This window comes from Actinoplanes flavus (assembly GCF_017592555.1).
Lineage (GTDB): Bacteria > Actinomycetota > Actinomycetes > Mycobacteriales > Micromonosporaceae > Actinoplanes > Actinoplanes flavus.
On record NZ_JAGFNS010000004.1, the window covers coordinates 56,519 to 113,226 of the forward strand.

At 72.1% G+C, this 56,708-nt stretch carries 48 protein-coding genes (1 of these 48 cut by a window edge); 29 read left to right on the top strand and 19 right to left on the bottom strand.

The window, feature by feature from the left end:
* Positions 1-164: 164 nt before the first annotated feature.
* A complete protein-coding gene (locus J5X75_RS07475; RefSeq protein WP_208466572.1) occupies positions 165-2,306 on the bottom strand; it encodes an alpha-galactosidase in 2,142 nt (713 codons plus the stop codon).
* A 107-nt stretch (positions 2,307-2,413) separates the two neighbouring features.
* Here J5X75_RS07475 and J5X75_RS07480 point away from each other — a divergent pair, with 107 nt between their 5' ends.
* Positions 2,414-4,858, top strand: coding sequence for a glycoside hydrolase family 2 protein (locus tag J5X75_RS07480; protein ID WP_208466573.1), 2,445 nt, complete (start codon positions 2,414-2,416; stop codon positions 4,856-4,858).
* 2 nt (positions 4,859-4,860) lie between these two features.
* Entirely contained in the window at positions 4,861-5,712 is an 852-nt protein-coding gene (locus J5X75_RS07485) for a LacI family DNA-binding transcriptional regulator (RefSeq protein ID WP_208466574.1), read from the top strand.
* Between the two features lie 324 nt (positions 5,713-6,036).
* Here the strand turns inward: J5X75_RS07485 and J5X75_RS07490 are convergent, their stop codons facing one another.
* Positions 6,037-6,792 carry a formylglycine-generating enzyme family protein gene (locus J5X75_RS07490; RefSeq protein WP_208466575.1) on the bottom strand — a complete coding sequence of 252 codons (756 nt, stop codon included), beginning with the start codon at positions 6,790-6,792 and terminating at the stop codon, positions 6,037-6,039.
* A 183-nt stretch (positions 6,793-6,975) separates the two neighbouring features.
* On the opposite strand from J5X75_RS07490, the gene J5X75_RS07495 reads away from it, so the two are divergent.
* From J5X75_RS07495 to J5X75_RS07505, 3 genes are read left to right on the top strand one after another with little or no spacing between them, the layout of a single operon-like run.
* On the top strand, positions 6,976-8,406 hold the full coding sequence (locus J5X75_RS07495; protein WP_208466576.1) for an AbfB domain-containing protein: 1,431 nt from the start codon (positions 6,976-6,978) through the stop codon (positions 8,404-8,406).
* Positions 8,407-8,423: 17 nt separating this feature from the next.
* Positions 8,424-9,800: a family 43 glycosylhydrolase gene (locus J5X75_RS07500; protein ID WP_208466577.1), complete on the top strand. Its 1,377-nt coding sequence runs from the start codon at positions 8,424-8,426 to the stop codon at positions 9,798-9,800.
* Positions 9,801-9,811: 11 nt separating this feature from the next.
* Positions 9,812-11,284, top strand: coding sequence for a sigma-70 family RNA polymerase sigma factor (locus J5X75_RS07505; RefSeq protein WP_208466578.1), 1,473 nt, complete (start codon positions 9,812-9,814; stop codon positions 11,282-11,284).
* A gap of 130 nt (positions 11,285-11,414) precedes the next feature.
* Here J5X75_RS07505 and J5X75_RS07510 read toward each other — a convergent pair whose 3' ends face one another.
* A complete protein-coding gene (locus tag J5X75_RS07510) occupies positions 11,415-12,548 on the bottom strand; it encodes an EAL domain-containing protein (protein WP_208466579.1) in 1,134 nt (377 codons plus the stop codon).
* Positions 12,549-12,656: 108 nt separating this feature from the next.
* On the opposite strand from J5X75_RS07510, the gene J5X75_RS07515 reads away from it, so the two are divergent.
* On the top strand, positions 12,657-13,328 hold the full coding sequence (locus J5X75_RS07515; RefSeq protein ID WP_208466580.1) for a hypothetical protein: 672 nt from the start codon (positions 12,657-12,659) through the stop codon (positions 13,326-13,328).
* A complete protein-coding gene (locus J5X75_RS07520) occupies positions 13,325-13,654 on the top strand; it encodes a transcriptional regulator (protein WP_208466581.1) in 330 nt (109 codons plus the stop codon). The genes J5X75_RS07515 and J5X75_RS07520 overlap by 4 nt, the downstream gene beginning before the upstream one ends.
* Here the strand turns inward: J5X75_RS07520 and J5X75_RS07525 are convergent.
* A complete protein-coding gene (locus J5X75_RS07525) occupies positions 13,623-14,249 on the bottom strand; it encodes a TetR/AcrR family transcriptional regulator (protein ID WP_208466582.1) in 627 nt (208 codons plus the stop codon). The two genes, J5X75_RS07520 and J5X75_RS07525, sit on opposite strands and share 32 nt — an antisense overlap.
* Before the next feature lie 56 nt (positions 14,250-14,305).
* Between J5X75_RS07525 and J5X75_RS07530 the strand changes: the two genes are divergently transcribed.
* Complete coding sequence (locus tag J5X75_RS07530; RefSeq protein WP_208466583.1) at positions 14,306-15,832, top strand: carboxylesterase/lipase family protein; 1,527 nt, start codon at positions 14,306-14,308, stop codon at positions 15,830-15,832.
* 61 nt (positions 15,833-15,893) lie between these two features.
* Positions 15,894-17,219 carry an MFS transporter gene (locus J5X75_RS07535; RefSeq protein WP_208466584.1) on the top strand — a complete coding sequence of 442 codons (1,326 nt, stop codon included), beginning with the start codon at positions 15,894-15,896 and terminating at the stop codon, positions 17,217-17,219.
* A 395-nt stretch (positions 17,220-17,614) separates the two neighbouring features.
* Here the strand turns inward: J5X75_RS07535 and J5X75_RS07540 are convergent, their stop codons facing one another.
* From J5X75_RS07540 to J5X75_RS07560, 5 genes are all read right to left on the bottom strand, one after another.
* Positions 17,615-18,406 (bottom strand): RNA polymerase sigma factor SigF, encoded by a 792-nt coding sequence (locus tag J5X75_RS07540; protein ID WP_208466821.1) that lies wholly within the window; start codon positions 18,404-18,406, stop codon positions 17,615-17,617.
* Positions 18,407-18,484: 78 nt separating this feature from the next.
* Positions 18,485-19,303 carry an ABC transporter permease gene (locus J5X75_RS07545; RefSeq protein ID WP_208466585.1) on the bottom strand — a complete coding sequence of 273 codons (819 nt, stop codon included), beginning with the start codon at positions 19,301-19,303 and terminating at the stop codon, positions 18,485-18,487.
* Positions 19,300-20,232: an ATP-binding cassette domain-containing protein gene (locus J5X75_RS07550; protein ID WP_208466586.1), complete on the bottom strand. Its 933-nt coding sequence runs from the start codon at positions 20,230-20,232 to the stop codon at positions 19,300-19,302. The genes J5X75_RS07545 and J5X75_RS07550 overlap by 4 nt, the downstream gene beginning before the upstream one ends.
* A 20-nt stretch (positions 20,233-20,252) precedes the next feature.
* Positions 20,253-21,098, bottom strand: a complete 846-nt coding sequence (locus J5X75_RS07555) for a DUF4097 family beta strand repeat-containing protein (protein ID WP_208466587.1) — start codon at positions 21,096-21,098, stop codon at positions 20,253-20,255.
* Between the two features lie 72 nt (positions 21,099-21,170).
* Entirely contained in the window at positions 21,171-21,695 is a 525-nt protein-coding gene (locus tag J5X75_RS07560; protein WP_208466588.1) for a ribbon-helix-helix protein, CopG family, read from the bottom strand.
* Between the two features lie 178 nt (positions 21,696-21,873).
* On the opposite strand from J5X75_RS07560, the gene J5X75_RS07565 reads away from it, so the two are divergent.
* Both J5X75_RS07565 and J5X75_RS07570 read left to right on the top strand, forming a co-directional pair.
* The gene (locus J5X75_RS07565) at positions 21,874-22,917 is read left to right on the top strand and encodes an NAD(P)-dependent alcohol dehydrogenase (RefSeq protein ID WP_307797992.1); all 1,044 of its coding nucleotides are present in this window, start codon (positions 21,874-21,876) and stop codon (positions 22,915-22,917) included.
* A 69-nt stretch (positions 22,918-22,986) separates the two neighbouring features.
* Positions 22,987-23,967 carry a hypothetical protein gene (locus J5X75_RS07570; RefSeq protein WP_208466590.1) on the top strand — a complete coding sequence of 327 codons (981 nt, stop codon included), beginning with the start codon at positions 22,987-22,989 and terminating at the stop codon, positions 23,965-23,967.
* Here J5X75_RS07570 and J5X75_RS07575 read toward each other — a convergent pair.
* Entirely contained in the window at positions 23,957-24,478 is a 522-nt protein-coding gene (locus J5X75_RS07575; protein WP_208466591.1) for a pyridoxamine 5'-phosphate oxidase family protein, read from the bottom strand. The genes J5X75_RS07570 and J5X75_RS07575 overlap by 11 nt on opposite strands.
* Before the next feature lie 115 nt (positions 24,479-24,593).
* The gene (locus J5X75_RS07580; RefSeq protein ID WP_208466592.1) at positions 24,594-24,971 is read right to left on the bottom strand and encodes an HPF/RaiA family ribosome-associated protein; all 378 of its coding nucleotides are present in this window, start codon (positions 24,969-24,971) and stop codon (positions 24,594-24,596) included.
* An 84-nt stretch (positions 24,972-25,055) separates the two neighbouring features.
* Between J5X75_RS07580 and J5X75_RS07585 the strand changes: the two genes are divergently transcribed.
* Positions 25,056-25,514 (top strand): GNAT family N-acetyltransferase, encoded by a 459-nt coding sequence (locus tag J5X75_RS07585; protein WP_208466593.1) that lies wholly within the window; start codon positions 25,056-25,058, stop codon positions 25,512-25,514.
* On the opposite strand, the gene J5X75_RS45360 is transcribed toward J5X75_RS07585, so the two are convergent.
* On the bottom strand, positions 25,477-26,520 hold the full coding sequence (locus J5X75_RS45360; RefSeq protein ID WP_208466594.1) for a GTP-binding protein: 1,044 nt from the start codon (positions 26,518-26,520) through the stop codon (positions 25,477-25,479). The genes J5X75_RS07585 and J5X75_RS45360 overlap by 38 nt on opposite strands.
* A 179-nt stretch (positions 26,521-26,699) precedes the next feature.
* Here J5X75_RS45360 and J5X75_RS07595 point away from each other — a divergent pair, with 179 nt between their 5' ends.
* The 3 genes from J5X75_RS07595 to J5X75_RS07605 are packed head-to-tail and all read left to right on the top strand — an operon-like array spanning position 26,700 to position 30,639.
* Positions 26,700-28,136, top strand: coding sequence for a type III PLP-dependent enzyme domain-containing protein (locus J5X75_RS07595; protein ID WP_208466595.1), 1,437 nt, complete (start codon positions 26,700-26,702; stop codon positions 28,134-28,136).
* Positions 28,133-29,452: a pyridoxal-phosphate dependent enzyme gene (locus J5X75_RS07600; RefSeq protein WP_208466596.1), complete on the top strand. Its 1,320-nt coding sequence runs from the start codon at positions 28,133-28,135 to the stop codon at positions 29,450-29,452. The genes J5X75_RS07595 and J5X75_RS07600 overlap by 4 nt, the downstream gene beginning before the upstream one ends.
* A gap of 2 nt (positions 29,453-29,454) precedes the next feature.
* Positions 29,455-30,639, top strand: a complete 1,185-nt coding sequence (locus J5X75_RS07605; RefSeq protein WP_208466597.1) for an aminotransferase class V-fold PLP-dependent enzyme — start codon at positions 29,455-29,457, stop codon at positions 30,637-30,639.
* 14 nt (positions 30,640-30,653) lie between these two features.
* Here the strand turns inward: J5X75_RS07605 and J5X75_RS07610 are convergent, their stop codons facing one another.
* Entirely contained in the window at positions 30,654-31,634 is a 981-nt protein-coding gene (locus J5X75_RS07610) for an endonuclease/exonuclease/phosphatase family protein (protein ID WP_208466598.1), read from the bottom strand.
* 43 nt (positions 31,635-31,677) lie between these two features.
* Entirely contained in the window at positions 31,678-32,508 is an 831-nt protein-coding gene (locus tag J5X75_RS07615) for a hypothetical protein (RefSeq protein WP_208466599.1), read from the bottom strand.
* A 52-nt stretch (positions 32,509-32,560) separates the two neighbouring features.
* On the opposite strand from J5X75_RS07615, the gene J5X75_RS07620 reads away from it, so the two are divergent.
* Positions 32,561-33,385, top strand: coding sequence for an SAM-dependent methyltransferase (locus J5X75_RS07620; RefSeq protein ID WP_208466600.1), 825 nt, complete (start codon positions 32,561-32,563; stop codon positions 33,383-33,385).
* Positions 33,382-34,026 (top strand): GNAT family N-acetyltransferase, encoded by a 645-nt coding sequence (locus tag J5X75_RS07625; RefSeq protein WP_307797970.1) that lies wholly within the window; start codon positions 33,382-33,384, stop codon positions 34,024-34,026. Before J5X75_RS07620 ends, J5X75_RS07625 begins: the two co-directional genes overlap by 4 nt.
* Before the next feature lie 4 nt (positions 34,027-34,030).
* Here the strand turns inward: J5X75_RS07625 and J5X75_RS07630 are convergent, their stop codons facing one another.
* Both J5X75_RS07630 and J5X75_RS07635 read right to left on the bottom strand, forming a co-directional pair.
* On the bottom strand, positions 34,031-35,503 hold the full coding sequence (locus J5X75_RS07630) for an FAD-binding oxidoreductase (protein ID WP_208466602.1): 1,473 nt from the start codon (positions 35,501-35,503) through the stop codon (positions 34,031-34,033).
* A gap of 12 nt (positions 35,504-35,515) precedes the next feature.
* The gene (locus J5X75_RS07635) at positions 35,516-36,427 is read right to left on the bottom strand and encodes a GNAT family N-acetyltransferase (RefSeq protein WP_208466603.1); all 912 of its coding nucleotides are present in this window, start codon (positions 36,425-36,427) and stop codon (positions 35,516-35,518) included.
* A gap of 85 nt (positions 36,428-36,512) precedes the next feature.
* On the opposite strand from J5X75_RS07635, the gene J5X75_RS07640 reads away from it, so the two are divergent.
* Positions 36,513-37,205, top strand: a complete 693-nt coding sequence (locus J5X75_RS07640; RefSeq protein WP_208466604.1) for a hypothetical protein — start codon at positions 36,513-36,515, stop codon at positions 37,203-37,205.
* Positions 37,206-37,919: 714 nt separating this feature from the next.
* On the opposite strand, the gene J5X75_RS07645 is transcribed toward J5X75_RS07640, so the two are convergent.
* Positions 37,920-39,332, bottom strand: coding sequence for a GGDEF domain-containing protein (locus J5X75_RS07645; RefSeq protein WP_208466605.1), 1,413 nt, complete (start codon positions 39,330-39,332; stop codon positions 37,920-37,922).
* A 74-nt stretch (positions 39,333-39,406) separates the two neighbouring features.
* On the opposite strand from J5X75_RS07645, the gene J5X75_RS07650 reads away from it, so the two are divergent.
* From J5X75_RS07650 to J5X75_RS07665, 4 genes are all read left to right on the top strand, one after another.
* Positions 39,407-41,770, top strand: a complete 2,364-nt coding sequence (locus tag J5X75_RS07650) for a helix-turn-helix transcriptional regulator (protein WP_208466606.1) — start codon at positions 39,407-39,409, stop codon at positions 41,768-41,770.
* 182 nt (positions 41,771-41,952) lie between these two features.
* Entirely contained in the window at positions 41,953-43,116 is a 1,164-nt protein-coding gene (locus J5X75_RS07655; RefSeq protein ID WP_208466607.1) for a hypothetical protein, read from the top strand.
* Between the two features lie 13 nt (positions 43,117-43,129).
* Positions 43,130-44,911, top strand: a complete 1,782-nt coding sequence (locus tag J5X75_RS07660) for a dynamin family protein (RefSeq protein ID WP_208466608.1) — start codon at positions 43,130-43,132, stop codon at positions 44,909-44,911.
* Entirely contained in the window at positions 44,908-46,386 is a 1,479-nt protein-coding gene (locus J5X75_RS07665) for a dynamin family protein (RefSeq protein ID WP_208466609.1), read from the top strand. The genes J5X75_RS07660 and J5X75_RS07665 overlap by 4 nt, the downstream gene beginning before the upstream one ends.
* Positions 46,387-46,391: 5 nt before the next feature.
* Here the strand turns inward: J5X75_RS07665 and J5X75_RS07670 are convergent, their stop codons facing one another.
* Positions 46,392-46,856 carry a hypothetical protein gene (locus J5X75_RS07670; protein ID WP_208466610.1) on the bottom strand — a complete coding sequence of 155 codons (465 nt, stop codon included), beginning with the start codon at positions 46,854-46,856 and terminating at the stop codon, positions 46,392-46,394.
* A 94-nt stretch (positions 46,857-46,950) separates the two neighbouring features.
* On the opposite strand from J5X75_RS07670, the gene J5X75_RS07675 reads away from it, so the two are divergent.
* The 4 genes from J5X75_RS07675 (at position 46,951) to J5X75_RS07690 (ending at position 52,098) form a co-directional block, all read left to right on the top strand.
* A complete protein-coding gene (locus tag J5X75_RS07675) occupies positions 46,951-48,888 on the top strand; it encodes an Hsp70 family protein (protein ID WP_208466611.1) in 1,938 nt (645 codons plus the stop codon).
* Between the two features lie 41 nt (positions 48,889-48,929).
* Entirely contained in the window at positions 48,930-49,361 is a 432-nt protein-coding gene (locus J5X75_RS07680) for a hypothetical protein (protein ID WP_208466612.1), read from the top strand.
* Between the two features lie 86 nt (positions 49,362-49,447).
* Positions 49,448-51,058: a methyl-accepting chemotaxis protein gene (locus J5X75_RS07685; protein WP_208466613.1), complete on the top strand. Its 1,611-nt coding sequence runs from the start codon at positions 49,448-49,450 to the stop codon at positions 51,056-51,058.
* Between the two features lie 2 nt (positions 51,059-51,060).
* Positions 51,061-52,098 carry a BMP family lipoprotein gene (locus tag J5X75_RS07690; RefSeq protein WP_208466614.1) on the top strand — a complete coding sequence of 346 codons (1,038 nt, stop codon included), beginning with the start codon at positions 51,061-51,063 and terminating at the stop codon, positions 52,096-52,098.
* A gap of 6 nt (positions 52,099-52,104) precedes the next feature.
* Here the strand turns inward: J5X75_RS07690 and J5X75_RS45885 are convergent, their stop codons facing one another.
* Entirely contained in the window at positions 52,105-53,145 is a 1,041-nt protein-coding gene (locus J5X75_RS45885; protein WP_208466615.1) for an alcohol dehydrogenase catalytic domain-containing protein, read from the bottom strand.
* Between the two features lie 68 nt (positions 53,146-53,213).
* Here J5X75_RS45885 and J5X75_RS07700 point away from each other — a divergent pair, with 68 nt between their 5' ends.
* The 3 genes from J5X75_RS07700 to J5X75_RS07710 all read left to right on the top strand — a co-directional run.
* Positions 53,214-53,591, top strand: a complete 378-nt coding sequence (locus J5X75_RS07700) for a VOC family protein (protein ID WP_208466616.1) — start codon at positions 53,214-53,216, stop codon at positions 53,589-53,591.
* A gap of 298 nt (positions 53,592-53,889) precedes the next feature.
* Positions 53,890-56,616: a helix-turn-helix transcriptional regulator gene (locus J5X75_RS07705; protein WP_307797971.1), complete on the top strand. Its 2,727-nt coding sequence runs from the start codon at positions 53,890-53,892 to the stop codon at positions 56,614-56,616.
* A 62-nt stretch (positions 56,617-56,678) separates the two neighbouring features.
* A protein-coding gene (locus tag J5X75_RS07710) for an ATP-binding protein (protein WP_208466617.1) crosses the window boundary here: on the top strand, positions 56,679-56,708 show its start. Its footprint extends 2,301 nt past the window's final position; the window shows 30 of its 2,331 coding nt (coding positions 1-30); the start codon lies at positions 56,679-56,681; its stop codon lies off the right edge, out of view.

Here is a 56,708-nt window from a genome sequence, read left to right on the forward strand (position 1 = left end):
CACAGGCGTGGGTGGGGGCGCCGCCACGTCCGAGACGCGGATTCCGTCACTCGATCATCGATCCCGTTCGCCGTCAAACGGCTCGCCCACCCGGACCCGCGGCGGGTTCACCCCCGAGGGGCCGAGGCAGCGGCACGGCGAGGAACCCGGCGACACGGCCACCGTCATGTGGTGCCTCCGGCCGGGGTGGCGCGGATCAGCAGCACCCGGTCGGGGTAGAGGACCGGGAGCCGGAGGCCGGCTGTGCCCAGCGCACGGCCGCTCAGCCGGACGCCGGCCGATGTGCACCACGGCAGGGCGGCGCCCCACGCCGCGGCGTTGCCGTCGGGCACGTCACCGGGTGGCTGTGGTCGCACGTGGTAGAGCCGGTCCGGGTCGAGGCCGGGCAGCGCGACGGCGCCCGGTGGGTAGGCCTCGCTGGTGGCGGTCGCGGTCACCGCGAACAGGGCGTCGGATGCGGACACCACGCCGGTCAGCGAATACGCCGGATCGGCCACGTCCCCGTGCACCAGCGTGCCGGTGTGCAGCAGCGACCGGACCTCCTTGTAGAGGGCCACCCACTCGCCCAGCCGGGACAGTTCCCCGGGTGTCGCCACGGTGAGGTCCCACTCGATGCCGAGATGGCCCCAGATGGCGGTGCCGGCGCGGGTGTCCAGCGGCAACTCTCGCTGGGTGGTGTGCGAGCGTGGCGCGCCCACGTGCGAGCCGATCAGCTCCAGCGGCACGAGCAGGCTGGTCCACCGCTGGATCGCCACCCGTTCGTGGGCGTCGATGCAGTCGGACGCCCAGATGCGGTCGGTGCGGGCCAGGATCTCCAGGTCGACGCGGCCGCCGCCGGACGAGCAGGACTCGATCTCCACACCGGGATGCCGGGCGCGCAGCTCGTCGAGGAGCCGGTAGACGGCGTGCGTCTGGTCGTGCACACCGGCACGCCCGGACGCGGGATGGCCGGCGTCGACCAGGTCGCGGTTGTGGTCCCACTTCAGATACCCGATGGCGTGCTCGCTGAGCAGCGTGTCCAATCGGTCGCGCACGTAGGCGTACGCCGAGGGGTTGTGCAGGTCGAGCACCTGCTGGGAGCGCGCCGTCGGTGGGAGCCGGTCGCCGGCGGCCATGATCCAGTCGGGGTGGGCACGGGCCAGGTCCGAGTCGGGATTGATCATTTCGGGTTCGACCCAGAGGCCGAACTCCATGCCCAGGTCACGGACCACGCTGATCAGGGGATCGAGCCCGTCCGGCCACACGTCGGGCGAGACCGTCCAGTCGCCGAGGCCGGAGGTGTCGTCGCGGCGGGACCCGAACCAGCCGTCGTCCAGCACGAACCGCTCGGCGCCGACGGTCGCGGCCGCCTTGGCCAGCTCGGTGAGCCGGCCCAGATCATGATCGAAGTAGACCGCCTCCCATGTGTTGACCACGACCGGGCGTGGCCGCGTGGGATGGCCCGGCCGGGACCGCAGATAGCTGTGGAAACGCTCCGACAGCGAGTCCAGGCCGTGGGCGCCGAAAGCCGCGAACACCCATGGGGACGTGTAGGACTCGCCCTCGCGCAGCCCGATCTCGCCGGGTAGCAGCAGCTCACCGCCACCCAGCGCGGAATGCCCGTGATAGTTGCGCTCCGCGACCGTGCGCGCGTTGCCGGAGAACGCGGTGTGCACACCCCAGACCCGGCCGTGCCGGTTGCCGAACCCGGCCGTGCCGGCGCACAGCAGATAGGCGGAGTCGTAGCCCGTGCGGCCGGTCCGGTTCTCCCGGACCCGCAGGCCGTGCGTGAAAGCGGTCCGTTGTGGGGAGCGTTCCCGCAGGTGGTGGCCGGTGAAGTCGAGCAACTCGGTGGTCTCCGGCGGCACCGGCAGGAACAGCGTCAGATGATCCAGCCAGTAGGTGCCCGGCGCCGTGCTGGTCAGCCGCGCGCGAGCGCGCAACACCCCGGCCGGGTGCAACTCGATCTCGATCACCAGCTCCAGGCCCGCGGTCTCGTCGAAACCCCTCACCTGTACGCCGTGAGCACTCCGATCCACGCCGCTCACGGAGAACGCGCTGGACCACGCCGTGCCGTCGCGATGCCCGGCCAGACCCGGATGACCGAGCCAGCCGGCCGACTGCTCGGGCAGGATGGAGACCCGGACCGGGGAGTCGGCGGAGAACCCGATCGGCTGTGGCGCTGTGGCCAGCGCCACCTCGGCCAGCTCCTCGGGGCCGAGGTCGCCCAGGGCCTCGCCCCAGTGCACGACGGCTGGCAGCGAGGGGCCGCGAAAGTCCAGCACAAAGCTCACGCCGGCAGCGCTCAGGTGCACGAAATCGACCATCGGACCTCCGGTCACATCGGCGTTGACGGACTTCGTTCAGTTGCTTAAGAATGTGGGAACCGCGGCGCGGCGGCAACCCGATTTTCATCACGCAGGGAGCACCACCCATGCTCAAGACCGACCTTCACCAGGGCTGGACCGTCCGTTCCGTGGGTGGCCACGTCCCATCGGAGATCGCCGCGTCGCGGCTGCCCGCCGGCGTCCCGGGGACCGTCCACACCGACCTGCTCGCGGCCGGCCTGATCCCCGACCCGTACCTCGGCGTCAACGAGGCCGGGCTCGCCTGGTTCCACCGCAGCGCCTGGCTCTACGAGACCACGTTCACGGCCGCCCCGGCCGCGCCCGGCGAGCGGGTCGACCTGGTCTTCGACGGGCTGGACACGGTGGCGACCGTCGCGGTCGACGGGACCGAGCTGGGGCGGACCGCCAACATGCACCGTGGCTACCGCTTCGACGTGCGGCACCTGCTGCGCGACGGGGAGATCCCGTTGAGCGTCCGGTTCGACTCGGCGCTGGAGCACGCGGAGCGGTTCGAGGAGCAGGCCGGCTCCCGTCCCCGGCCGTACCCTCATCCGTTCAACGCGGTCCGCAAGATGGCCTGCTCCTTCGGCTGGGACTGGGGCCCCGACCTGCAGACCGCCGGCATCTGGAAGCCGGTCCGCCTGGAGCGCTGGCACACCGCCCGGTTCGCGTCGGTGCGGCCGCTGGCCACCCGTGACCGGCTCACCGTGCACGTCGACGTCGAGCTGGCGTCCGACGTGCCGCTGACCGTCACGGTGCGGGCCGCGGGACGCACCGCCCGGGCCGGCGTCGTCGCCGGCCGGGCCACCGTCGAGCTGCACGTGCCGGACGCGCCGGTGTGGTGGCCGGTGGGTCACGGCAAGCAGCCACTCGTGCCGGTCGAGGTCACCCTCCTCACGGGCGAGCACGTGCTCGACGAGTACCGCACCCGGGTCGGCTTCCGCGACGTGCGGCTCGACGAGAGCCCCGACGAGCACGGCAGCCGGTTCACTCTCATCGTCAACGATCAGGAGATCTTCGTCCTCGGGCTGAACTGGATCCCGGAGGACCACCTGCTCACCCGCATCACCCGCGAGCGCCTCGAAGCGGCCGTGGAGCGCGCGGTCGCCGGCAACGCCAACCTGCTGCGCGTCTGGGGCGGCGGGATCTGGGAGTCCGACGAGTTCTACGACGTCTGCGACGAGCTCGGCGTGCTGGTCTGGCAGGACTTCCCGCTCGCGTGCGCCGCCTACAGCGAGGAGGAGCCGATGCGGTCGGAGATCCTCGCCGAGGCCCGGGAGAACGTGACCCGGCTCGCCCCGCACCCGTCACTGATCCTGTGGAACGGCGGCAACGAGAACATCTGGGGCCACGAGGACTGGCAGTGGAAGGAAGCGCTGAACGGCGCGACCTGGGGCGCCCGCTACTACTACGAGGACTTCCCGTCGCTGCTGGCCGAGCTCGACCCGACCCGGCCGTACCATCCGGGCAGCCCGTCCAGCCCCGGCCACGACCCCGAGGTCGTCCACCCCAACGACGACCGGTTCGGCACCCGCCACGAGTGGGAGGCGTGGAACCGGGAGGACTACCGCTTCCACGACAACTCCGTACCCCGATTCTGCTCCGAGTTCGGCTGGCAGGCGCCGCCCGCCTGGTCGACGCTGACCGCCACGCTCGCACCGGAGGATCTGCGTAAGGACTCGGCCGCCTTCCTGCTGCACCAGAAGGCGGAGGACGGCAACGGCAAGCTCGACCGGGGGCTGGCCCACCACATGGCGGTGCCGTCCGACTTCGCGGCCTGGCACTGGGCCACCCAGCTCAACCAGGCGCGGGCCACCGCGTATGCGGTCGCCCACCTGCGCGGGCACGCCCCACGGACGATGGGCAGCATCCTGTGGCAGCTCAACGACTGCTGGCCGGTCACCTCGTGGGCCGTCGTCGACGGTTCCGGGCGGCTCAAACCGGCCTGGTATGCGCTGCGCCGCACGTACGCCCCGGTCCTGCTGTCCTTCCAGGAGCGTGCCGGCCGCACCGTGCTCGCCGTGATCAATGATCGCGATGAGCCGTGGCGTGACAACGCCCGGCTGCGGCGGGTCCGCTTCGACGGCGCCGAGCTGGCCGTGGTCACCGTCGAGGTGGACGTGCCGGCCCGGTCGGTCGGGCTGATCGACGTCGACCCGGCCCTGCTCGCGGCCGTCGAACCCGACCGGGAGGTGCTGGTCGCCGACAGCGGTGGGCTGCGCGCCACCCATCTGTTCGCCGAGGACTTCGATCTGCGGTACGACCCAGCGGCGGTGCGGGCAGACGTGGTGGCCGTCGAGGGCGGATACTCGATCACCGTGACCGCCGCATCGTTCGCCCGGGACGTGGCCGTGCTCGCCGACCGGGTCGCGCCCGACGCCGTCGTCGACGACATGCTCGTCGACCTGCTGCCAGGGGAGACGCACACGTTCACCGTCACCACGGCGGCGACCGTCGACGGCGAGGCGTTCGCGGCGCCCGAAGTGCTGCGGTCGGCGAACGCGCTCACCACGCCGGCACAGGTCGGCTGACGATGCCCACCCCGGGTGGCCTGATCGGGTTGGTGCTCACCGGCAGCGCCGCCCGGGTCGGCGTCGAGCCGTTCTTCATGGAGCTGATCGCCGGCATGGAGGAGGCGCTCGCGCCCTACGGGGCGAACGTGCTGCTGCTCGTGGTGCCGGACCTGGAAGCCGAACTGGCCACCTATCAGCGCTGGGCCGGCGACCGGACGGTGCAGGCCGTCGTCGTGGTGAACCTGGTCCACGACGACATCCGGCCGGAGTTCCTGGCCGGGCTGGGGTTGCCCGCGGTGCTCGCCGGGCGGGCCGACACGGCAGCCTTTCCGCGGGTGGTCACCGACGACGCCGGAGCCATGACGGTCGCCGTGGAGATGCTCGCCGGGCTCGGTCACCGGGTGATCGGACGGGTCAGCGGGCCCGCCGACCTGGTGCACACGGCCGACCGCACGGTGGCCATGCACGCGGCGGCCACCCGGCACGGCGTCGAGGCGCGCATCGTCGAGGGCGACTACGGGGCCGAGGCCGGGGTGCGCGGCGTCCAGAGTCTGCTGGCCGGCTCACCGCCGCCCACCGCGGTGATCTTCGACAACGACGTGATGGCGGTCGCCGCCGAACAGGAGCTGATCCGGAGCGGGGTGCCGGTCCCCGAACGGGTGAGCCTGCTGGTCCACGACGACTCGCCACTGTGTGAGCTGGCCGTGCCGCCGCTGTCCGCGCTCAGCATCGACGTCCACGACCATGGCCTCAGCCTGGCGCGCGTGGTCATCGCCACCCTCGACGGCGTCCAGCCGGCCGACTACCCGGGCCCACCGATCCGCGTCCTGCGGCGCGAGAGCACCGCCCCCGCCCCCACCACCGTCACCTAACCAGCCGGCCCACCGGCCGCCGACACGCCAGCCCCGGCACCCGCCGCACCGCCGGACCTCGAACCAACGGGCACTCCCGGTGCCAATGGCATCCGGGCGGGTAAGCGCGGTCGTGGACCGCTTCGTGGTCGAGGCCGCGGCTGCGGCCGCTCTCGCGCCGCTTGAATGTCGATCTTGGACGGGTTGCTGCCGCTTTCGGTGGCGAAACCAGCAAGATCGCGCGGTCTGGCTGACGGGCCGCGCCCTTCTCCTTGACCGCGGAGATCTCTGCAGGGCTTCCGGAGACGGGAATTTGCCGCGGTAGTGAGTGCCGTGGGGTTGGGGTTACTGCGGCGGTAGTGGGGCGGCTGGGCGGATCGCGGTGAAGAGGTCGTGTTCGTAGCGGGTGGTGGAGAGCAGCAGGAGCCACTCGTCGCAGCCCTGCCACGGGTGCAGATCGGCCGCGCCGCCGCGGACCGTCAGCGGGCCGTCGCCGGTGCGGGGAGCGGCGTCCGTGGGGGCGCCGTCGAAGCCGCGGATCCACACGTCGGCGCAGAGCTCGGCGGCTGAGCCCATGCCGGCCAGGCCGAACGGGTTCTCGGCGGCGGCGGTGCGGGGCTCGTCGCCGAAGTCGTCGAGCAGTTGGTCCTCGTCGGGCTTCGCGTCACCGCGGAAGGTGAGGGTGGTGGTTCCGGCGCGGGCCGCGTACTCCCATTCGGCCTCGCTGGGCAGCCGGAACGGCAGGGCCGCCAGCAGGTCGTCGAGGTCGTCCTCCAGACGCGCGGCGGTCGTGTCGGTGTCGGCGTAGTCGTCGTCGTAGTCGGGCAGCCAGTGCCGCACCTGCTCGACGGTCAGCGGGTGCCGGGCCAGCAGGAACGGCTCCACCTTCACCTCGCGGACCGGCCGGCAGTCGCCGACGGCGGCGAGGAACGGCTCGATGGTGTCCTCGACGCCGCCGCCGTGTTCGATCCGGCGGACCGCGTCGAGTTCCGACTCGGACAGGCCCATCCGGAACACTCCGCCCGGCACCTTCCGGAACACCACCCCGGACGGGGTGTGCCGCCACGCCGGGCGCCCGGCCACGATCTCCTTGCTCCACATGCAGCGGAACGATAACAGACCGCCGAAAAACGATGAGAAATCGTGTACGGATTTCTGTAATGTGCGCGCTCCCGGAATACACGTGCCTTTAGGAATTGACCGCCTTGACAGTCAATGTGTTAGCGATAACATGTGCTCGTAACGCCGGTTTAACAATCCCCATGCCATTCCCGGAGGCATTTCATGAGCTATCAGCCACGACGGCGGGAGCTGCTCGCGGCGATCGGCGGCGCCGTCGTCACGGCCGCCGTCGGTCTCCCGGCGCGGCCCGCGGCGGCCGCCGACGTGTACACCGCCTACCTCATGGCGCACTTCACCGGTGAGAGCGCCACCGGCGAGCAGATGTACTTCGCCACCAGCACCGACGGCCTGCACTGGACCGACCTGAACGGGTCGCAGCCGGTGCTGCTGTCCAGCGTGGGGGAGAAGGGCGTCCGTGATCCGGCCCTGGTCCGCTCCCCGGCCGGTGACCGGTTCTACCTGATCGCCACCGACCTGCGGATCGCCAGCGGCAAAGGCTGGGACGTCGCCCAGCACAGCGGCAGCACCGCCCTGGTCGTGTGGGAGTCCACCGATCTGACCACCTGGTCGGCGCCACGCCTGGTGAACGTCGCGGGCGCCATTCCTGGCGCCGGTTGCGCCTGGGCGCCGGAGGCCATCTACGACCCGGCGGCCGGAAACTACGTGGTCTACTGGGCGACCATTACCGACAAGGCGCGGATCCACTATTCCCGTACGACCGACTTCCGCACTTTCACCAGCCCGCAGATCTACATCGACCGGCCGGGCACGCAGGGCATCATCGACACCCAGATCCTGGAGATCGCGGGCAATGCGGGTGGTTACCGGTACGTGCGGGCCTCCGGCGACGGGCAGATCACCATCGAGGGCAGCAACCAGATCATCGGCGGCTGGACCCGGCTCGGCGACCTGTCCGGGCTGGGCCTGACCGGGGCTCAGGTGGAGGGCCCGATCCTGCACAAGTTCAACGATCGCAACGAATGGGGTCTGTGGGTCGACCAGTACGCGTCCGGCCGCGGCTATCTCCCGTTGGCCACCACGAATCCGGCCTCGCTGAGCGCCTACCGGATCCGCGGTGCCACCGAGTACGCGCTGGGCGCCAGCCGGAAGCGGCACGGCACGATCCTGCCGATCACCCAGGCGCAGTACACCGCGCTGCACGGTAAGTGGGCCACCTTCACGACCGGGGTCAACCGGCTCCAGTCGTACAACTTCACCGACCGGTACGTGCGGCACAGCAATTTCGACGCCCGCATCGACGCCGGTGTCTCCCCTCTGGCCGACTCGCAGTGGCGGCTGGTGCCCGGCCTGGCCAGCACGAGCGGTATGTCGATCGAGTCCACCAACTTCCCCGGCTACTACCTGCGGCACAGCAACTTCGACTTCGCGCTCGCCCCGAACGACGGCAGCGCCGCCTTCGCCGCCGACGCCACCTTCACCCGGGTCGCCGGGCTCGCCGACTCCTCGGCGGTGTCGTTCCGGTCCTTCAACCACCCGACCCGCTACCTGCGGCACTACAACTACCTGCTGCGGCTCGACGAGATCACCACCGCCACCGGGCGGGCCGACGCCACCTTCCGCCTGACCAGCTGACCGGAAAGCGAGCAACCATGCGCAATCTCGCCCGCGCGGCGACCGTACTCCTGGGCTCGTCGATGATCGTGGCCGTCGCCGCCGGCCCGGCGGCGGCCGCCGAGATCCCGACCGGCGCCCGGTCGCTGGAGTCGGTCAACCTGACCGGCCGCTACCTGCGGCACAGCGACTACCTCGGCAGCGTCGCCGCGGTCACCTCGGCCAGCTCGGCCCAGGCCAAGAGCGACGCCACCTTCACCGTGACACCGGGCCTGGCCGGCGGCGCCGGCTGTGTCTCGTTCCAGGCGGCCAACGGCATGTGGCTGCGCCACCGCGACTTCCGGATCCGGCTGGAGACCAACGCGGGCACGGCCACGTTCCTCGCCGACGCGACCTTCTGCGTACGGGACGGGTCGGTCAGCGGTTCGGTGCGCCTGGAGTCGTCGAACTACCCGGGGCGGTATCTACGGCACCGTGACAATCAGCTGTGGGTCGACCCCTCGACCACGAACCCTGGCACATTCGCGGCGGACAGCTCGTTTCGCGTCACCGCCCCATGGGTGGCCGGCCGCCCCAGCCCGGTGATCAAGGGCCTGTACGGCGACCCGAACATCGCCTACCTGAACGGCCGCTACTACATCTATCCGACGACCGACGGTTACGCCGGCTGGAGCGGCACCCGGTTCAAGGCGTTCTCCTCCACCGACCTCGTGAACTGGACAGATCACGGCACCGTCCTCGATCTGGCCACCCAGGTCGACTGGTCGAGCGGGCGGGCGTGGGCGCCGACCGTGGCCTACCGCAACGGCCGCTACTACCTCTACTTCTGCGGCGACACCAACATCGGCGTGGCCACCTCGACCAGCCCGGCCGGGCCGTTCACCGACGCGCTGGGCCGTCCACTGATCGCGGCCGGGTTCCGCAGCGGACAGATGATCGACCCGGCGGTGTTCACCGACGACAACGGTCAGTCCTATCTGTACTGGGGAAACGGGTACGCGTACGCCGTACCCCTGAATGCCGACATGATCTCCTTCGACCCGGCCAGGGTGACCACTTTCGGGTTGCCGAACTTCCGTGAGGCGCCGTTCGTCGTCAAGCGCAACGGCGTCTATCACATGACCTACTCGGTGGACGACACGCGCTCGGAGAACTATCACGTCGAGTACGCCACCAGCACGTCACCGCTCGGGCCGTGGACGCATCGCGGCACGATCCTGTCGAAGAACCTGAATCTGGGCATCAAGGGGCCCGGGCACCACTCGATCGTGCAGGCGCCCGGCACCGACACGTGGTACATCGCCTACCACCGGTTCGCGATCCCGGCCGGAGACGGCACCAACCGCGAGGTCACGATCGACCCGTTGCGTTTCGGCACGGACGGCATGATCATGCCGGTGGTGCCCACCCTGTGACGGGATAGAAGATGATCGCTGATGAGACCTGCCGACGCCTCGTCAGCGCGGCCCGCGCGGGTGATCAGCGGGCACTGGAGGAGCTGATCAGGGCGTTTCTGCCGCTCGTCTACAACGTCGTGGGCAGTGCGCTGTCCCGGCATGCGGACACCGACGACGTCGTCCAGCAGGTGCTGCTGGACGTCGTCCGGGATCTGGGTTCACTACGGGATCCGGACAGGTTCCGGTCCTGGCTGTTGGTCATCACGATGCGCGAGATCAGCGCGCACCGGGCCCGCCGGGACCGGGAGGCGGGCCGGGCCGTCGCGCTCGACGACGCGGTGAACCTTCCCGAATCCAGCGGTGGCTTCGAGGAGCTGGCCGTCCTCCGGCTCGGCCTGCACGATCAGCGGCGGGCGGTGGCGCGGGCCGGGCGGTGGCTGGATCCCGATGATCGCGGCCTTTTCGCCCTGTGGTGGCAGGAGCTGGCCGGGCGGGTCACCCGGCAGGACACGGCCGACGCCCTCGGGGTCAGCCTCACCCATGCCGGGGTCCGCGTCCACCGGATGCGGGAGCAGCTGGAGAACGCGCGGGCTGTCGTGGCCGCTCTCGCCGCCGAGCGGGTCTGTGCCGGGCTGACCCGGGCGGCGGACGGCTGGGACGGGGAGCCGGCGTCGCTGTGGCGCAAACGGCTCGCGCGACACGTACGCGGATGTGGGGTTTGCCTCCGAGCCGGCGGTGACCGGATTCCGGTGGACCGCCTGTTGGGAGACCTGGCTCTCGTCGCCGTGCCGGCCGTTCTGGCCGGTGCGGCGTTGAGCCGCCTCGCCGAGACGACGGCGGTGGCGAAATCAACGACGATGGCGGCGAAAACGACGACGGCGGCGGCCAAGGCAACGACGACGGCGGTCAAGGCGGCAGCGGTGCCGGTGACGGTCAAGACGGCGACGGTCTCGGTAGCGGCGGTGGCCACCCTGACCGCCGGTGTGGTGATGCTGCCCGGCCCGGCGGGCACGCCCGCCGCGGTGGGCACGCCGAGCGCGGTGTCCAGGCCGGTCACGCCGGCCCCGCCGACCACCGCGGCCCCGTTGACGCTGACCGGCACCCGCTCCCTGGAACTGGTCGCCACCCCGGGCCGTTTCCTGGCGTCCGGCCCCGAACTGGCCACATTGGTGCGGACCAGAACCCGGCGGACCGCCTTCACCGTGGTCGAGGGCCTCTCCGACCCCGACTGCCTCTCACTGCGCGCCGTCAACGGTCGCTACCTGCGGCATTACGCGTTCCGGATGAAGTTGGCGGCGCCGGACGGCAGCGCGATCTTCCGGGCCGACGCCACCTGGTGCCCGCTCGCCGGTGATGATGGCCGGGTGACGCTGCGCTCGGATAATTATCCGGAGCGGGTGATCCACTACCGGGCCGACGGCGAACTGGGCATCGACGAGACCGACGGTACCCCCGCCTTCCTAGCGGCGAGCACGTGGATCGTCCGGAAACCGGCAGCCTAGGCTGCGGCATCCGGCTGGCTGTGGCGGTGAGCAGGTGGATGGTCTGGAAACCGGCAGTCTGGGCGGTGTGCGACAGCGGCGCCTGGCTGACCGCGGCGCCGAGCACGTCGGTTGTCCGGAAACCGGTGTCCTAGGCGGTGTGCGACAGCAGGACCCGGCTGACCGCGGCCGCCGTGGGCAGGTCGTCGACGGTCACCATGGCGCCGTCGCGGGCGCACATCGCGTACCCGAAGCCCGGCCCGACCACCGCCGCCACGAACTCGCCCCCGACCGGCTGGTCGAGCAGCACCACCGCCCGTCCCGGCGCGGCGAGCCCCTGCAGGAGCCCGGCGAGCCCCGGGTGGGACACCACGACGACGGCGCAATCGTGATCGATGGCGGTCTCCCGCAGCCGGATGAGTCCCGCCTCGACGTCCCCCGGGACGCGTTGCCGGACCGGCCGGCTGCGGGACGCGACCTCGAACGGCGTACCCACCGGCTGGTGGAATCCCGGCCGTGACCGGCGCAGCACGCCGGCCGCCGCCGGGTCGAAATTCCGGACGTTCCCGATCGGCCCGGGCCGGCCGAACAGCCAGCCCTGGCCCCAGCGCGCCCCGAGCCGCCGGGCCGTGAGCAGGTGCGCCTCGGTTTCGATGCCCTCGGCGATCAGTACGGCGCCGGTGCGTGCGGCCTCGGCCCGCACCACGGCGGCGACGGTCCGGGAGTGCTCGGAGTCCGGGTCGCGGATCACGCTCATGTCGAGCTTGATCACTTCGGGTTCGAGGATGGGCAGGAACGCCAGCGACATCGGGTCCGCGCCGACGTCGTCCAGGGCGATGCCGTTGCCGCCAAGGTGGATGGATCCGGCCAGGCGGAGCATGCTGCCGGGCACCGCCGGCAGGGCGCGCTCGGTGTATTCGAGGATCGCCCGGAACGGGGGCCGGGCCGCGAACAGCTCCATGAGCCGCGGCGACAGCGGCTGGTCCATGACGCCGGGCTCACCGTTGGCGAACAGCAGCGGCGGGGCGGCCGGCGCCGCCATCGCGCCTTCCATGGCGCGTTCGAAGCAGAGCATGTCCAGCTCACCAAGCCGTCCCGCTTCCCGGGCCTCGGCGAAGAGCCGGTCCGGGAATTCCAGGGTGGTTCCGGCGGGGCCGCGGGCGAGGGCTTCCAACCCCACGACGGTACGGGTGGACAGGTCGACGATCGGTTGGAACACCGACCGCACGCGCCGGTCTTCGAGCAGAGCACCGATGGTGAGGTCGATCGTCGGGACCGGGCGCATCAGCCTGTGACTCCTTCGCGTGGCGAACACTGATGTCTTTCGGTCCCCGTACCCCTGAAGTTGAGGGTTGCACTTGTGCAAATTGGTTTGTGATGGAAACCTGTTGGCATGACAACTGATGCGGTGCCCGGCGACCCCCGCCGGCTGCTGTCCGAGGTGCGTGACCTCGCCCACCGGGTCCGGCGCGATCAGCGGGTGACCTGGGTCGCGCTGCTGGTGCTGGCCGTCGTGACGTTCGCGGCGATCCCGTTCGACTGGTTCGGCATGGAGGTGCGGTGCGCGCCCACCGGTGAATGCGAGTTCTCCCGTGACGGTGTGCTGTATTACTGGCCGCCCGCGCTGCTGATGGCGTATGCGGCGATCGCCTACGCCTACCGGCGGGTCGCCCGGTCGCGTGGGGTGGAGGCCCGGGTCCTGCCGTATGCGATCACCGGCGCCGCCCTGATCCTCGTCTTCCTCGCCGCCTGGGTGGCCGTCCGGGTCTACCTCGCCGACAATCCGCCACCCGCCGAGCCGCTGGCGTACGGGTGGATGGTCCTGGACCGGCTGGTCGCGCCGTGGGGCATCATCGGCGTCGCGCTGCTGGTGCTGGCCCGGCTCGAGCGCAACACCGGGCTGCTGCTGTTCACCCTCGGCTACCTGGCCGTCGTCCTGGTGCCGATCGACTTCGGCTGGCAGGCGCATCAGAGCGTGCCCGCCGAGTTCGTGCCGCAGCAGGTGATCAACGGTCTGGTGCTGCTGCTCGGCGCGGCCGGATTCGCGCTGGCCCGGCGGCGATGACCGCCGAGACCGAGCCGGCGCACCCGGTCACCGGGCTGGACGACGTGGTGCACCAGCGGGTCCGCCTCGGCATTCTGACCATCGCGCACGAGGCGCGGCGGGTCGAGTTCGGCTACCTGCGTGGCCAGTTGCAGTTGACCGCCGGAAACCTGTCCCAGCACCTCGGCGTCCTGGAGACGGCCGGCCTCATCGAGGTCGAGAAGGGCTACGAGGGCAGGCGCGGGCGGACCTGGATCACCCTCACCGCGGCCGGGCGGTCGGCGCTCGCCGAGGAGATCGGGCGGCTGAAGCTGCTCATCGCCCGCGTCGAGACCGCGGAGGGGTAGGAAACAGGCGGCGGACGTGGTAGTCGATCAATGCCACCGCGTCGTCCGGGGACCGCGCGCCGACCAGAATCGACGACGACAGGCCGGCGGCCAGAGCGGCCAGGCCGCCGGCCTCGAACGCCGGGTCGACGCCGCCGGGCACGTCACCGGCGGCCTGCCCGGCTCGTAGCTGGGTGGCGAGCACCGACTCCAGTTGGTGCTGCGGGTTCCGGGCGTCGGCGCCGGCCAGTGCCGGGTCGGTGAGCGCGGCCGCGTAGTAGGCGGCGTGGACGCGGGCCAGCAGCAGGCTGTCGTCGTCGGTGGGCAGCAGTTCGAGCAGGCAGATCCGGACCACGTCGACCGGGCCGGGGGCGCGGCCGAGCGCCGTGAACCGGGCGCGCATCCGCTCTCCGGCCGCCTCCGCCCCGTACTCGAACGCATAGATCAGCATGCGCTCCTTGGTGGTGAAGTAGTACTGCACCAGGCGCATCGACACCGCGGCCTCGGCCGCCACCTCACGCAGGGTGGCGGCCGGAAGCCCACGGGAGGCGGCGATCCGCCAGACCGCCTCGGCGATCTGGCGCCGTCGAAGCTCGTGGTCGACGCGTTTAGGCATGCGAGACAGTCTTCCATCGTTTTATGATGCAAGCGCATCATAAAACAGGAGGTGCCATGAGAGCCCTGCTCGCCGCCGTCCTGCTCCTTCCGGGTTCGCCCCCGGTGAGCGATCCGCCCGTCGTCCACACCCATCTCGGCCCGGTCCGCGGCACCGTGACCGGCGACCACCGGGTCTTCCGTGGTCTGCCGTATGCCGCCGCGCCGACCGGCGACCTGCGGTGGCGCGCGCCGCGACCCGCCGCGGCGTGGACCGGAGTCCGGGAGGCGACCGCATCCGGCCCGGCCTGCGCCCAGCCGCCGAGCGGCGATCCGACCATCACCGTGACCAGCGAGGACTGCCTCTATCTCGACGTCACCACACCGGTTCGGCCCGGCACCCGGCGGCCGGTGATCGTGTGGCTGCACGGCGGGAGCTTCAAGACCGGGGCGGGCAGCTCCTACGATCCGCACCGCCTGGCCGTCCAGGGCGACACGGTCGTCGTCACGGTCGACTACCGGCTCGGCGTCTTCGGCTACCTGGGCCTGCCCGGCCTGGCCGGCTCCGGCACGTTCGGCCTGCTGGACCAGCAGGCCGCGCTGCGCTGGGTGCGCCGCAACGCCGCCGCGTTCGGCGGGGATCCGCACAACGTGACCCTGGCCGGGCAGTCCGCCGGCGGGCTCAGCGTCTGCGCCCAGCTCACCTCACCGGGCGCGGCCGGGCTCTTCGACCGGGCGATCATCCAGTCCGGATCGTGCCTGACCAGCTGGCCCGCCGGGATCAACTTCGGTCAGCCGGCCGGACAGCCCTGGATCGGGCGGCCGCAGCTGGAGAGCGCGGGCACGGAGCTCGCCGAGCGACTCGGCTGCGCCGGCTCGCTCGCCTGCCTGCGCGCCCTGCCGGCGGACCGGCTCGTCGAGGCGACCCCCGGCGCGGGGATCGGCGCGTTCACCCGGCCCGCCCACGGCACCCCGCTGCTACCGGAACACCCCGCCGACGCCTTGCGGGCCGGGCGTTTCACCCGCGTACCGGTGTTGATCGGTGGCAATCGTGACGAGTCGCGCGGGATGGTCGGCGCGCTGGACACCTGGGAGCCGTACACGGAGGAGCAGTTCGAGGCGGCGCTGCGGGCCGGCTTCGGGGACCGGTGGACCCGGGTCGCGGCGGAGTACCCGGTCAGCGATCACGACGGACGACCCGGCCTGGCCTGGGCGGCGGTCGCCACCGACCGGATGTGGGCCTGCCCGGCGTTCGAGACCGCGGCGCTGCTGGCCCGGCACACCCGGGTGCACGGCTACGAGTTCGCCGAACGGGACACGCCGGTGCTCTGGGACGGTTATCCCTGGGGCGCCGCGCACGGGCTCGAACTGCCGTACCTCTTCGACGGCCTGGACTGGCTGACCGGGACTCCGCAGCCGGCGCTCGCCGCCGCGATGGTCGGCGAGTGGTCCCGCTTCGCCGGCACGGGCACGGCCGGATGGCCTCCGTTCAAAACCGGTCATGGTACGCCGTACGTGCGCTCCTTCACCGCGGAGTCGTCCGGCCGTACCGACATGGCGGCCGGTCACCGGTGCGCGTTCTGGCGGACCGTCCCGGACGCCTAGGCCGCCCCCGGATGACCGAAACCGGTCATGCGGGCGGAGAGCGCGGGTAGCGTGAACCGGCGTGCACATTCAGGACGCGATCGACCGGGTCGGGTTCGGCCGGTTCCAGCGGCGGCTCTTCCTGCTGTGCGGGATCACCTGGGCCGCCGACGCCGCCGAGATCCTGCTGCTGTCGTTCGCGCTGCCCGGGGTGACCGCGGAGTTCGGCCTGACCTCGGGGCAGGCCGGGCTCGTGGTGGCGTCCACCTTCGCCGGGATGCTGGCTGGCGCCTGGTTCTGGGGCATCATGGCGGACCGGGTCGGCCGGCGCCTCGGCTTCCAGCTCACCATCGCGATCTTCGCGGTGTTCGGGGTGGCGTCCGCGTTCGCGCCCGGCCCGGTCTGGCTCGCGGTGCTGCGGGCGCTGACCGGATTCGGGCTCGGCGGGGCGATGCCGCTGGACTTCGCGCTGTTCACCGAATACCTGCCGACCCGCGATCGGGGCCGCTGGCTGGTGCTGCTGGAGAGCTGGTGGGCGGTCGGCACGGTGGCGGCGGCCGCGCTCGCCCTGATCATCATGCCGACGGTGGGCTGGCGCTGGCTGCTGGCCACCTCGGCGGCCGCCGCGCTGCTGGTGCTGTGGGCCCGGCTGCGGGTACCCGAGTCGGCCCGGTACCTGCTCGCCCGTGGTGACACGGTGGGAGCGTCAGCACTGGTGACCGAAGTGGCACGGATCAACGGAGTCACGCCACCGGCCAGGCCGCTGCGGCTGCCCGCCGGCCAGGGCGCGGCCACCCCGGGCGACCTGCTGCGCGGCCCGCTCGGCCGGACCACCCTGCTGCTGTGGACGGTGTGGCTGCTGATCGGCTTCGGCTACTACGGCATCTTCGCGTGGCTGCCGCAGATCTTCGCCGACGAGTACGGGTTCCTGCGCAGCTACCAGTACGTGTTCTTCCTGGCGCTGGCCCAGCTGCCCGGTTACCTGTCGGCGGCCTGGCTGGTCGAACGAGCCGGCCGCAAACCGGTGCTCGCCGGCTATCTGGCCGCGGCCGCGGTCGCCACGTTCGGGTGGGCGGTGGCCGACTCGGCGGCGATGGTGCTGGTCTCCGCCGGGCTGATGAACTTCTTCACGCTGGGCGCCTGGGCCGCGCTGTACGCGTACACCCCGGAGCGTTACCCGACGCAGCTGCGCGCCTCCGGGCTGGGCGCGGCGAGTGGGTTCGCCCGCATCGGCGCGGTCACCGCGCCACTGGCCGGCGGCGCCCTGCTGGCCCTCTCCCTGCCCGTGGCACTCACCGTCTTCGCGGCGTCGTTCCTGCTGGCCGCGCTCGCGGTGGCCGGCTACGCGGCGGAGACCCGCGGCACCCGGCTCGACGACACCGTGGCGGAACGCGTCCCGCTCGGCTAGAGATCTGCCATGGCCGAGGTCCGCTTTTCGCTCCTTTTGCCGTACGCGTGTCCTCGTCCCGTCTGATCAGGGCCGTCCCGCCCGGTCGGCGCGATCGTGCTGCCCGCTCCGGCCTGTGCCGCGCCCGCCGGGCGTAGATCGGTGCCCGGGCCGGCCGGCCACGTCCTCGTCTGCCGCCGCTCGGTGCCGTTCTCATCACGCCACCGAGCGGGTGGCCCGGAAATGGTCACCCGCCCGGCCCGGTGAACATCAGCGGGGTGTGGCGGCGTGGCCGGCCTGCGGGACCACCGATCTGCGCCCGGCGGGCGCGGCACAGGCCGGAGCGGGCAGCCAGGTCGCGTGGGCCGGCGGAACGGCCCTGACCGGGCGGGGCGGGGTCGGGCGTACCGGAAGAATCAAGCGATGGACTCGAGCTGACCGCGCAGCTTGACCAGCGCCTTGGCCAGCAAGCGGGAGACGTGCATCTGGGAGATGCCGATCTGGTCGGCGATCTGCTGCTGGGTGAGGTTGCCGTAGAAGCGCAGCGTGACGATCTTCCGCTCGCGGTCGTCCAGGCTGGACAGCGCCGGGCCGAGAGCGATGCGCAGCTCGGCCGCCTCGAAGCCGGCGTCCTCGCCGCCCAGGGTGTCGCCGAGTTCGGTGCCGGTTTCGGCGACCGGGGTGGACAGGCTTGTCGAGTTGTAGGCGCGGGCGCCCTCCAGGCCCTCGATCACCTCGTCTTCGCTGATGCCCAGGTGAGTGGCGATGTCGGCGACCGTGGGGGAGCGGCCCAGCGTGTTGCTGAGCGTGCTGTTGGCGGCGGTGATGGCCAGGCGCAGCTCCTGGAGGCGGCGGGGCACACGCACCGACCAGGTGCGGTCCCGGAAGTGGCGCTTCAGCTCGCCCACGATGGTGGGGATCGCGAAGCCGCTGAAGTCGACGCCCCGGTCGGCCTCGAAGCGGTCCACCGCCTTGATCAGACCGACCATGGCGACCTGGTGGAGGTCGTCGCGGGGCTCGCCGCGGTTGGCGTACCGGTTGGCGAGGTGCCGGGCCAGCGGCAGCCAGGCTTCGATGGCGCGGTCGCGCAGGCCGGGCCGCGACGGGTGGCCGGCGGGCAGCGCCGCCATCGCGCTGATCAGCTCACTGGCACGGTCGGTGCTGGTGGCGGCCTCGTCGTGGACGGCGGTGTCGGCGAGGACGGTCATCCGGATTGCTCCCTCGGTCATCAGGAATCTACGGCGGGCGACCGGGTACTTCCCGGCCGCCCGCGCCGATAAACCGGTTCAGAGCTTGGATTCGCGGTTGAACAGGCGCTTGGACCAGAGGTAGCCGCCCAGGGCGATGACCGCGCACCAGCCGAGCGCGATCCACAGGTCGTTGCCGGGCGGGTTGCCGGCGAGCAGGGCGCGCATGGTCTCGATGATGGGGGTGAAGGGCTGGTATTCGGCGAACCAGCGGATTCCGGCCGGCAGTGACTCGGTGGGCACGAAGCCGCTGCTCAGGAACGGCAGCAGGATCAGCGGCATGGGCGCGTTGCTGGCCGTCTCCACCGTGCCGCTGGCCTGGCCGAGGGCGACGGCCAGCCAGATGAAGGCGAACGCCACGGTCCCGACGAAGCCGGCCGTGGCCAGCCATCCGAGCAGGTCGGCCGCGGGGTCGAAACCGACCAGCAGGGCCACGCCGGTCACCACGGCGACCGCCAGCATCGCCTGGATGAGGCTGCCGATGACGTGCCCGGTGAGCACCGAGACGCGGGCGATGTGCATGGTCCGGAACCGGGTGATGATGCCCTCGGTCATGTCCATGGCGATCGAGATGGCGGTGCCCTGCACCGTGGACATCACGGTCATCAGCAGGATGCCGGGGGTCAGGTAGTTGGCGTACGCGGCGCGCCCGTCGGCCGGGGAGCCACCGAGCCCGGCGCCCATCGTGCCGCCGAACACGTAGACGAACAGCAGCAGGAAGATGACCGGCATGCCGATGAGCAGGACGGTCATCGACGGGTACCGCAGCATGCGCTTGAGGTTGCGGCGCAGCATCGTGGTCGAGTCGCGCAGCGGGTGGAAACGCAGCGCCGGGGCGGTGAGGGTCGGGGTGCTCATGCGGTGGCCACCTTGTCGTCGGTGAGGGCGAGGAAGACGTCGTCGAGGTCGGGGGTGTGCACGGACAGCTCGCCGACCTCGAGGGACTGCGCCTCGAGCTGGTCGATCAGGGCTTTCAGCGAGCGGACGCTGCCGTCGCTGGGCACCCGCAGGGCGAGCGCGTCGCCGTCGGGGGCGGTGTGGCCCAGCACCCGTACGGCCTTGTCGTGGTCCCGCTGGTCGGTGAACCGGAGGCGGACGTGCCCGCCGGGGATGCGGCGTTTCAGTTCGTCGGCGGTGCCCTCGGCGACCAGCCGGCCGCCGGCCAGGACGGCGATCCGGTCGGCGAGTTCGTCGGCCTCCTCCAGGTACTGGGTGGTGAGGAAGATGGTGACGCCGCCGGCGACCAGGTCCCGGACGATCTGCCACATGTCCCGGCGGCTGCGCGGGTCGAGGCCGGTGGTCGGCTCGTCCAGGAAGATCACCTGAGGGCTGCCGACCAGGGTCATCGCCAGGTCGAGCCGCCGCCGCATGCCGCCGGAGTAGGTGGAGACCGCTTTGCCGCCGGCGTCGGTGAGCCCGAACTGTTCCAGCAGCTCGGCCGCCTTGCGTCGGGCCTCGCGCCGGCCGAGGTGGTGCAGGTCGGCCATCAGCCGCAGGTTCTCCTCGCCGGTGAGCAGGTTGTCGACCGCGGAGAACTGGCCGGTGACGCCGATCGCCGCGCGGACCGCGTCGGCGTCGCGGGTGACGTCGTGGCCGGCGACCCGGGCGTCGCCGGCGTCCGGGCGCAGCAGCGTGGACAGGATCTTGACGGTGGTGGTCTTGCCGGCGCCGTTCGCCCCGAGCAGGGCGAACACCGTCCCGCGGGCCACGGTCAGGTCGAGGTTGTCGAGCACCACCTGGTCGCCGAACGCCTTGCGGAGCCCGGTCACGGTGATCGCGGAGGTCATGGTGGTCCTTTCGGGGGGTGTCACGCGCGGTGGATGGTGATGTCGCCGTACGAGGTGCGGCCGCGGATCTCGACGGTCTCGTCGCCGCTGTCCGGGCCGGTGGTGTTCGCCAGCTGGTTGGACACCCGCCCGAACGCGGTGTCGACGGACACCCAGGCGGCGGTGCCCTCGGCGATGCCGATGTCCAGGTCGCCCAGGGAGGTGCCGATGGTGACCGAGCCGCGGACCACTTCGCCGAGCCGGATCTCGCCGTTGGACGTCTTGGCGTCCACGCCGGCGCCGGCCCGCCCGACGGTGATGGCGCCGTTGGCCGCCCGGACCCGTACCTCACCGCCGGCCGTGTCGATCGTGGTGTCGCCGTTGCTGTTCTTGACCGTGGCGGCGCCGCCGACCTCGCCGACCCGGACCCGCCCGCTGCCGGTGGAGATGTCGGCGTCGCCGGTGACGCGACCCACCGTGACGTGCCCGGCGGCCGTGGCGACGCGCAGCCCGTCGGCGTGCTCGACGGACACGTGCCCGGCGGAGGTCTTGAAGCGGCTTCCCGCGAGCCGGCCGGCCGACCGGTAGTTGCCCACCTGCACCTCGGCGGCGACGGCCGAACCGCTGGGCAGTTCGACGGTCACGTCCACCGCCTTGGAGCGGCGGGAGAACTCCAGCGGGCGGTACTTCGGGCCGGTGATCCGCAGGGTGCCGTCGGTGTGGTCGATCCGGACCTGCTCGGCGGCCTTCGTGTCGGACTCGTCGGACGCGTTGCGGGGGCGGACCTCGATCAGGGTGTCGGTGCGGTCGGTGGCGGTGATCTGGACGTCGGCGCCGCCGAGGTCGAGGTCGAGGGTGATCGGGCCGGGGGTGCCGAATTTTGGCATGGTGGTCTCCACATCATCGGTACGTGGACCGTCTCCGCAGGTGGGGACGGGTGTGAGTGTGGTGCGTCGCGGTCAGCGGACCCAGCCGCTGAAGGTCTTCCGGCCGGGCGGGCCGGGGACCGTGGGTTCGGCGGGCCGGCCGGGCTCGGTGCGCTGGAGGGCGGCGGCCGCGGCCCGGACCAGCCAGGCGTTGGCCGAGCGGCCCTCGCGGGCGGCGGCCTCCTCGATGGCGGCCTTGAGCTGCTCGGGCATCCGGACGTTGAGGCGGGTGGCCGGGCCCTCCTCGCTGAACGACGGGTCGCCGGCCGGGGCCGGGGCGGCGGTCGTGGCACCGCTCGGTGCCACCGGCTCGGCGGGTGGCAGCGCCACCACGAAATCCGGGTCGCGGCCGCGCAGGCGCAGCTCCACCGAGCCGGGCGCGAGGTCGCGGGTGATCTCGTCGGCGGCGGCGGTGAGCGTCTCCAGCAGGGTCATCCGGATCGCCGACTCCAGCGGGCCGGTCAGGCGCTCGACCAGCGCACGCGCCTCCTCGCCACCGGCCTCGGCGAGTGCGGCGAACTCGCGTCCGAGGTTGTTCACATACGTGGTCAAGTCCATGGCACTACTGTGGCACTTGTATGGCACACGCGCAAGGCCTTATGGCACAACAGTGGTGCCAAGTTGGCACCGACTGCGGAGGATGCCCTGTCAGTACACCCCTCCGGAGTGGTCGCGCCCGCCCTCTCCCAGGCAAGATCTTCGGTACGGAGAGACACCACCACCCTCGGAGGACACCATCTTCACCGTCAACGCCATCGCGGCTCCGTCGGCCACCGAACCGCTCGTGCGCACCACCGTCGAGCGGCGCGACCCCGGCCCCCGCGATGTCCTCATCGAGATCAGCTACGCCGGCATCTGCCACTCCGACATCCACACCGTCCGTGGTGAGTGGGGCGAGGTGCCGTACCCGCTCACCGTCGGCCACGAGATCGTCGGGCACGTGACGAAGGTCGGCGCCGAGGTCACCAAGCACCGGGTCGGCGACCGGGTCGGGGTCGGCTGCATGGTCAACTCCTGCCGGGAGTGCGCCAACTGCCGCGCCGGCCAGGAGCAGTACTGCCTGAACGGCAACGTCGGCACGTACGCGTCGACCGACCGGGACGGCACCGTCACCCAGGGCGGCTACTCCACCCACATCGTCGTCGACGAGGACTTCGTCCTGCGCGTGCCGGAGACGATCCCGCACGAGGCCGCGGCCCCGCTGCTCTGCGCCGGCATCACCACCTACTCGCCGCTGGCCCACTGGAAGGCCGGGCCCGGCAAGAAGGTGGCCGTGGTCGGCATGGGCGGCCTCGGGCACATGGCCGTCAAGATCGCCGTCGCCATGGGCGCCGAGGTCACCGTGCTGTCGCAGACCCTCGGCAAGAAGGACGACGGGCTGCGGTTCGGGGCCGCGCACTACCACGCGACCAGCGACCCGGCCACGTTCGAGGCGCTCGCCGACACCTTCGACCTGATCGTCAACACGGTCAGCGCGCCCATCGACGTCAACGCCTACCTGCGGCTGCTGCGCCTGGACGGCACCATGGTCAACGTCGGCGCGCCGCCCGAGCCGCTGCCGGTCAAGGTGTTCACGCTGTTCAGCAACCGGCGTTCGTTCGCCGGATCGAGCATCGGCGGCATCGCCGAGACCCAGGAGATGCTCGACTTCTGCGCCGAGCACGGCATCGCCCCGGAGATCGAGCTGATCCGCGCCGAGCAGGTCAACGAGGCGTACGAGCGGGTGCTGACGTCCGACGTGCGGTACCGGTTCGTGATCGACGTCGACTCGCTGCGATAGCGGAACCGGCGGGCATCCGGGCACGTCACACCGGCGGAACACAGGAACCGCCGATGCTGGAGGACCCGGATGCCCGTACGAGCGACAGTCGCGACGATCGCGATGCTCACCCTTCTCGTGGGCGGCTGCGCCCGGCCCGGCGACACCGTGGGCGACAGCGATCTCCCGTTGGCCGCCCGGATCGGCACCCTCACCGTCAACGACCGGTGGGAGTCCTGTGACAAGCACCGGCCGGAGGACGCGGTCGGCGTCGACGGGGCGCAGGAGGCCCTCACCATGCCGCTGCTGGACGACTCGTTCCAGCCGGTCAGCGCCGTCATCTGCGGTGCCACCGTCAAGCAGCGGCCGTCCGGCGGCAGCGACTACGTCGCGTTCGAGTCGAAGACCGACGACCTCGGCGCGCTGCTTCCGGCGCTGCGCCTGCCGGACGTCGACTACGACGCGGAGGCCTGCACCGCCGACCTGCCGGCGGTGCCGTGGCTGGTGCTGCTCGACGCGCGGGGGCGGTGGGTGCGGCCGGGCGTCCCGATCGACGACTGCGGCAAGCCCCGTCAGGAGTTCCGCGACGTCTACGGCGCGCTGAGGACGACCGAGGTCTCCAGCAAGGTGGTCAGCGAGATCGAGTCCGACGCCGCCGCGCGGGCCGGATGCTCCCAGACGTACGGGGACATGACTTGGGCGTACGGAGCGTTCGACAACGTCCGTGAGGTGAACGTCGACTCGCTGCCGGCCGCCACCGAGGTCCGGCGCTGCGTCTACTTCGTGCCGGAGAAGGAGCGCGGCGGCGACAAACCGGCCGGCGACTTCCGCTCCGGCGGCCTGATGGACGACAGCGCGTGGGCCGCCATCCGCAAGGAGCTGGTCGCCGCCCCGCCGGCGCCCGCCTGCACCACCCCGGCCAGCGGCTTCGCCCTCCTTCAGCTGACCCGGGGCGGTTCGGTCTCGGTGGAGAGGGACGGCTGCAGACGGGCGCTCGTCGAGCCGATCGACGGTGGCGCCACCCTGCGCGTGGCCGGCCCGGCGCTGCTGGAGCTGGTCTTCACGAAGTAGCGGAGAGCTTCGTGATGTCGGGGGCGTAGACGGTCATCCAGCTCGGGTGCAGGCGGTAGTAGACGACCTCCAGCTCCCAGTCGAACGCGTCCGCGCCGTAGAAGTCCTGGAAGTAGGTGAGCAGCTCCGGCCAGTCGGCGGCCGGGGCGCCGCCCAGCGGGTTCAGGACCTCGACCGTGCCGTGGGTGAAGACGCCCAGGTCCTCGCCGCGCAGGTGGGCGACGCTGGCGGCCGGGCGGGCGGCGAGATGACGTGCCTTCGCCGCGGTCCGGGCGGTGCCGAAGACCCACCTGCCGTGCAGGAAATGCCCGTCGACACCGCTGATCCGCGGTTCGCCCCGGGCCGTCACGGTGGACAGGGCGAGCGTGCACATGCCGGTCAGGACGCCGGTGAGCTGCTCCGCCGTCACGGTCCGGCCGGTGAAGATCGACTGGAGATGGTCGGTGGAGCGGGACAGCGAGGCGTCGAGAAGGGCCTGGAGCTCGATCAGTTCTTTCGCCGTTTCACGCATACCGTCACGGTAGCGGGACGATCACCGGCCGAACCGCGGTGCGGGGACCAGCACCCCGTCGGTGGCGGCCGCCGGTCGCCGCAGGCGAGCGCCGGCGGTCCGCCAGGTGAACCTGTTACTCCTCGGCCACGGTGGGCTGGGGCACCTCCCGCAGACTCCGGTTGTGCCGCGGCTCGTGCTTGCCCTTGACGCCGTCGATGCGCCGCCGGAGATCGTCGCGGACGTCCATGACGGCCGCGTGCAGGTCCTCCTCGGAGGACGTGGTGACGATCTTCTCGCCGCCGCTGAGCCAGCACTCCAGGGTGACCTTCTGGCCGCGGGCGGCCCGGTCCTTCACCATGATCTCCAGCTCGGTGGCGTCGGCGTGGAACCCGGCGAGCCGGGCGTCCAGGGTGCTGAACTGCTCGACCAGCCAGTTCCGGTCACCTTGCGTGAATCCGGCGCCCACCCGCAGGCACTCCGCGACGGTGGCCGGGTTGGTGACGGCACTCATCTGAACAACTCCTCTGTCCGGCGAATACGGTCGGACACCTCATACCCACTTGATCACAGCGAACACCGCCCTATGGTCTTGGTCATGCACATCCGGCCCATCCATCAGGGCGACGTGGCCCGCCTCGCCGTGCTCCTCGAGCAGCTCGGGTTCCCGTCGACCGAGCGTGACGTCCGCCATCGCCTCGACTACTGGCTGGGCGACCGGGCCGGCGCGCTGCTCGGCGCCGACGACGACGGCGTCCTGGTGGGCGTGGCGGCGCTGCACGTCACCCCGCTGCTCGAGGTCACCGGCAAGTTCGGGCGGCTCGCGGCGCTGGTCGTCGACGAGGCCAGCCGCGGCCGCGGGGTCGGGCGGATGCTGATCCGGGCGGCCGAGGAGCGGGCGCGGGCGGCCGGGTGCCTGTTCCTGGAGGTGACCAGCAGCAGTCACCGGCATCCGGCGCACCTGTTCTACGAGAGCCTCGGGTTCACCGACAGCCGGGAGGACTGGCGCCGCTTCGTGCTCAAGCTGGGTGAGGTGGCGGATCCACCCGCACGGTGAGCCCGCCGGTGGAGGTGCGCGGGAACGGGTCCGGCAGCCGGCGCCACCCGGCCTCGCCGCGGGAGAGCTCCTCGTCGGTGAGCAGGCAGGCGGTCAGGGTGCGGTGCAGGCGGACCGGGTCCAGGTCGAAGCCGATGAACGCCAGGTGGTGGTGGCGGTCGCCGTAGTAGGGGTCCCAGTCCAGGTCGGCGGCGATCCGGCGTTCGGCGTGGACGGTCCGCCACGCCTCGTCGCTCAGCCCGGCCAGCCAGACGCTCGCCGGGGCCAGGTGCGGGGTGGCCGCCGACTCCCAGGACATCACCAGTTCGGGGCGGCTGGCCAGCCAGAGGTGGCCGCGGGAGCGCAGCACCTGGTCGATCACGTCGTCGAGGGCCGCGTGCAGGCGCTCCGGGTGGAACGGGCGGCGGGCCTTGAAGACGGACGAGACGACGCCGTTGACGGGTAGCGGCTCGTGCAGGCCGACCGGGCGGCCGCGCAGGCCCCGGGTGACCGGGGTGAGCGGGACCGGACGGTGGGCCACGGCGGGCGGGTGGGTGTCGGCGGCGGTGAGCACGGCCGCCCACGGGGCGAGCCGGTGCAGCAGGACGCGCAGCCGGTCGGCCTCCCACGGGTCGTCGTCGGGCAGGTCGGCCAGGACGATCGTGTCGGCCTGCTCGATCTGATGGGCCACGATGTCGCCGATGCCGCGGCCGTCGCCGGTCTCGGGCAGGACGGTCTCGTCGGTCAGCGCGTCGAGCAGCAGGTCGGCGGCGACCGCGGTGACGGTCCGGCCGAGCGACACGCCCGGCGGCGGATCGGCGGTGGCCCAGTCGAGGCGCAGGCGGTCCGGCTCGCCGGTCTCCGGGAACACCACGAGCAGGTCGCCGTCGTGCCGGCCGGCGATCGCCAGCAGATCGTCGAGGGTGGACCAGGTGATCAGCCGCGACGGCCGGTCGGCCAGCAGCCGGGCCGCCACCGTGCCGGTGACGTGCGGCCAGAATCCGAACAACGGGGTGACGGTCGTCATCTTCCTGCTCATCGCCGGTGTAGGAGTGCGGCCGAGCATAGCGGTCGGCGCGTGTCCTCCGGAAGAAGCTTACTGAAAACGATTTTCGTTATACTATGCGTTCGGAAGGTTACGTCGAGCCCGGCTCATCGATTACGTTGGGATGGACCGGCGCTGAGCGCGGTCGGGCGGGAGTGTAGATGGCGCCAAGTCTCCAACCGCGCGTCGACGGCGATCTGCGGTCCATCCTCGACAGTCACGACACCCTCCACCGGATGGTCGACACCCTCGGCTCACCGCTGAATCTGGTGCTGCCGGACCGGCTCGCCGGCAACGTGCGCGACTTCGAAACCACCCTTCGGGCGTACGATCTGGGCGGCACCGTCTACTTCGCGCACAAGGCGAACCGGTCCAGCGCCCTCGTCCGGGCACTGGCCACCACCGGCGCCGGGATCGACGTGGCCTCACTGGGGGAGCTGCAGCACGCGCTCGGCGCCGGCCTCGGCCCCGCCCGGATCATGGCGACCGGGCCGAAGAGCCGCGAGTTCCTGTGGCTGGCCGCGCGCACCGGGGTGACCGTCGGCGCCGACTCGGTGCCGGAACTGGCCGAGCTGGCCGGCATGGTGGCGGCACACGGCCTGCCCCGGGTGCGGGTGATGGCCCGGCTCTCCGGGTTCGCCTCCACCGGGACCACCGTGCTGAGCCGGGCCAGCCGCTTCGGCGTACCGGTCTCCGATCTCGACCCGCTCTGGGCGGTGCTGGACGAGCACCGCGATCAGCTCGACTTCCACGGCGCCGCCTACCACCTGGACACCAACGGGCTGCCGGAGAAGGCCGCCGCGCTGGAGGGCTGCCTGGAGGCGATGGCCGAGGCACAGCGGCGCGGCCTGAGCCCCCGGGCGATCGACGTCGGTGGCGGGTTCGGCGTCAACTACCTGGCCGACAGCCGGGAGTGGGAGGCGTGGACCACCGAGCTGACCGGCGCGGTCCTCGGGCAGCGGCCGCCGATCACCTGGGACGGGCACGGCTACGGGCTGCGCAACGAGGGCGGCCGGCTGCGCGGGGTCCTGGCGGTCTACCCCGCCTACCGGGCGGTGGCCGGACCGGCCTATCTGGACCGGCTTCTCGCCACCGCGTCGACGGCGCACCGCCGGCCACTCGGCTCGCTGGTCCTGGACAATCTCTACGACCTGCACCTCGAACCCGGCCGGGCACTGCTCGACCAGTGCGGCGCGGTCCTGACCCGGGTGGAGGAGGTGCGCGACGGGCTGGTCCGGGTGGCCGCGAACAGCAACGACGTCGCGCTGGAGGCGCACGGCGTACTGATGGATCCGATCCTCGTGCCCCGCGGAGAGCCGCGGCCGGACGACGGCCCGGTGGGGGTCCATCTGGCCGGCAACCTGTGCCTGGAAGCCGACCTGATCACCCGGCGCCGGGTGCCTCTGCCGCGCCCGCCGCGCGCCGGTGACCTGCTGGTGTTCGCGAACACGGCCGGCTACCTGATGGATTTCAGCGCCGGGAGCGCGCTGATGCAGCCCACCGCCCGCACGGTGGCCGCCTGGCGGCACGGCGGCGACTGGCGGTGGTGCCTGGACGAGCGGTACTGGCCCGTGACGGGCCGGGAGGAGACCGGGTGAGGTACGACAGCGTCACCGACATCATCGGCGACACCCCACTGGTGCGCATCGACGAGGCCGTGCACGGCCTGCGCCACATCGACCTGTACGCCAAGATGGAGCTGTACAACCCGTTCGGGTCGGTGAAGGACCGGGCCGCGTGGAACATGGTCCGCCACCGGCTCGCCGACGCGGCCGACCGTGGCGACACCGTGGTGGAGCTGTCCAGCGGCAACACCGCCAAGGCGCTCGCGGTGATCGCCGGGATGCACGGGCTGGCCTTCCGCAGCGTCACCAACCGGATGCGGATTCCCGAGGTCAAGGATCTGTTGCTGCTGCTCGGCGCGCAGATCGACGAGCTGCCCGGCCGGTCCGAGTGCCTGGATCCGGCGGACACCGACGATCCGCTGACCCGGATGTACCACACCGTGTCGGCGGCCGGCGGCGGTTACCTGCACACCGACCAGTACTTCAACGATCTCAACGTGCAGGCGCACCTGCGCGGCACCGGACCGGAGATCATCGCCGATCTGGGCGGGCGGGCGCCGGACTACTTCATCGCCTGCGTCGGCACGGCCGGGTCGTCCACCGGGGTGGCCCGGGCGCTGCGCCGCCACGACCCGAACGTGACCGTGGTCGGGCTGGTCGCCGGGAAGTCCGACTTCATCCCGGGGATCCGCGACATCGACGAGGTGCACGAGGTCGGTCTCTTCGACCCGCAGGTGTACGACACGATCGAGGCGGTCAGCTCGGACGAGGCGATCGACGGGCTGCTCACCCTGGTCCGCCGGTGCGGCACCCTGGCCGGGCCCACCGGGGGCGGCGCCTACCAGGGGGCGGTCCGCTACCTGCGCGGGGTGGACGCGGAGCTGACCGAACGGCGTACCGCGGTGTTCATCGTCTGCGACCGGGTCGAGAGCTACCTGAGCTACCTCCGGGAACGGCGTCCCGAACTGTTCCGGCAGCCGGCCCGCGCCCACTCGGTGCGCACCCTCACCGGTGACGAGCTGGCCGCCGCCCGGACCGTCGACGTCGCCGGGGCGCGAGAGTGGATCGAGCAGGAGCAGCCGCTGATCGTGGACCTGCGCAGCCCGTTCGCGTACCGGGCCCTGCACCTGGACGGGTCGGTCAACATCGTCGACGACCTGTTCGAGGAGATGCTGCGCGGCGGGCTGCCGTTCAGCCGCCGCCGCCCGGTGCTGCTGGTCTGCCCGGTGGGGGAGAAATCGGCCCGGTACGCCGCCCTGCTCACCCGGATGGGCCACCCGGACGCCCGTTCCCTGTCCGGCGGGGTGATCGCCTGGCGCGACGCCGGCGCGGAACTGGTTCGGGACTGACCGTGTTCCCCGACGAACTGCGGTGCTGGCAGGAGGGCCTGCGGGAGCAGTTCCCCATCCTCGTCGCCGAACCCGGGCAGGTCTATCTGGACAGCGCGGCCACCGCCCAGAAGCCACAGGCCGTCCTGGACGCCGTCACCGGCTATCTGACCAGCGAGAACGCCAACGCCGGACGGGGCACCTACCGGTGGGCCAACCGCACCACGGCCCTGATCGACCAGGCCCGGGAACGGGTGTCGGCGTTCCTCGGCGACCCGTCGCCGTCGCGGTCCGGCGTGCACTTCGTGAACGGCACGACCGAGGGGCTGCGGACGGTCGCCCGCGACTGGCTGGTCCACGAACTCCGCGACGGCGACGAGATCATCGTGCCGTTCGCCGACCACACCGCCAACACGATGCCCTGGCAGGAGGCGGTGGACCTGCTGGCCCGGCAGGGGGTCCGGGTCGCGGTGCGGGAGATGCCCTACGACGCGGCACACGACTACGACACGCGGGCGCTGCGGGGCCTGATCACCGAACGGACCCGGTTCATCGCCACCACGCACGTGCACCACGTCTACGGCGGCGACATGAACCTGGCCCGCCTCCGCGCCGCCGTCGGACCGGACGTGGTGATCAGCGTGGACGCCGCGCAGAGCGTCGGCCACCTGCCGGTCGACGTGGCCGCGATGGACGCCGACTTCGTGGTGTTCTCCGGCCACAAGGCGATGGCGCTGCCCGGCACCGGCGTGCTGTGGGCGGCCAACCGGCGGGGCACCCGCTTCTCGCCAGGCGGCTGGAGCGGCACGCCCAACACCAGCGGGATCGTCTCCCTCGTGGCGGCGCTCGACTGGCTGGATGCGGCGGGACTCGCCCGGATCGCCAGCTGGACCGTGGCACTCGGCGCCCGGCTCACCGACGGCCTGCGCAAACTGCCCGCCTACGAGGTGCTGGGCTGCCAGCGGAGCCTGGCCGCCGACTCGCCGGTGCAGCAGCGGCACGGCATCGTGACCTTCCGCCACCACGCCATCGGCTCCAACGACCTCGGATTCATCCTGGCCGCGGAGGGGTTCATGGTCCGCTCCGACGGCCACTGCCAGGCCCATCAGGGCGAGAAGACCTCATCGGTACGGGTGAGCCTGCACGTCTACAACACGGTCGACGAGGTGGACCGTCTCCTCGACATCCTCGCCGGTCTCGACGACTGACGTCGCCCGCCGCCTCAGACCGTCTCGGTGACCCGCATGCCGATCGGGAAGTGGTCGGAGAAGCCGGTGACGTCGACGTCGTGGCCCATGCCGCCGAACGGGCGCGGCTTCGGGTAGACGCCGGTGTCGACGGTCTCCGGGAAACGCAGCACCCGCACCGAGGCCGGATCGACCCGCAGCGGGTCCGTCTCGCCGGCCATGTTGACGTTGACCAGGAACTGGTCGAGCTGGTTGGGCTCGTTCTCGAAGTAGAAGCTGCCGTCCGGGACGCCGGTCTCCGGCCACATCAGGTTCCACAGGCGCGGGGTGTCCGCCTCGATCACCCGCCGCCGCTGCCGGGTGCTCAGCGCGTGCTTCACCATCGACACGTCGAACGGCTCGTCGTTGAAGTCGCCCATCGCCAGGGCCGGTGTGCCGGGGCCGAGGACCTCCAGGGCCCGGGAGTGGAAGTAGGCCAGCGTCTCGCCGGCGATGTGCCGGTACCCGGCCGACTCGAACTGGCCACCGGAGCGGGACGGCCAGTGGTTGCCGAACACCACCAGGGTCTGCCCGGTGGTGGTCCGGAAGTTGACCTGCACGATCTCGCGGGTGGCGTTGCGGCGCATCACCACGTGGAAGAACACGTCGCCGGCGGCCGGCACGGCGAACCGGTCCAGGTTGTACAGGAACGCGACGTCGATGCCGCGGGCGTCACCGGTGTCGGCGTGGACGATGCCGTACTTGCGGGCGGGCAGCCCGGTGTGCACGGCCTCGGCGAGCAGGTCCAGGACGAACCGGTTCTCCACCTCGCAGACGCCGAGCAGGTCCGGGCCGGCGCCGTCGTTCATCCGGACGATCACCGAGGCCAGCTGGGCGATCTTCCGGTCGCGCAGTTGCGGCGTCCATCCGGCGATGTCGTTGCGGATGGCGCGAGCGACCTTCTCGGTGCGGTGGGGTGAGTTCTCCTCGTCGAAGAGGTTCTCCAGGTTCCACCAGGCCACGTAGTAATCGGGCATGTGCGTAACGTAACCGCCCGGGTGGTGTCCGGTCAGCCGCCGATCATCCTGATTCGGCCGCCTTTTCGGCGGCCCGCGCGGCCTCCGGGTTTCCGGCCCGGCGTTCCAGGTCGGCCAGGGCCCGCCACCCGGCCGCCAGCTCGAACGGGCTGCGGGCGAAGGCGAGTAGCTCCCGCTGCGCGGCCGCCGCCTCGGCGTACGAACCGCATTCCGCCAGCCGGTAGCGGAGCAGGGTCAGCGTGTCCCGGTCGCGCGGGCGGCCGTCGGCCCACCGGTCCAGCCAGTGCCGGGCCAGGACCGGATCGTCGAGGAGCCGGGCCCGGTCGAGCCAGGTGATCTCGTCCTCGTCGGCCGGATCGGCGGGGAAGTACGACCGCCGGCCGTCGAACCATTCGGCCAGCTCCGCCGCGGACACGATCGGCTGCCCGTCGTCGCCGAGCAGAAGCTTCAGGGCGGCGTCGCGTTCGGGGTGCGCGCTCGCCCGTACGGCATCGATGGTCTCCGCGACGCCCGCCGCGAAGAGGAACTCGACATCGTAGCCGCACCACGTGTCGTAGTTGCCGTTCTTGATCTTCCATTGCAGCCAGACGTCGTCGGTCTGCCGGAATTCGGCCAGCAGGAAACCGGCCAGCTTGGTCTCCTCGGTCAGGCCCTGGAACGCGGCCTCGGCCTCCTGTTCGGCCAGCCAGCGGACCAGCGCGAGATCCCCGGGACGGCGGTCGTACTGCAACGCCCACAGCACCGGCGCCCGCTTCTCGGCGTTCCGGTCATAGCCGTCGCCGTCCTCGTCGATCGCGGCCTCGTGGCGCAACTCCGGCCACGCGTCCGGGAATCGCCGCATCCGGTCCAGTTCTGCTCCCGCCGCGTCCAGCACCGGCCAAGGATGCCACGACCCCGGCTCGCCACTGTGGATCTATAGGTGTTAGATGGCGGGCGTGGATGACAGGACCGCTGCCGCCCGGGGCATCGACCCGACCCAGGCACACCCCGCCCGCCGCTACAACTACTGGCTCGGCGGCAAGGACAACTTCGCCGCCGACCGCGCGTCCGGCGACGAACTGGAGCGACTGTTCCCGAAGGTGCGTCTCGGCGCGCTCGCCAACCGGGCGCTGTTGCAGCGGGCCACCCGGTTTCTCGCCGCCGAGGCCGGCGTCCGGCAGTTCCTCGACATCGGCACCGGCCTGCCGACCGCCGACAACACCCACGAGGTCGCGCAACGGCACCAACCGGACAGCCGGATCGTGTACGTGGACAACGACCCGCTCGTCATGGTCCACGCCCGTGCCCTGCTCAACAGCAGCCCGGAGGGGCGGACCGCGTACATCGAGGCGGATCTCAACGACCCTGGCGCGATCCTGTCGCACCCGGTCCTGCACGACACCCTCGACCTGAAGCAGCCGGTCGGCCTCATGCTGATCGCGGTCCTGCACTTCGTCCACGGCGACGGCGCCGCCAAGCGGATCGTCAGCGACCTGCTCGACGCCCTGCCCTCCGGCAGCTTCCTGGTCGCCACGCACGCCACCAGCGACTTCGGCTCCCCCGAACAGCAGGCCCTCTACCGGCAGCTGGTCGAGTCGGGCCGGTCCGACGTGTGGACCCGGCCGCGGGACGAGTTCGCCGACCTCTTCGAAGGCCTCGACCTGGTCGACCCCGGCGTGGTTCCGGCCAGCGAGTGGCGGCCGGAACCGGGCGCGGTCATCCCGGACCGCTCCGACATCAACGTGTGGACCGCGGTCGGCCGCAAGCCGTGACGTCCGCCTACCCGCCGCTCAACCTCGCGGTCCGCACCCCGCGGATCACCCTGGCGGCGGCGACCGACGAGATGCTGGAACGGCTCGTCCCGGTGGTCCGGGCCGGTGTGCTGGTCGACGGTGAGCCGCTGCCGTTCGACGATCCGATGTCGCTGTACGCCGAGAGCCCGCACCGCGAGTGGAACTGGATGCGCCGGATCTGGTCCGGCCGGTCCCGGGTCACCGACGACTTCTGGCGGCTCTACTTCGTGATCTGCGACGACGGCGAACCGGTCGGCATGCAGGACCTGATCGCCGTCGACTTCCCGGCGCTCGGCCGGATCACGTCGTTCTCCTGGCTGGCGCCGCCGGCCCGCGGCCGCGGGATCGGCACGGAATCCCGGGCGGCGATCCTGCACCTGGCCTTCGCGGGGTTCGGCGCCCGGGAGGCGGGCAGCGACGCGTTCGCCGACAACCACGCCTCCAACCGGGTCTCCGAGGCCCTCGGCTACACCCGCAACGGCACCGACTGGGCCACCCGCCGCGGCGAACCCGCCGAACTGATCCGCTGGCGCCTCACCCGCGACGCCTGGGCGGCCCGCCGCCGCACCGACATCACGCTGTCCGGCGTCGAGGAGTGCAAACCCGTCCTCGGCCTGTGACGGTTCAGCGGCCGTACGCCTCGAAAAGGCCGTTGCGGAAGGCCAGATTCGGGTCCAGGCGGCGTTTGGCGGCCATCGCGGCGTCCCAGCCGGGGTAGGCGCGGCGCACCTGACCGGCGGTCGCGTGCAGCCGGTACGGGAGATAGAACGTGCCGCCGACCGCGGCCGCCGCGTCGATCAGCGCCCGGGTCAGGTCGCGCATGCGGTCGTCGGCGCGGGCGCTGCGTTCCTGCCGGAAGCTCATGACCAGGCCGAACACGTCCTCGCGGGCGTAGGCCAGGGTGCTGCGGGTGTCGGCGCGGACGTCCCGGACGGTGACGTTGAGCAACTCCAGGCCGCCGGTCGTGATCACGTCCCGGGCCGCCCGCACGAACTCCCACAGCCGCTGCCGTGGCACGAAGTACTCGTGCAGGATGTCGCTGGTCTCCTCGGAACGGTCGGCGAAGACCGCCGCCGGCTGGTTCTGGATGGTGTTGCGGCTCATCGGGGCGGCCAGCCAGGGCGCGGCCTCCCGCTCCAGGGACCAGCGCAGCGACTTGCCCACGCCGCTGCCCGCCGAGCCGCGGAAGATCGCCCGCTGCAACTCCGGCGCCGCCGGCCGGGTCAGCGGCAGAACCGTGCCGGCCGTGCCCGGCTTCGGGGTGAAACGGACCAGGATCGCCTCCTCCAGGAAGCTCAGCGGATCGACCGACAGCCGCCCGTACGCCATCTCCGCGGTCCCCGCCGCGAACCGGGCGGCGTATTCGCTGGTCGGCACCGACACGAAATGCGGCTCGTAGATCGCGTTCGGCCAGACCTCCAGGTCCGCCTCGAGGATCACCCCGAACAGGCCGTAACCGCCCAGGACGAGGCCGAAGAGCTCGGCGTTCTCGGTGGGCGAGCAGGTGAGCACGTCACCCTCGGCGGTCAGCAGGAGCAGACGGCGTACGGTGCTCGCGATCGGTGGGTGCGAGGCGTGCCAACCGTGGCAGTTCACGCTCAGCGAGCCGCCGACGGAGAAGTCGTGGTTCGACTGCATCACCTTGGGCGAGAACCCGGCCTCGTTCAGCACCGGGATCAGCTCCCGCCAGGTGGCGCCCGCGCCGACCCGCACCACGCCCGCCGACCGGTCCAGGTCGATCCGGTTCATCGGCCGGGTGTCGAGCACCCAGCCGCCGGGCAGCATGCTCTGGCCACCCATCGAATGGCGGACGCCGGCGACCGCCATCGCCGGGTCCTCGCCGGTCGCGATGCGGCGCAGCAGAGGCGCGACGGTCCGCGCCGTCCGCTCCGGCGTGGGGTCGGCGAACAGCACACCCCGTACCGCTGTGGGGTTGATCCGGCTCGCGTCGTCGAGGAGCGCGCCGGGCGCGGCCGTAGCCGGAATGGCACCCTGCCCGGCCCATCTCGCCGCCGCGAGCGTGGCGGCGCTGCCGAGCGCGAGCGCCCCGGCGGCCGTGACACCGTGGGTGAGGACCTGCCGCCGGGTGACTTTCATGATCACATTCTCCTACCCGTGGGCGGTGAACTCCCGGGTGGTCCGGGTCAGCACGGTGAAGCCGGCCGCGGTCAGGAACTCCGTGTAGTCCTCCTCCGTCACGTCGGCGTAGTCGAGCAGACGCGTGGCCCCGCCCAGTTCCAGCCAGTCGGCGGCCTGCCCGAGCAGCCAGGTGCCGATCCGCTTGCGGCGATGATCCGGCTCCACCCACAGGTTGCCGACGTCGGCCCACGTCCCGACGCGAGACACCCGGGGCCCGGCGTCGAGGTTCGTGTCGACCTCGATGTAGCCGACGTCGGCGCCGTCCAGCAGCGCGGTGATCCGGGTGCCGTTGATCCCGACGGTGCGGCTGACGGTCAGCCCGTCCACCGGCGGGGCCGGCCGGGCCAGGCGATCCACCGGGGCGATCAGCACGATCTCGACCCGCCCGTCGTCCCGGAACCCGATCCGCTGGTAGATGGCGCGAATGTGCGGCCACTGCTCCGGAATGCCATACACCCCCGGGGCCGGCAGGGTGCCGTCGGCGTACCGGCGGGTCACCCCCCACCGCCGTAGCTGGGCGTGGCAGGCCACCGCGAGCGCGTCGCCGGCGGCCAGCGAATCCGGCCAGTACGGGGCGTCCGGCCAGCACACCAGCCACCGGATCTCGCCGGCGTTGCGGTACCTCTCACCGGTGTCCGGGCCGTCGCCGTACCGGATCAGATGGGCGGCGGCCACCACACGGCCGCGCTGCTCGGCGACCAGCGTGATCCGTTCCCGGACCCAGCGGTCGACGATGAACTCGCCCGGCTCCCGTTCCAGCTGGCTCAGCAGTGCCTGAACGGAAACGGACACACCGGGTACGACGGCGGCGATGTGGGCATTGACCAGACTGGTGACCTGCTCCCGGTCGCCGCGGGCGAACGGGCGGACGGAGATCGACATGAGCGGACCCTCCAACGCGATGGACTGGACGAGCCGCTACCGAGCGGTACGCCACCACTTTACAAAGAGGCGCAAGGTGGAGGTCATGACGAACACGAGGATCCGCCGGGCCGCGAGCGCCGGGCTTCTGGTGGCGGCGATCGCGGCGTGCAGTTCCGGTCCCGATCCGGCGCCCGCCGCGCCGATCGCCTCCGCTCCGGCGGCCGCCGCCGCGCCCACGGTCTCCGCTTCGGCGCCGGCCGGGATTCCGGCCGCGGCCCTGCTGCAACCCGACGATGTACGCGGTGCGACGGCGGAAACCCTTCCCCAGGGTGAGTACGCCTACGTGCGGCCACTGCGCCCGTGCGGCGGCCGCTACCCCAGCGATCCCACCCGGACCGCCGCCGTGGCGAAACGGTACGTCGTCCCCGGCCGCACGCCGGAAACCGTCCCGACCGTGGTCGTGCAGTTCATCGGCCGGCACCAGCCCGGCGGCGCGGCCCGGCAGATCCAGGAGATCGACGCGGCCCTGAAGAAGTGCCGTGGCGGACTCGCCGAGGGCCAACGGAAATGGGACATCGTCGAATCGGACGGCGACACGATGCTGGTGCGGATCGGGCAGCGGTTCGGCTACGCCGACGAGGAACCGGCCACGGTCAACCACTACGCCGCCGTGGCCCGGGTCGGTGACGTCGTCGTCGTGGTCGCCGACATGGGCTGGGAGAACATGGACGGGTCCGAGACGCTGGTCCGCGAGCTGATCGCCAAGGCGAGGACACGAGCGGAGGCGATCCGCTGAACGCGCCCGCGCCCATGGCCGGGGTCTGCTTGCGTGCCCGCGCTAGCTGTGGTGCCTGATTGCGGCCGTGCTTGCTGTGATGCTTGATTGCGGCCGTGCTCGCTGCGGTGCCTGCCTCCGTGCCCGTGCCCGCCGCGGTGCCTACTTCCGTGCCTGCGCTCGCTTCCGGGCCTGTTTCGGTTACAGCGCCCACCGCCGCGCCCGTGCCCGCTTTCGCTTCCGTGTCCGGTTCCGTGCCGTGTCCGGTTCCGTGCCGTGTCCGGTTCCGTGCCGTGTCCGGTTCCGTGCCGTGCCCGGTTCCGTGCCGTGTCCGGTTCCGTGCCGTGTCCGGTTCCGTGCCGTGCCCGGTTCCGTGCCGTGTCCGCTCCCGGGGTGTGTCCGGTTCCGTGCCGTGCTCGCCTCCGGGGCGGCGGCGGTGGTAGTGGCGGTGGCGCGATCTTGGGCGTTAGACCACCGTTTTCGGTGGTAGGGCGTCCTACATCTGTGCGGTTTCTGATGGGCGCGGGGCGTTGGATCGCTGTTGCGGTCAGGGTCGCCGTTGCGGTGTCGCTCGCTCCGATCCAACGTCGATCTTGGACGCTTCACCACCGCTTTCGGTGGTGGAGCGCCCAAGATCGCGAGGCTTGGTGGGTGCGGGACGATGGAAGTCGGCCATTGCCCAGTGGTGCCGGGGATTGCCCAGTGGCGACGGGGATTGCTCAGTGGCGACGGGCGTTATTCAGTGGCGCCGGCCATCACCCAGCGGCCTCGGCCCAGCTTCTTCGCCTCGTACATGGCCATGTCGGCGTTGCGCAGCACGTCGTGGTCGTCGGCCGTGTCGTCCGGGCCGTATGCCGCAATACCGACGCTGACACCGATGTCCAGGGTCTCGTCGCGGAACGGGATCGGCTGGGACACGTAGACGAGCACCCGCTCGGCCAGGCGGATCGCCTCGGCCTCCGGCAGGTTCGGGCAGAACAGCACGAACTCGTCGCCGCCTAGGCGGACCACCAGGTCGGTGGACCGTACGGCGGCCGACAGCCGCTCCGCGACCGTGGCCAGAACCATGTCACCCGCCTCGTGGCCGTGGCTGTCGTTGACCTCCTTGAACCCATCCAGGTCCAGGTAGAGCACGGCGACCGGCCCGGACCGCCGTTCCAGTTCGTCGGTGAGCACCGCCCGGTTGGCCAGCCCGGTGAGCGTGTCGTGGCGAGCCTGGTAGGCGAGCAGCGCCTGCGCCTTCTCCTGTTCGCGGACCGCGATGGTGAACCGGGTCAGCACGAACCCGGTGCAGATTGTGGCGGCGATCAGCCCGGCGACCGCGTTGCCCTGGAAGATCGACAGCACCGGCGTGGCCAGCAGCGCCAGGCCGAGGAACACCACCCGGGCCGGATGCAGCAGCCGGACCCTGTGCCCGGGGCTGGTCAGTTCGGCCCGGTTCTCGTGCAGGCAGGCTGCGATGATCATGGCGTTGCCCAGCAGGATGAGCGGGCCGATCCGGGACACGAGCGCGTAGTCCAGGAACAGTGGCAGCACGTTGTAGGCCACGTCGATCGTCAGGTACAGGCCGACGGCGCCGACCATGAGGCGGGTCGGCGCACCCCGGTCGCCGGGGGACAGGGCGATGAACAGCACCGCGGCCAGCAACACCACGCTGGCGACCGGGTAGAGCGGCGGCACGATCGTCTCGGCGAGACCGAGACCGGAATCGAGGTACGGCAGGATCAGGTACTGCCAGCTCGCCAGGGCGGCGGCCGCCGTCAGGGTGAGGCCGTCCAGGACGGCGCCGCGCAGATTGTTCGGGGCGCGACGGCGGGCCATCATCGTCAGGGCCACCGCGAGCACCGGATATCCGGCCAGCCAGAACGCGTCGGCCACCCCTACCGGGGGAACGGCGCCCAGGTAGTAGTAGACCAGTTCGATGATGTCGCCGGTCAGCCACAGCGCCGGCGCGGCGGCGGCCAGCTGCCACGGCCGGCGGTCCGGGCCGGGCGGGATCCGGCGTACGGCCAGCCAGGCCATCGTGCACAGGGTCAGGTAGGTGATCACGTACAGGACGTTGCCGACCGTGGTGTCCCACGTCAGCATCAGACCGGCGACCGCCGCGATCGCGCCGCCCAGGAAGATCCGGATGCTGCTGGTGGTCATGGGCAGACAGTCGGCGGGCGGCGGCTGGATCTGTGGGAAACCAGAGTGACGTACAGCACCGGTAGAGTCGCGCTGTGACGGTCGTGGTCGGTGTGGACGGCGCGGGCCGTACCCATCGGCTCCGTGTGCTGGCCGCGGCGGTGACCGGATCGGTGTGGTTCACCGGCGGAGTGACCGCCGCGCTCGAGGACGCGCCGCTGGTGGTGGTCGACGACGCTCACCGGCTGGATTCCGTCGTCCTCCGAGAACTGGCCACGCTGTGCCGGGCGGGGGTGCCGATGGCGATTTCCCGGCGGCCCACGATCGACCGGCCGGAACTGGCCGGCCTCGACGAGGCCGCCTCCGTCGGCGGTGTGGAGGTGCTCGGCCCGCTGGATGCCGGCGCGGTGGCCCGGCTGGTGGCCACGGTGACCGGGCAGCCAGTGTCGCCCGAGGTGGCGGCCGCCGTGCACGAGGCCTCCGGCGGGATTCCGGCGGTCGTGGTCGCGATCGCCACGGCACCGCCGGGTCCCGGTGGCGATGGACAGCCCCGCGAGGCCGGGGAGGTGGCGCCCGCGCTGCTGGCCCGGGTGCAGCGGCGGTTCGCCCTGCTCGGTGACGCGACGGTCACCGTGGCACGGGTGCTGGCGCTGCGGCTGGATCTCGGCGACCCGGTGCTCGCCGCCGCCTGCCGACTCGATCTGACCGTGCTGGCCACCGCGTTGCGGACACTGCGCGACGAGGGTTTGCTCCTGCCGTCCGAGCGGATGATCCCGGCGGTGGCCGAGGCAGTGCTCGCCGAACTGCCCGGGGCGGAGCGGCGCCGGATCCACGACGCGGTGGCCGGCGCGCTGCTGGCGGCCGGCGCCGATCCGGTCGCTGCGGCCGGTCAATTGCGCGCGGCGCGGGCGGCGACCCCGGCCGCGGCGACCGTCTACCGGGCGGCGGGGGAGCGGCTACGGTTCACCGATCCGGCGGCGGCGCTCGGCTGGTTCGACGACGCGGCCGACGCCGGAGCCGGGCCCGCGGAGCTGGCGGCCGGCCGGGCCGAGGCGAGCGCGCTGCTCGGCCTGCCGGTCGACGTCGACCAGCTCACTCTCACGACATCCCGGGAGAAGCTGATCGCCGGGGCGGTGGCCGCGCAGGAAGGCCGGGCAGCGCGGTCCGCCGAGCTGCTGCTCGCCGCCGGCGGCCCGGGGCCGATTCTCGCGGTGCCCGCGCTGGTCGCCCTCGGCCGCCCGATTCCGGCCACGTCGGTTTCCCCGACATCGGCCGCGCCGGGCATTCAGGAAGGGGCCGTGACCGGTTCTCCGGCAGGGGCCGTGACCGGCCTCCCGGTGCCGGCCGGGCTGGTTCGGCTTGCTGAAGGTGTGCTGGCCGCCGCGGATCCGGAGCGGGCGTTGCCGCTGCTCATCGAGGCCGCCGAGGCGATCGAACGCGGGTCGCCGCAGATGGTGCTGCCGGACACGCCGCATGCGATCGCCGCCGTGGTGGCCGTCGCCGCCGGGGACGCCGCTTCCGCCGAGCATCTGCTCACCCGGGCGCGGGCGGCCCGGGTCGGTGGCCCGGCGGCCGACGAGCGGCACCGGCTGCTGCTGGCCTGGGCCCGGATGCGGGCGGGCCGCTACGACACCGCCCTGCACGAGCTGCGGTTTCCGCCGGGCGCCGAACCGCCCGGCCGGGACCGGTTGCTGCGGGCCGCGCTGGCCGCCGGGATCGCCCGGCGGCGCGGCGACATCGCCGGACTGCGGGACGCGTGGACCGGGATCGAGCCGCTGCTGGCCCGTCGTACCGTCGATCTCTGGCAGCTGGAGCCCCTCGAAGAGCTGGTGGTGGCCGCGGCCCGGCTCCGCAGGCTCGGCCGGGTCGCCCCGGTGATGGCCCTGCTCGACGACATCGTCACCGGCCTGGGCCGGCCGGCCGCCTGGTCGGTGGCCCTGGACTGGTTGCGCCTGCAGACCGCGATCGTCACCGAGGACGTCGACGCCGCCGCCGAGACGGCCGCGAGGATGACCGCGGCCGGCGGGGCCCGCCCGCGGGCGCAGTGCGTGGCGGCCCGGCGCTGGGCCGAGGTGCTGGCGGGAACCGTGGACACCGACGAGGTTCTGGCCGCCACCGACGATCTGCACGCCGCTGAGCTGCCGTGGGAGGCGTCCCGGCTGGCCGGGCAGGCCGCCATCCGGACCGGCGACGCGGGAGCCGCGCGGCGTCTGCTGGAGCGGGCCCGGGAGCTGTCCGAACCGGAGGCGGACGGCCCCGGCGGTGGTGGCGGACTGTCCGAACGCGAGGTCACCGTGGCGCGTCTCGTCCTGGCCGGGAGCACGCACCGTGAGATAGGCGCTCAGCTATACATCGCGCCGAAGACCGTCGAGCACCACGTGGCACGGATCCGCGGCAAGCTCGGCGCGAACACCCGGGCCGAGCTGCTGGCCATGCTCCGCGAGATGCTGGACGGCTAGGCAGCGCCCGTTTGCACCGATTCCGCGATCCGTTGGGTTGGATCTCGGACACCACACTGTGGATCCCCTAGCGCACCCCCTATACCACGGGGGACACCCCGATGCCCGGACCGGGTCACGGGTCGCACGCTGGTGCCGTGCCCGGATGAAGGAACGGGACACACACCGAGCTAGGAGAGATCATGACCGTCAACGCAGCTGAACTCCTCAAGGACTTCGTCGTCAACCTGCTCACCGACCGTGACTTCGCGGCCCGGTACGCCGAGGACCCGAGCGGCACCCTGACCGCCGAGGGCGTCACCGATGTCGACCTGTCGGCCGTGGACGTTCCAGCGGTCGTCAACGACGCCGCCACCGAGCCGGGGGTCTCCTCCGAGGCCCGGTCGGCGCTGAGCAACTACTCCGGCGGCGGTGGCGGCGGCGGGGCACCGGCCCACACGGGCGGCACCCAGTCCGTCGAGCACGTCGTGCAGCACCTCAACTACGTCACCTACGCCACCTACGAGGGCGACGAGACGATCACCCAGAATCTCGACCTGTCCGTCACCACGATCACCGACAACAGCCTCGACCTGGACGTGGACGGCAACGTCTTCGGCGACATCGACGCCACCAACGTCAGCGCGTCGGGCGACGGCGCGGTGGCCGGCGGCGGCGACGTGAACGCCGCGACCGGTGACGGTGCGGTGGCCGGCGACGAGGTGAACGCCGCGACCGGTGACGGCGCGGTCGCCACGGTCGGCGACGGTGACGTGAACGCGGCCACCGGCGACGGCTCCACGATCGTCGACGGCGACATCAACTCGGTGAGCGGCGACGGGGGCCTGCTGATCGACGGCGACAACTTCGGCCAGGCGAACACCGGCGACGGCGCCGTGCAGGCCGGCGACGACATCTCCGGCGCGGTCAACACCGGCGTGAACACCGGCATCGTGGCCGACGAGCTCGACGACGCCGTGGTCGGCGACGGCAACCAGACCGCCCAGGTCGACGGTGGCGCCGACGAGTCGGTCTTCAACTTCGGCGACGGCGACGTCAACAACCTGCCGGACGCCGAGATCGAGGACAGCGCGGTCACCTTCGGCGACGGCAGCGACGCCACCAACCTGTCCGACGTGACGGCCGACGACGGCTCGGCGATCGCGGTGGGCGGCAACGCCAGCGGCAACAACGAGGACAACGACACCACCGTCACGACCGTCTCCGACGACGACACCAGCATCCAGGACAACGACACGAACATCCAGGACAACGACACGAACATCACCGACATCGACACCACCACCGTGACGTCGGACGACGACACGATCGAGAGCGGCGACGACACCACCGTCGTCGGCGCCTGACCCTGGAGGAACCGTGGCCGAGGTCGCGAAGGCCGTTGCCCTGATCGATCTGGCGTTGCGCGCCTGTACGGCGTACGACCGACCCGACGCGGCCACCCGTCTGACCGCCGCCAAGGAGTCCCTGGCCGACCCGGTGCTGCACGTCGTCGTGGCCGGTGAGTTCAAACAGGGCAAGAGTTCCCTGGTCAACGCCCTGGTCGGGGCGACCGTCTGCACGGTCGACGACGACGTGGCCACGGCGGTGCCGACCTACGTGCGGCACGGCGCGAAACCCGAGGCGGCTCTGCTGTACGAGCCGGGCCGCCGCGAGCCGATCCCGGTCGCCGACGTCCGCCGGTACGTGCTGGAGGGCGGCGCCGGCGGCGTGAACGGTGACCGGGTGTCCGGTGTCGAGGTCCGCATCCCCCGCAAGATCCTGGCCGGTGGCCTGGTCCTGGTGGACACCCCCGGTGTCGGCGGGCTCGGTTCGCCGCACGCCGCCGCCAGCCTGGCCGCCGTGTCGATGGCCGACGCGGTCCTGTTCGTCACCGGCGCCGCCCAGGAGCTGACCCGCAGCGAGGTCGACTTCCTGCAACGCGCCCGGTCGCTGTGCCCGGTGGTGGCGTGCGTCGTCACCAAGACCGACTTCTATCCGGCGTGGCGGCGGATCCGTGAACTCAACGAGCGGCATCTGGCCGCCCACTGCCCGATGCCGCTGATGCCGGTGTCGTCGACGCTGCGCTCGCGGGCGGTGAAGGCCAACGACACCGCTCTCAACGCCGAGTCGGGCTTCACCCACCTGGTCGCCTTCCTCACCGAGAAGATCGGCGCCTCGGCCGTCGACAAGCTGGCCGGAGAGGCCGCGGCCGAGGTGCTCGCGCTCTGCGAGCAGCTCGACGGCCGTTTCCAGGCGGAACGGGCGGCGCTCGCCGACCCGGAGGCCGCCGCCCGGGTGGTGCGCGAGCTGACCGGCGTGAAGGAACGCGTGGAGGCGCTGAAGAGCGCCGCCGCCAAGTGGAACCAGACCCTCAGCGACGGCATCACCGACCTGACCTCCGATGTCGACCACGACCTGCGGGCCCGGGTGCGGGTGGTGATCGCCGAGGCGGACACCGCCATCGAGGAGGGCGACCCGGCCGACACGTGGGCCGAGATGGAGGCGTGGTTGCAGTCGCGGATGGCCGACGAGCTGCTGGCCAACTACGAGCTGCTCCGCGATCGGGCCACCGACCTGGGCGTACGGGTGGGCGACCACTTCCACGAGGCGTCCACGATGATCATGCGGAGGCCGTCGGTGGCCGACCCGACGCCGCTCGCCACGGTCGCCGACTTCCAGCACAAGATCGACCTGGATCGGATGAAGCTCACCAAGCAGGCCATGGTGGCGCTGAAGAGCGCGTACGGCGGCGCCCTCATGTTCATCATCCTGGGCAGCCTGGTCGGCGTCTCGCTCGGCCCGATCGGCATCGGCATCGGTCTGGTGATGGGCCACCGCGGCCTGCGCGACGAGAAGAAGCGGCAGGTCCAGAAACGCCGCGCCGAGGCCCGCAACGCGATCCGCCGCTACTGCGACGAGGTCAGCTTCGTGGCCGGCAAGGACTCCCGGGACACCCTGCGCCGGGTCCAGCGGCAGTTGCGCGACCACTACAGCGGCCTCGCCGAGGAACTCAACAAGGCCAACGCACAGGCCCTGACCAGCGCCGCCGAGGCCGCCAAACGCACCCAGGCGGACCGGGAGAAACGGCTCAAGGACGTGGACGCCGAACTGGCCCGGATCCAGCAACTGCGGCAGCGCGCCCAGGCGGTGGCGGCATGAGCGCGAGCAGCCTCGTCGACCGTACCCGCGCCGTTCTCGACCAGGCGATCGCCACCTACCGCGGCACCGCCGACGCGGCCCGGCTCGCGGCGATCCGCGACCGGCTCGCCGCCCCGCTGCGGGTGGCCGTCGCCGGCCGCGTCAAAGCCGGCAAGTCCACGCTGCTCAACGCCCTGATCGGGGAACGGCTGGCGCCGACCGACGCGGGCGAGTGCACCCGCATCGTCACCTGGTACCGGGACGGCCACGCCTACCAGGTGCACGCCGCCCTCAGGACGGGCCCGGCCCGGCCGCTGCGGTTCACCCGCGACGACGGCGCCATCGACGTCGACCTGGACGGGCTGAGCGCCGCCGACATCGACCGGCTCACCGTGACCTGGCCGTCGCGGGCGCTGCGCGCCGTCACCCTGATCGACACGCCCGGCATCGGCTCGCTGTCCGAGCAGACCGCCCGGCACACCTGGGAGCTACTCGCCCCCGACGACGAGGAGACACCCGCCGACGCGGTCGTCTACCTGCTGCGGCACCTGCATCCGGGCGACGTCGAGTTCCTGCGCGCCTTCCACGACACCGAGGTGTCCCGGCCCAGCCCGGTCAACGCGATCGGGGTGCTGTCGCGGGCCGACGAGATCGGGGCCGGCCGTCCCGACTCGATGGCGTCGGCCCGGCGGATCGCCACCCGGCTCGGCGGCGACACCAATGTGCGCCGGCTGGTGCAGTCCGTCGTACCGGTCGCGGGTCTTCTCGCCGAGACGGCCGTGACGCTCACCGAGACCGAGGTCTCGCAGCTGCGGAAGATCGCGGCGCAGCCGGTCAAGCAGGCCGAGGAGCTGCTGCTCTCGGCCGACCGCTTCGCGTCGGCCATGCCCGAGCTGGGTCTGACCTCACTCGAGCGGGAGGCGCTCCTGGCCCGTTTCGGGCTTTATGGGGTACGGCTGACGAGCACCCTGCTGCGCCGGGAGGTGGCGACGACCGCGACCGCCCTGGCCCGGGAACTCACCGATCGCAGCGGTCTCACCGAACTCAAGGAGATCATCGGCTCGCTCTTCTACGACCGCGCCGACGTGCTCAAGAGCCGGTCGGCGCTGCTCGCGCTGGCCGAGATCGTGCGGGACCGCCCCCGGCCGGGCAGCGAGGCGGTGGCCGCCGCGGTCGAGGAGATCATGGCGTCCGCGCATCCGTTCAACGAGCTGCGGGTGCTGTCCAGCCTGCGGGCCGGATGGATCACCGGGAAACCGGACGCGGTCGCCGACCTGGAACGCCTGATCGGCGGCTCCGGCAGCACCATCAGCGACCGCCTGCACCTGCCCTCGGACGCTCAGGCCGACGAGCAGACCACCACCGCGCGGGAGGCGCTGGCCCGCTGGCAGCGCCGTGCCGAGAACCCGCTGACCTCGTACGAGATGACCGTCGCCGCCCGGGTGGCGGTGCGCTCCTGCGAGGGCATGCTGGCCCGGCTGGAGCGGGGACGATGAGCCGCTCAGAGAATGTCGTCGGCGTCGTCGTCCAGCTCGTCCGGCAGGTCGTCGATCTCCGGCCAGTCGACCGTCAGGTCCGGGCCGATCTCCGCACCGGTCTCCTCGCCGCCGGTCTCCGGCACCGCGTCGGCGACCGGGCTCTCCACGTCGAACAGGTCCGGCTGGTCCACCTCGACGGCGTCGGCGCCCGTACCGAAATCGAGGTCCGTCTCGCCGATCTCCGGCTCCGCCTCGGTCGGGGCGGTCGTCAGCAGCTCCAGCCAGCCGAGCTCACCGGCAGTCTCCGCGCCGACCACGCTGTGGGCGCCCACGAACGGCGCCAGATGCTCGGCGACCTCGACGGGAGCGGTGTCCGCGTAACTGACCACCGCTTCGGCGACCAGGTCCTCCGGCAGCTCGCGCAGGAAGTCGCCGGGGGCGCTGCCCAGGCCGGCGAGCCCGGCGAACACATCACGGAGGGGTTCCATGCCTCCACCTTATGAGCGCCGCGCGCCCGCCTGCCTGGGGGAAACCCCCACACGTACCCCCCAACCGTCACGACACGATACGGAGCATCCGGCGATGTACGCACTCGGCATAGACCTCGGCACCACCTACACCGCGGCCGCCACCTGGCGCGACGGTCACGCCGAGATCGTTCCGCTCGGCAGTCACAGCGCCGCGATCCCGTCGGTGGTCCTGCTCCGCGAGGACGAGACGTTCCTGACCGGTGAGGCGGCCAGCCGGCGCGGCCTGACCGAACCGCACCGGGTGGCGCGCGAGTTCAAGCGCCGGATGGGCGACACCACCCCGATCCTGCTGGGCGGGGTGCCGCAGTCGGCGGAGGCGCTGACCGCCCGCATGCTGCGCGCGGTCGCCGATCAGGTGATCGCCCGGGAGGGTGGGGCTCCGGCGGCGACCTGTGTTTCGTACCCGGCGAACTGGGGTCCCTACAAGACGGACCTGATGCGGCAGGCCGTGCGGATGGCCGACCTGGACGGCCCGGTCGCCTACACCACCGAGCCGGAGGCGGCCGCGGTCAGCTACGCCCAGCAGCAGCGCATCGAGCCCGGCTCGATCGTCGCCGTCTACGACCTGGGCGGCGGCACCTTCGACGCCGCGGTGCTGCGCAAGACCGGCATCGGCTTCGACATCCTGGGGCGTCCCGAGGGCATCGAGCGGCTCGGCGGCATCGACTTCGACGCCGCCGTGTTCAGCCACGTCCAGGCCGCCCTGGGCGGCAAGCTCGCCGAGCTGGACGAGGACGACGGCGCCGCGGTCGCCGCGGTGGCCCGGCTGCGTGCGGAGTGCGTGCACGCCAAGGAGGCGCTCTCCGCCGACACCGACACCACCATCCCGGTGCTGCTGCCCACCATCGCCACCGAGGTCCGGCTCACCCGCTCCGAGTTCGAGGCCATGGTCCGGCCGGCGCTGTACGGATCCGTCGAGGCCCTGAAACGCGCCATCCGCTCCGCCGAGGTCACCCCCGATCAGCTGCACTCGATCCTGCTGGTCGGCGGCTCGTCCCGGATGCCGGTCGTCGCCCAGCTGGTGGCCTCCGAGTTCGACCGGCCGGTCGCGGTCGACGCGCATCCCAAACACGCGGTGGCGCTCGGCGCGGCGTGGCTGGCCAGCGGCGAACAGGCGCAGCCCAGCCGGCCGGCGTCCGGCCGCGCGAGCGCGCCGCCGCCCCGCCCGGCGCCCGTCCCGGCGCCGCCGGTCGGCTCCGCTCCGGTCAGTTCGGCTCCGGTCAGCTCCGCTCCGGTCAGTGTTCCCCAGGTCAGCGCCCCGCCGGTGACGTTCCCGGCGCAGCCCACCGCCTTCCTGGCCACCTCGCCCACCCCGCCGGCCGCGCCGGTCAAGGCGCGCGCCGCGGCGGTGCCGAGCGGCGGGTTCCCGACCGTCAAGCCGCGACCGGCGCCCACCGGGCGGGCCGCCGTCGAACGCCGCCGATCGCGCCGCCGGCTCACCCTGCTCATCGGCGTGGGCGCGGTCACCGCCGTGCTGGCGGCGGCCGGTGTCGCCTACGCCCAGTTCGGCCTCAAGGACCGGGACAAGGAGCTTACCGGCGCGGGCGCCACCACCCCGGTCTCGCCGAGCGTGAACGCCGGGCCACCGGCCGACGAGGTGTGCAGCGACGCCATCAAGAGCAACAAACGCTGGGTGTGCCTCACCTCGGCGGTCGTCGCCGACGGGAAACTGACCATCGGCTACGACGTCGAGTGGGCCGGGTCCACGCCGGACGTCAGCGGCGGCTACCACCTGCATGTGTGGGGCGGCGACGGGACCTATCCGGCCGACCACGACATGGGCTCCCACGCCCCCGAAGCCGACCAGGGCGAATGGTACGTCGAGGACCGCAACCCGTCGGTCCTGGACCTCGACGACAAGCGCTACACCAGGGCGATCGCCGACGCGCCCAAGGTGTGCGCCCGGATCGCGCTGGCCGGGCACGGCCTGGTCAAGGACGGCGACGAGGGGTACCTCACCGGCAACTGCGTCCCGATCACCCGCGAATGACCGGCCCCCTGCCGCCCGCCCGATTACGCCATGATGGAGCGATGGCGGGTAAACAGCGGCGCGTCGTCATCCTCACCATGATGGTGTTCGGCCTGATCCTGATGGGTGTCGGGCTGTTCCTCCTGGACCTCGGCCTGGAGGACGCCGACAAGGCGGCCAGCGTCGTCGGCGCGCTCACCGGCATCGCCGGCCTCGGCCTGTCGACGGTGAGTTTCCTGCTCGCCCGGCCCGGCGCCGGTGCCGCCGCCCAGCGGGTCGACAACGTGGAGTCCGGCGCGACCATCGACGTGGTCGACGGGGTGGCCGGTGACGCCCGGCTCGGCGACCACCCGCCGGTCGTCACGCCGCGGCCCACCGAACGCCCGGCCACGCGGTCGCGCCCGCAAGGCGAGCAGTCGGTGACCAACACGAAGGCCACCGGCGCGATCCGCATCGTCCGCGGTGTCGACGGAGACCTCGACATCAACTCCTGACCGCTCTCAGTTCGGCGCGACGACGACCGAAAGATAGGTGGGGGGACGACTGCGCCGCCGTCGACTGACGCGCGGAGGGCTGACACGTGCGGCGGTTCTCTATCGGTGCCCGGCTCTTCGGGGCCTTCGCCGCGGTTCTGGCGCTGCTGCTCGGCGTCGCCACGGTCGCTTTCGTCACGATCGTCGACCAGCGCGAGTCGGCCGAGCAGGTGCGCCGGCTCGAGGTCGCCACCCGGCAGGCGGAGGAGATCAAGACCCATGCGGCCACCCTCAACGGCTGGCAGGCGGGCTTCATCAACGACATCTACCGGCTCGGCGCCGCCCGGGCGCTCGGTGGGGACTCGGTCGCGTACAAGGCGTGGCAGCAGGAGCGGGACACGTTCCAGCAGTTCCTGGAAGACGTGCCGGCCGGCGTGTTCACCGGCGCCGAGCAGGAGATGCTGAACCAGGTCACCACCGAGCTCGCCAACTACGTCCAGGTCAACGACAAGCTGGTGGAGACGTACCAGCCGGGCACCACGCAGGCGCTGTGGAACGCCGACCAGATCGCGATGTACGACAGCTGGAACAGCTACTACCGGATCATGGTGGCCGCCCAGCAACTCGCCGCCTCGGTGGACCAGCACAGCGTCGACGCCGTCAACGACTCGGCCGCCGACGCCACCCGCGCCGAGTGGGTGATCGGCATCGCCACCGCACTGGCCCTGGTGCTCGGCGGCATCTCCGCCTTCGTGGTGACCCGCAGCATCGTGCGGCCGGTCGGCGTCGCCCGCGACGCCCTGCGGCAGGTCGCCGAGCGGGACCTCACCGTGGAACCGGCCGATGAGGGCCGGGACGAGATCGCCCAGATGTCCGCCGCGCTGGCCCAGGCGGTCTCTGCGGTCCGGGTGGTCATCTCCGACGTCGCCGATCAGTCCCACACACTGGCCCGGACCGCGGCCGACCTGGACGCCGTGTCCGGCGCCCTGACCAAGACCGTCGACGACACCTCGCAGCAGGCCGACCTGGTGGCCGGCGCCGCGGAGGACGTGAACACCAACATCGACGCGATGGCGGCCGGCTCCACGGAGATGGGCATCTCGATCGAGGAGATCGCGCGGAACGCGACCGACGCCGCCAGGGTGGCCGCCGAGGCCGTCACCGCCGCCGAGACCGCCAATCAGACGGTCGCCAACCTGGGCGCGTCGTCCCAGGCCATCGGCGACGCGGTCCGCCTGATCACCAGCATCGCCAGTCAGACCAACCTGCTCGCGCTCAACGCCACCATCGAGGCGGCCCGCGCCGGTGAGCTGGGCAAGGGCTTCGCCGTCGTCGCGGGCGAGGTCAAGGACCTGGCCCAGGAGAGCGCCCGCGCCGCCGAGGAGATCGACGGGCTCGTCAAGGCGATCCAGGTCGACACCGACGCCGCGGTCACCGCGATCGGGCACATCGGCGGGGTGATCGGCCGGATCAGCGACTACCAGACCAGCATCGCCGGTGCGGTGGAGGAGCAGACCGCCACCGCCGGGGAGATGAGCCGCGGCGCGTCGGCCGCCTCCAGCGGCACGGCCACCATCGCCGAGAACATCCGGGCCGTCGCCGCCGCGGCGGCGGCCACGTCCGGCGAGCTGACCCGCTCCCGGGAGGCCGCGGCCGACCTCAGCCGCATGTCCACCACGTTGCGCGACGCCGTCGGGCAATTCCGGTACGGAGGATGAGGATGCGCCAGAGAATCGTCGCGTTCGTGCTCACGGCGGCCGTCGCCGTCCTGTACGGGTGTGCCGCCGAGCCGGTCACCGTCTCCACCAGCGGGATGACCGCGCTGGGCCGGGAGACGATCCATGTCGGGATCGCCTACGACAGCGCCGGCCGCGGCGACAACAGCTTCAACGACATGGCGGCCGCCGGCCTGGACCGCGCCAAGAAGGAACTGCTCATCGACGCCACCGAGGTCACCGCCCAGGCGGAGACCGACGAGGGCCGTTCCGCCAGCCTGCGGGAGCTGGTGAAGGCCGGCAGCAACCCGGTCATCGCGGTCGGTTTCCTCTACGCGGGCGCGGTCGGCACCGTCTCCAAGGAGAATCCCGACACCCTGTTCGCCATCATCGACGACGCGTCGGTCACCGCCGACAACGTGGTGTCGCTGCTGTTCGCCGAGCAGGAGGGTTCGTACCTCGTCGGGGTGGCCGCGGCGATGGCGTCGAGGAGCGACCACATCGGCTTCGTCGGCGGGGTCCAGGTGCCACTGATCGAGAAGTTCGAGGCGGGCTACGCGGCCGGCGCCCGCAGCGTCGACAGCGACATCCGGATCGACACCCGCTACCTGACCAGGCCGCCCGACTTCAGCGGCTTCGGCTCGCCGGAGAAGGGCAAGGCGGCGGCCGCCGACCTGCTTGGCTCGGGCGCCGACGTGATCTATTCCGCCGCGGGCGGGTCGGGCTCGGGATCCTTCGAGGCGGTACGGGCGAAGCCGGGCGCGTGGGCCATCGGTGTCGACTCCGACCAGTACCTGACCGCACCCGCCGCGATCCAGCCGCGCATCCTCACGTCCATGCTCAAGCGTGTCGACAACGCGGTCTTCCAGGAGATCCAGGCCTACATCAAGGGTGACCGGACGGGCGGCGTGAAGCAGTACGACCTCAAGGTCGACGGCGTCGGCTACGCGACCTCGAACGCGGCGGTCAAGAAGTACGAGCCGCGCCTGGAGCGCGCCCGGTTCGCCATCCTCAGCGGCGCGGTGAAGGTGCCGACGAGCTGACCGGCCTCAGGGCGCGGCCGGGTCGATCATCGTCATGCCGGCGACCGTCGCGTTGTCGAAGCGGGGAAGCAGGCCGGCGGCCTCCGTCAGGCCGATGGTGCGTTCGATCAGGCGCTGCGGAGCCAGCGCGCCCTGCTCGATGAGCGCCATCATGGCCGGGTAGTCGGCGGCCGCCATCCCGTGGCTGCCGAGCACGTCGAGTTCCCAGCCGATCACGCGGGCCATCGGCACCCGGGGATGGCCGTCGACCGGCGGCAGCAGGCCGACCTGCACGTGGCGGCCCCGGCGGCGCAGGCTGAGGACGGCGTCGGCACAGGTCTGTTCGCTGCCCACCGCGTCCACCGCGACGTGACTGCCGCCCCCGGTGAGGCCGGCGACGGTGGCCGGGACATCGGTGCCGTCGGTGAGCAGGGTGTGTTCGGCGCCGAGCGCGGCCGCGACGGCGAGCGCCTCCGGGTTGCGGTCCACGGCGATCACCCGGCCACCCAGGGCGCGGGCGATCATCACGGCGCTCAGGCCCACCCCGCCGGATCCGACGACGGTGACCCACTCACCCTCGGCGAGCCGCGCGCGGCCGGCCAGAGCCCGGTACGCCGTCGCGAACCGGCATCCGAGGCTCGCCGCCGCCGCGAAGTCCACGCCGTCCGGAACGGCGACCAGGTTCGTGTCGGCGGCGTGCAGGGCGACGTACTCGGCGAACGACCCCCAGTGCGTGAAGCCGGGCTGTTCCTGGTCCGGGCACACCTGCGCCTGTCCGGAGCGGCACCACGCGCACCGGCCGCAACCGCAGACGAACGGCACCGTCACCCGGTCGCCGACCCGCCAGCGGGTCACCTCCGGGGCGACCTCGGCGATCACGCCGGCCAGCTCGTGACCGGGCACGTGCGGCAGGGTGATCTCGTCGTGGCCCGCCCACGCGTGCCAGTCGCTGCGGCACATTCCGGTCGCGGCCACCCGGACCACCACACCGCCGGGCGGAGCCTTCGGTTCGGGCACCTCGCGGACCTCGGGCCGCCCCTGAATGACATCGAAGATCACAGCGTGCACCCGGACATCCTGTCAGGCTTTCGCCCAGCGGTCAGGAACTGACCGCAATAGGCGGCAGGATGAATCCCATGACAGCTACGTGGAAGATCGAGCTCATCCCGGTGCCGGTGACCGACGTCGACCGGGCCAAGGCGTTCTACGAGAGCATCGGATTCAACGCCGACCACGACCACCAGGTCCACGAGGGACTCCGGTTCGTGCAGCTGACCCCGCCCGGCTCCGCATGCTCCATCGCGATCGGTCAGGGCCTCACCGAGAAGACGCCCGGCACGCAGGAGATCCAGATCGTGGTGCCGGACGCCGACGAGGCCCGCGAGCACCTGCTGAAGGCGGGCGTCGAGGTCGGCGAGGTCGACGACCAGCCGTGGGGCCGGTTCGTCTACTTCCGCGACCCGGACGGCAACAGCTGGTCGCTGCAGGCGATCGCGACCCGCCCCAACGGGTAGGTATACCTAGACGCCCCAACCCGACCCCCTAGGCACCCCTGAGCAGCGAAGATACGCAGGGTGCTGCCGATGTGCCGAGCCTTCCGACGACCGAGGATCGATGTATCGAAGTCGACCGGAAGGAACGGACCATGTTGCTGCACCCCGAGATGATGCTGGATCTGGTGAACGCGCGACACCGCGAGATGGCCGCCGAGGCGGAGCGTGGGCGACTGCTCGGCCGGGCCCGGTGGTTCCGGGCCCGCCGGGGCGGCAAAGCCCCAGCGGTACGCGGACGCCCCACCGGTACCCTGGCGTCGTGCGAACGATCCGTGGCGGCGCCAGCCCGATGATGATCGGGCGGGAGAGCGAGCTGCGCCGGTTGGCGCGGCTCGCTTCGTCGCGTGAGCCGGCGGTCGCGATCATCGCGGGGGAGCCCGGCATCGGCAAGACGCGGCTCGTCCACGAGCTGCTGAATACGGTGCCCGCCGGCACGGTGGTGCTGGTCGGGCAGGCGGAACCGGGATCGCTCTCCCGGCCGTACGAGGTGTTGCTCGACGCCATCGACGGCCGCCCCGGCGTCGACGAGGAGCGGCTCGCCGCGCTCACCGACCCGAAACGCAGCCCGGTCGAGCGCCTGCACATCGGTCTCGCCATTCTGGACGATCTGATCGGCGACGCCCCGGCCGTGGTCGTCTTCGAGGACCTGCACTGGGCCGACTCGGAGAGCGCCGCCCTGTTCGAGCGAGCCGCCGACCACCGTGGCCCGCGGCTGGTCATCGGCACCTACCGGCCGGACGAGGTGTCCCGCCGTCAGCCGGTCGCCGGTCTGCTCGCCCGGATGGAGCGACGGCACGCCGTCACGTACGTGCGGCTCGATCGCCTGACGCCCGCGCAGACCGCGGCCATGCTCGCGGCCGCGACCGGCGCGCCCGCGCCGCTGCGCGCCGCGACAACACTGCATCATCGCACCGGCGGCAACCCGTTCTTCCTCGAGGAGCTGCTGCGGGCCCTTCCGGGGTACGACGTGGAGGCGCTCGTCGAGCAGCCGCTGCCGTGGAGTCTCGCCGACGTGCTGCGCCGCCAGGTCGACGACCTCGACCCGGTGAGCCACCGGATCGTCGAGGCGGCCACCGTGCTCGGCCACCGCATCCTGTTCGACCTGCTCGCCGACGTGACCGGCACGCCCGAGGACGAGCTGATCACCGTGCTGCGCGATCTGGTCACCCGGGGAGTGCTGGTGGAGTCCGGTGCGGACGAGTTCGCGTTCCGGCACGCGCTGGTCCGGGAGGCGATCGCCGGGCAGCTGCTCGCCCGGCAGCGCCGCCGGCTGCACGAGGCGGCCCTGGACGTGCTGCTGCGCGGCGGCTCGTCCGATCCGGCCATGGTGGCGCACCACGCCTGCGGCGCCGGCCGGTACGACGACATGATCGCGGCCGCGCGGCGGGGCGCGGCGCTGTACCTGTCGATCGGCTCGGCCTACCAGGCGCTGCAACTGGCCGAGATGGGCCTCGACGAGGCGCCCGACGACACCGAACTGCTGGCGTCGGCGGCCCGTGCCGCCTGGCTGGCCGGGCTGCTCGACGACGCCCTGCGCTACGGGCGGCGCTGGCGGGACCGGACGGAGAGCACCTCCGACCGGGCCGAGGCGCTGTACCTGCTGGTGCGGATCGCTTGGGAGTCGCGGGAACCGGAGGAGATGCGCGCACTGACGTACGCCATCGAGGTTCTGATCGCGCAGTTGCCGCCGGGCGCGGCACAGGCCCGGGCCATGACGGCGATCGCGCAGTCCGCCTATCTGCGCGACGAACTGGACGCCGCGGTGCTCTGGGCGGACCGCGCGCTGGCGATGGCCGACGAGTTCGACCTGCCGGCGGTGCGGCTGGCCGCCCTGCTGGAGAAGGGCTCGACGCTGATCGAGCGCCCGCAGACCGCCGCCGACGGCCGCCGGATGCTGCACGCGCTGGTCGACGAGGCGGAGAAGGCCGGCGAATGGGTGCTGGCCGCCCGCGCGCTGCACACCCTCGTGCACGGCGAGCCGCCGACGTCGCCCACCGAGTACGCCGAGATGCTGGAACGGGCCCGGGTCGACGCCGAACGCGCCGGATTCGAGTCGCTGTCGGTGGCCGCCTACTTCCAGGGCCGGGCCCGGCTGGCCGTCCGGTCCGGTGATCTGCGCGCCGCCATCGCGGCGCTGGAGGAAGGCCGCGAACAGGACCGCGGCTACCGGCGGCGGGGCCGCTGGGCCGACTACCACGGTCTCTTCCTGGCCGGGCTCCACCTGGAGGCCGGTGAGCTGGACCGGGTGGAGCAGCTGATCGCCGACCTGGCGGCGCTGCCCAACAATCCGCCGACCGTCATCCCCGGCCTGGAGTTCCACCTGGCCTGCCGGCGCGGCGACCGGGCCCGCGCCGAAGCGGCCCTGGACCGGCTGACCGCCGCCCTGGCCGCCCAGACGTGGCGCAACGGCGAGCAGGCCCACGACCTGATCTCCGCCGCCATGGAGCTCGGCCTGCCGCCGGAGCGGCTCGGCGCGATGGCGGCCACGCTGCTCGACGCCGAGGTGTGGGACGCCTACCGCACCCTCGTCGACGCCCAGGTCGCGGCCGCCCACGGCCGGCACGCCGAAGCGCTGGCCGGCTTCGAGGAGATCGTCGAGGCGCACGTGCTGGGCCCGGCCGCCCGGGGGACGGTCCGCGTGTCGGCGGCCCGCTGCCTGCTCGCTCTCGGCCGCACCGGCGAGGCCGTCGCCCACGTGTCCGCGGCCGGCCCGCTGCTGGCCGGGTGGGGTGGCTGGCGGGTGGCGCAGCTCGCCCTGGTCCGTGCCCAGCTGGGCCTGGAGCCGGCCGGCGCGGAACCCGCCGCCGCCCTGACCCCGCGCGAGCGGGAGGTCGCGGTGCTGATCAGCGACGGCCTGACCAACACCGAGCTGGCCCGGCGACTGTTCATCTCCCCGAAGACGGCGGCCGTGCACGTCTCCAACATCCTGCGCAAACTGGGCGTCGCCTCCCGTACCGAAGTGGCCGGCCTGGTCAGCCGCCACTGACCCGCTCCACATCGGATCCCCGCCCTATGATCAACCCGTGACGGCGCAGAAGGCTGGTAGGAGTGCGTGAGGAGCTGGCGGGGCGGCTGCGG

What these genes read in the sequence shown, in the direction of transcription:
- J5X75_RS07475 (WP_208466572.1), bottom strand. Translation starts at nt 2,306, where the DNA reads ATGGTCGATTTCGTGCACCTGAGCGCTGCCGGCGTGAGCTTTGTGCTG.
- J5X75_RS07480 (WP_208466573.1), top strand. Translation starts at nt 2,414, where the DNA reads ATGCTCAAGACCGACCTTCACCAGGGCTGGACCGTCCGTTCCGTGGGT.
- J5X75_RS07485 (WP_208466574.1), top strand. Translation starts at nt 4,861, where the DNA reads ATGCCCACCCCGGGTGGCCTGATCGGGTTGGTGCTCACCGGCAGCGCC.
- J5X75_RS07490 (WP_208466575.1), bottom strand. Translation starts at nt 6,792, where the DNA reads ATGTGGAGCAAGGAGATCGTGGCCGGGCGCCCGGCGTGGCGGCACACC.
- J5X75_RS07495 (WP_208466576.1), top strand. Translation starts at nt 6,976, where the DNA reads ATGAGCTATCAGCCACGACGGCGGGAGCTGCTCGCGGCGATCGGCGGC.
- J5X75_RS07500 (WP_208466577.1), top strand. Translation starts at nt 8,424, where the DNA reads ATGCGCAATCTCGCCCGCGCGGCGACCGTACTCCTGGGCTCGTCGATG.
- J5X75_RS07505 (WP_208466578.1), top strand. Translation starts at nt 9,812, where the DNA reads ATGATCGCTGATGAGACCTGCCGACGCCTCGTCAGCGCGGCCCGCGCG.
- J5X75_RS07510 (WP_208466579.1), bottom strand. Translation starts at nt 12,548, where the DNA reads ATGCGCCCGGTCCCGACGATCGACCTCACCATCGGTGCTCTGCTCGAA.
- J5X75_RS07515 (WP_208466580.1), top strand. Translation starts at nt 12,657, where the DNA reads ATGACAACTGATGCGGTGCCCGGCGACCCCCGCCGGCTGCTGTCCGAG.
- J5X75_RS07520 (WP_208466581.1), top strand. Translation starts at nt 13,325, where the DNA reads ATGACCGCCGAGACCGAGCCGGCGCACCCGGTCACCGGGCTGGACGAC.
- J5X75_RS07525 (WP_208466582.1), bottom strand. Translation starts at nt 14,249, where the DNA reads ATGCCTAAACGCGTCGACCACGAGCTTCGACGGCGCCAGATCGCCGAG.
- J5X75_RS07530 (WP_208466583.1), top strand. Translation starts at nt 14,306, where the DNA reads ATGAGAGCCCTGCTCGCCGCCGTCCTGCTCCTTCCGGGTTCGCCCCCG.
- J5X75_RS07540 (WP_208466821.1), bottom strand. Translation starts at nt 18,406, where the DNA reads ATGACCGTCCTCGCCGACACCGCCGTCCACGACGAGGCCGCCACCAGC.
- J5X75_RS07545 (WP_208466585.1), bottom strand. Translation starts at nt 19,303, where the DNA reads ATGAGCACCCCGACCCTCACCGCCCCGGCGCTGCGTTTCCACCCGCTG.
- J5X75_RS07550 (WP_208466586.1), bottom strand. Translation starts at nt 20,232, where the DNA reads ATGACCTCCGCGATCACCGTGACCGGGCTCCGCAAGGCGTTCGGCGAC.
- J5X75_RS07555 (WP_208466587.1), bottom strand. Translation starts at nt 21,098, where the DNA reads ATGCCAAAATTCGGCACCCCCGGCCCGATCACCCTCGACCTCGACCTC.
- J5X75_RS07560 (WP_208466588.1), bottom strand. Translation starts at nt 21,695, where the DNA reads ATGGACTTGACCACGTATGTGAACAACCTCGGACGCGAGTTCGCCGCA.
- J5X75_RS07570 (WP_208466590.1), top strand. Translation starts at nt 22,987, where the DNA reads ATGCCCGTACGAGCGACAGTCGCGACGATCGCGATGCTCACCCTTCTC.
- J5X75_RS07575 (WP_208466591.1), bottom strand. Translation starts at nt 24,478, where the DNA reads ATGCGTGAAACGGCGAAAGAACTGATCGAGCTCCAGGCCCTTCTCGAC.
- J5X75_RS07580 (WP_208466592.1), bottom strand. Translation starts at nt 24,971, where the DNA reads ATGAGTGCCGTCACCAACCCGGCCACCGTCGCGGAGTGCCTGCGGGTG.
- J5X75_RS07585 (WP_208466593.1), top strand. Translation starts at nt 25,056, where the DNA reads ATGCACATCCGGCCCATCCATCAGGGCGACGTGGCCCGCCTCGCCGTG.
- J5X75_RS45360 (WP_208466594.1), bottom strand. Translation starts at nt 26,520, where the DNA reads ATGACGACCGTCACCCCGTTGTTCGGATTCTGGCCGCACGTCACCGGC.
- J5X75_RS07595 (WP_208466595.1), top strand. Translation starts at nt 26,700, where the DNA reads ATGGCGCCAAGTCTCCAACCGCGCGTCGACGGCGATCTGCGGTCCATC.
- J5X75_RS07610 (WP_208466598.1), bottom strand. Translation starts at nt 31,634, where the DNA reads ATGCCCGATTACTACGTGGCCTGGTGGAACCTGGAGAACCTCTTCGAC.
- J5X75_RS07620 (WP_208466600.1), top strand. Translation starts at nt 32,561, where the DNA reads ATGGCGGGCGTGGATGACAGGACCGCTGCCGCCCGGGGCATCGACCCG.
- J5X75_RS07630 (WP_208466602.1), bottom strand. Translation starts at nt 35,503, where the DNA reads ATGAAAGTCACCCGGCGGCAGGTCCTCACCCACGGTGTCACGGCCGCC.
- J5X75_RS07635 (WP_208466603.1), bottom strand. Translation starts at nt 36,427, where the DNA reads ATGTCGATCTCCGTCCGCCCGTTCGCCCGCGGCGACCGGGAGCAGGTC.
- J5X75_RS07640 (WP_208466604.1), top strand. Translation starts at nt 36,513, where the DNA reads ATGACGAACACGAGGATCCGCCGGGCCGCGAGCGCCGGGCTTCTGGTG.
- J5X75_RS07645 (WP_208466605.1), bottom strand. Translation starts at nt 39,332, where the DNA reads ATGACCACCAGCAGCATCCGGATCTTCCTGGGCGGCGCGATCGCGGCG.
- J5X75_RS07655 (WP_208466607.1), top strand. Translation starts at nt 41,953, where the DNA reads ATGACCGTCAACGCAGCTGAACTCCTCAAGGACTTCGTCGTCAACCTG.
- J5X75_RS07665 (WP_208466609.1), top strand. Translation starts at nt 44,908, where the DNA reads ATGAGCGCGAGCAGCCTCGTCGACCGTACCCGCGCCGTTCTCGACCAG.
- J5X75_RS07670 (WP_208466610.1), bottom strand. Translation starts at nt 46,856, where the DNA reads ATGGAACCCCTCCGTGATGTGTTCGCCGGGCTCGCCGGCCTGGGCAGC.
- J5X75_RS07675 (WP_208466611.1), top strand. Translation starts at nt 46,951, where the DNA reads ATGTACGCACTCGGCATAGACCTCGGCACCACCTACACCGCGGCCGCC.
- J5X75_RS07680 (WP_208466612.1), top strand. Translation starts at nt 48,930, where the DNA reads ATGGCGGGTAAACAGCGGCGCGTCGTCATCCTCACCATGATGGTGTTC.
- J5X75_RS07690 (WP_208466614.1), top strand. Translation starts at nt 51,061, where the DNA reads ATGCGCCAGAGAATCGTCGCGTTCGTGCTCACGGCGGCCGTCGCCGTC.
- J5X75_RS07700 (WP_208466616.1), top strand. Translation starts at nt 53,214, where the DNA reads ATGACAGCTACGTGGAAGATCGAGCTCATCCCGGTGCCGGTGACCGAC.